This window comes from Amycolatopsis sp. NBRC 101858, assembly GCF_030269325.1.
Classification (GTDB): Bacteria; Actinomycetota; Actinomycetes; order Mycobacteriales; family Pseudonocardiaceae; genus Amycolatopsis; species Amycolatopsis ponsaeliensis.
This window is the reverse complement of record NZ_BSTD01000001.1, coordinates 1-56,373: the sequence shown is the minus strand read 5'-3', so window position 1 is coordinate 56,373 and position 56,373 is coordinate 1. Positions and strand designations below refer to the sequence as shown.

Below are 56,373 nucleotides of genomic sequence, written 5' to 3'. Positions count from 1 at the left end.
ACCCAGACCCCGAAGGAGAACCTGACGTTCTTCGTCGGGACCGTCCGCCCCGACGGCCGGCCGCACGCCGCCGGCGTCGGCGCGATCTGGGTCGACGACACGCTGTACTTCGTGAGCGGAGCCGGCACGCGCCGGGCCCGCAACCTCGCGACGAACCCGGCGTGCAGCGTTTCGGTGCGCCTGAACGGCCTCGACCTCACCATGGAAGGCGAGGCCGAGCACGTCGCCGATCCCGCCACCCTCGAGCGGGTGGCGGCGGTCTACCGCGAAGGCGGCTGGCCCGCGACGGTCGAAGACGGCGGGTACAACGCGCCGTTCATGGCGCCGAGCGCCGGACCGGCGCCGTGGCTGCTGTATCGGCTCGCGCTCACCCGGGCGATCGCGGTCGCCTCGGCCGAGCCGCACGGCGCGAGCCGCTGGGACTTCAGCCGCTGACCACGGCGGCCGGGCGCCGGCCCCAGCGGCCGGCGCCCCAGCCCCGACCTCAGCCGCCGATCGCCGGTCACGGCAGCCGGACCCCGCTCGGCGCGGTGCCTCGCCTCAGCCGTTGATCGCCCCAGCCACCAGCGCGCCGATGTGCCGCATCCCGTTCGCATTGGGGTGCAGCGGCGCCGCGACCGACGTCGGGATCACGCTCTCGAACCACTTGACGCCGGGCAGCTTGCAGACGTCGTGCCCGATCGACGCCGTCCGGACGTCGACGTACCGCGCGTTGTGCGCCGCCACCTGCCGGGCCAGGGCCGCGTTCGTCTTGTCGACGCTGCCCTGGATGTAGTTCGCGTCGCGCGGGGTCAGGGGCGCGACCGGCCAGCACCCGTTGTGCGGCAGGTAGGTTCCGTAGCCGGCGACGAAGACGGCCGCGTTCGGCGCGTGCGCGTGGATCGCGTCCAGCAGCGCGCCCCACGTCGGCTCGAACGCCGCGATCTTCTCGGCCAGCTGGTCGTGCCCGCCGGCGGTGTAGCGGTCGACGCAGTCCGGGTTGATGCCGGGCAGCAGGTTGATGCAGCTGGTCGCCGCGCCGACCAAGCCGACGTCGTTGCCGCCGATGGTCAGCGTGACGGTCTTCGTGCTCGCATTGAGCGTGTCCAGCTGCGGCGGGACCGCGCCGGTCTCCGTCGACTGCGGTGCGTACATGTCCGCGGTCGTCGCGCCGGAGCACGTGACGTCCTTCAGCGGTACGCCGAGCTGCTTCGCGGCGACGTGCGGGTAGTTCGTGAGCGAGCGCAGGCAGCCGGGCGACGAGAGGTCCGGGGGCAGGATCAGGGGACCGGCCGCGGCCGAGTCCCCGAGCGCCACGTACTCCCCGGCGGTGCTCGCCGCCGCCGTACCGGCCGTCGTCGCCAGAGCCGCGACCAAGATCGTGATGAACGCCGTTGTCCGCACTCGCACGCCGTCCTCCTCCACGTAGTTGGCTTCCGTGACACCATCGGCACCGAGGAGGGCCGGGTTTACTGGGAATCCGGGCAGAGAACGAGGGGATCGGTTGTGACGGAGCACAAACCGGGTGGTGACCTGACGCTCGGCGGCCAGCGCGTCCACGAGCGGCTCACCCAGGAGGAGCCGGAGCTGATCGCGCGGGTGCTGACGCGCATCCAGGCCGACGTCGCGGACTACCGGCGGCTGCCGGTGGAGGAGCTCGCGGGCGACATCGCGCGGATCACCCGGCAGGCCGTGCGCGCGTTCGCCCGGAGCCTGCGCGAAGACCGGCAGCTCAACGACGCCGAGCTGCAGCAGATCGGCGCGTCCGCGGTGCGGCGGGCCGAGGAGGGCTTTCCGCTGGAGGCCGTGCTGTCCGCGTACCACGTCGGGGCGCGGGAGATCTTCGCCGTCGGCTCGGCCGACGCGGGCAGCGCGGACGTCGCCGACGTGCTCGACGTCGCGGACCGGGTGCTCGCGTTCGTCGGCACGATCACCGGGGCCGTCACGCGGGGGTACCTGGAGGAGCTGCGCACGAAGGTCGGGCAGGAGCACACCGCGCGCCGCACGCTGCTTTCGGTGCTGGCCGACGGCGGCCCGGTCGACGTCGTCGCCCGCAGCGCCGGGATCACGTTGCCGGCGCGGTACCTGGTGCTGAGCGTCGAGCTGGGGCCGCACGCCGACGAGGTGTCCCCGGGCGTCGACGCGGACATCGCGATCCGCCGGAAGCTGCGGCGGTTCCTGGCCGCGTTCGAACAGTCCTGCGGCGACGGCGTTCTCGCGTCCCTGGACGGTCCGGGCGGGCTGGTGCTGCTGCCGCTGGCCGGGCGGCTGTCGGCGGTCCCGGAGTGGCGGGCGCTGCTGGACACGGCCGGGCGCGCGGCGGGGGTCGACGTGCTGGCGGCGGCCGACACTGCGGCGCCGCCGGAGGTCCGCGAGGTGGCGGGGCTGACGGGCGAGGTGCTGGACGTGCTGCGCTGGTTCGGGCGCCCGCCGGGGCTGTACCGCCTCGACGACGTCCTGATGGAGTACCAGCTGACCCGCCCGGGCGCGGCCCGCGACCGGCTCGCGGCGGCGCTCGCCCCGCTGGACGCGCACCCGGAGCTGGTCGAGACGCTGTCGACGTACCTGGAGCTGGACACGAACCGCCGCCTCACGGCGGCCCGCCTGCACGTCCACCCGAACACGGTCGACTACCGCCTGCGCCGCGTCCGGGACCTGACGGACATCGACCCCCTCAACCCGGCCGGCCTCCCGCGCGTCATCGCGGCCCTCGCCGCCCGCCGAGCCACCACCCTACCCGCCTGACGCAGTCGTGTCGTCCCTCCAATCACGCGTGTCGACCTTCGAGCTACGCAAGCCGACCCTCCGGGTACGCGAGTCGACCCTCCGGGTACGCGAGTCGACCCTCCGGGTACGCGAGTCGACCCTCGAGGTACGCGTGTCGACCCTTCAGTCACGCGAGATGCCCTCCCAGTCACGCGTGTCGCCCCTCCAGTCACGCGAGATGCCCTCCCAATCACGCGAGTTACGTCCCTGATCACGCGAGTTCCGCGTACCGGAACGGCGAACTCGCGTACCCAGACGGACGACTCGCGTACCTGGAGGGTCGGTTCACGTGATTGGCGGGCGAACTCGCGTGATTGGGGAGTCGACACGCGTGATTGGCGGGCGAACTCGCGTGATTGGGGAGTCGACTCGCGTGATTGGAGGGTCGACACGGCCGCCGGGCCTCCCGATCCCGCCGGCCGGAGGCCGAGCCGGAGCCCGAGCCGAGCCGGCGTCAGCCGGCGGTGGTGAGGGAACGCGGAGCCGGGGCGTCAGCCGGACGGCGGGGCGCCGGGACGCGGACCGGCACCGGAGCGCGGGAGATGAGCCGCGCGGCGAAGCCGAAGGCGAGCAGCGCGGCGAAGACCAGGGCGGCCACGGCGGCAGCCGGGGAGAAGGTGAGCTCGCCCGCCCGGCCGAGCACGAACCCCGAGTCCAGCGCCCACGCCACCGCCGCGACGCCGGCCGCCGCGAAAAGCGACGTCCGGTATGCCGCGGCCAGTACCACCAGACCCAGCGTGACCAGCGCGTACCAGGGGCTCGGGCCGGCCAGGGCCGCCGCGATCACCGCGACCACCGCCGCCGCACAGCCGAACGGGAACCCGAAGCCACCACTCATGCCGTCCAGCGAACCCCGCCGGCTGCAAAAACCGGGGAGCCAGGACACATTCCCTACGCCCCGGCCCCGGGATCTTGACGCGTTATTGACCCGTCACGCCGGCGATCGCCGAAGCCAGCGTCGGCCACACCGCGCGCGGCAGGTTGTGGCCCATGCCCGGGATCACCAGCAGCTCCGCGCCCGGGATCGCTTCCGCCGTCGCCTTGCCGCCGCTGACGTCGATCAGCGGGTCGGCGTCGCCGTGCACGACCAGCGCCGGCAGCCGCACCGAGCGCAGCCCCGCCGTCCGGTCGCCGGAGGCCAGTACCGCCGCCGCGTGCCGCAGCGTGCCCACCGGGTGGCGGGCGCGGTCGTAGTGCAGTGCCGCCTTGGCCAGCAGGAACGCCTCGTCGTCCGGATAGCCGGGCGACCCGAGCCGCCGGTAGCCGTCGACGCTGTCGGCCAGCGCCTGCTCGCGCGTCGAGGCCGGCGGCCGCGTCAGCATCGCCAGCGCCCACGGCTCGGCCTGCCCGACCGCCGGGTCGCCGGTGGTCGACATGATCGAGGTGACGGACCGCAGCCGGTCCGGGTGGTCGATGGCCAGCTGCTGCACGATCATCCCGCCCATCGACGCGCCGACGACGTGCGCGCGGCCGATGCCGAGCGCGTCGAACAGCCCGACGGCGTCGTCGGCTAGGTCCGAAAGGCGGTACGGCGCCGTCGTCAGATCACCGCCGGCCAGCGCGGCCAGATCCGGCGCGGGCAGCTCGTCGAGCCAGGTGGAGAGCCCGACGTCCCGGTTGTCGTAACGCACCACGAAGAACCCGCGGGCGGCGAGCAGCTCGCAGAAACCGTCCTCCCAGGTGATCATCTGGGCACCGAGGCCCATCACCAGGACCAGCGGCGGATTGTCGGAATCGCCGAAGGTGTCGTATTCGAGCTCGAGACCGTTGGCCTGTGCGCGTGCCATACCCCGATCCTGCCCTACCCGTGCGGAGCTGGCACCGGTCCCACCCGTGCGGTTACCGTTACGCCCCATGCCGACCTCATCCTCGGGTACCGGACAGCGCCCCCGGTCGCGAGCCGCGGCGGGACTGCCGGCGCTCACGGCCGACCGGATCATCACCGCGGCGACGACGCTGACCGGCGAACGCGGCCTCGACAACTGGACGTTGCGCGAGCTCGCCCGCGCGGTCGAGGCCTATCCGGCGGTGATCTACCACCACGTCGGCGACCGGGACGCGGTGGTGAACGCCGTCGTCGACCGGGTGACCGGCCTGCTGGAGCTGCCCGACGCGCACCTGCCGTGGCAGGAGTGGTTCACCGAGCTGCTGGCGAGCCTGCGCGCGGTGCTGCGGGCCTACCCGGGCTGCGCGCGGCGGCTCGCGCTGTTCGGCCCGTCCGTCGAGGCGGCCACGCGCAGCATCGACGCGGGCGTCGGGGTGCTCCTGAAAGCCGGCTTCGGCCGCGAAAGCGTGCTGGCCTACAACTTGCTGCTGATGACCGCCTGCCAGTTCGTCGCGATGGAGGACGACCGCGAAGGCGCGCTCGCGCTGCGCATCGACAACACCGAGGCGTACGCGAAGTTCCGCGAGCGGGAAGACCTGCCGGGGATGGCCGAGCTGGGCGCCGCGATGCACGATCTGATGGGCGATCCCGACCTCGCCGCGGGGTACTACGCCCAGGTCTACGACTACGCGGTCCAGCGGTGCCTCGACGGGCTCGCGCACCGGCTCGAAGAACTGCGCGAATCGGACGGCGAAGAGCTGACAGCGACTTGACAGCGCTCCGGCGTACCGTGAGCGTGCGTCGGCGGCTCGTCCGCTGACCCGGAGCCCCTGGCGCCCTCCTCCCCCTCGTGGCGCCGGGGGCTTCGGTCTACCCGCGGCCGTCCGGCTGCGGCGGTTCCGCCTGGATCGCCGGGAAGATCTCGCCGACCAGCGTGACGAGCGACTTGGACAGCAGCAGGTGCACCTGGGGGCGGGTCAGGGAGCCGCGCACGAGCCATTCCCGGCCTGCCGACTTCACCATCCCGCCGAACGCCCGCACGAGCGCGTTGAGCTCCGGGCCGTGTTCGCTTTCGCTGGACAGCCCGACGGCTTCGAGCACGCGGTCGGCGGACTCCCGGTCGGCCTCTTCGAGGATGCGCTCCACCTCGAGGTCGCGCCCGATGCCCTCCGGCGCGATCGCGGCCAGCCACATCCGCTCCTGGCTGGTGACCATGTCGAGGAACCACTCGATGGCGACGTCGGCCCGCAGTTCCAGCGGCCCGTCCGGCAGGATTTCGACGGCCAGGCGTGGCACGGTCAGCGCCCGGCGGATGATTTCCAGGTACAGCTCGCGTTTCGTGCCGAAGTAGTGGTTGATCAACCCCCGCGCGACACCGGCCGCCGCGGCGATGTCCGAAGTGGACACTTCGGAGTAGGGACGGTCACCGAACAGCCGCGCCGCGCAAGCGTAGATCTGTTCCTTCCGTTCGTCCGGTTCCAGTCTTCGCCATCTCGGCGCCGGCTCGGTGTTCATGGTGTCATCGTCGCACGGCCGGGTGAGCCGGGCAGCTCAGTCTCCCGGGGTGGCCCGATCGGGGCACGCTCAGTCCGGCAGCGTGATCGGGGCGAGGTCCGCGAAGCAGTCGCCGGGGCCCGGGTTCGCGGGGTCCGTCTCGCCGCCGAAGTGGTGCAGCACGCCCCAAACCGCGTTGAGCGCGGTCTGCACCGCGCCTTCGGCCCAGCCCGCCGTCCACGAGACGTCGTCACCCGCCAGGAAGAGGCCGCGGTGACGCTCCGCGAGCCCGTCCTGCATGAAGTGCGTGAACAGCCGGTGCTGGTAGCGGTAGTGCCCGGGCAGGTTCGCCTTGAACGCGCCCATGAAGTGCGGTTCCGCTTCCCACGACACGGTCACCGGGTCGCCGATGAGGTGCCGCCGGACGTCGACGCCGGGGTAGATCTCGCGCAGCGACTGGAGCATCACTTCGACGCGCTCGGACACCGAAAGCGGCAGCCACTTCAGCGAGTCGTCGGCCCACGTGTAGGACAGGCAGATCACCGCCGGCTTGCCCGGGTCGTCGCCGAGCAGGTAGGTGCCGCGCGGCATCCGGTCGGTCAGCGTCATGCTCATCGTGTCGCGGCCGGTCGCCGGGTCGGGGTAGAGCCAGAACGGCCGGTCGACCGGCACGAACACCTTCGACGACTCCATGTAGTGCGTGCGCTCGATCGCCGTCCAGTGGTCGATCGGGAACAGCGCTTCGTCGCATTCGATCTTGGACAGCAGCATCCAGCTCTGCGCGGTGAACACCGCCGCCGGGTAGGTCCGGATGTGCCCGGACGCGTCGGTCACCGTGATGTTGTTCGGCGCCGTCCGGTGCAGCCTCGTGACGCCGGGCCGCGGTCCGCCTTCGTGCAGCGAAGACAACGACGTTCCCGCGGGCCAGAAAGCGAGCTCCGAAGGTGCGTGCTCCCAGAGCCGCAAGGGAAGCTGCCGGCTGCCGCCCACGATGCTGCGGTGCTCGTCGTCGGCGCCGGTGTAGACGACGCGCAGGATTTCCAGGATGGAGTTGGGGAAGTCGGTGTCCCAGCCACCGGTACCGAAGCCGACCTGGCCGAAGATCTCGCGGTGCCGGAAGGAGGCGAACGCGGGGGAGTCGCAGAGGAACCCGTAGAACGTCTGGTTGTCCAGCTTCGGGACGAGCTCGTTCCACAGCCGCTTGATCGTCTTCGCGTCGCGGTCGCGGATCGCGGTCTGCATCTCGGCGAACGACGCGTGCTCGGCCAGGGTCCGGTCCCACGCGGCGGCGACGTCGGCGAACACCGCGGGCAGGTCGGCCGGCGTGCGCGCGTAGTGGCTCTGTCCCTTGAGGTCGACGACGGTGCTCGGCGTCTCCGGGGCGAGCGGGTTCGGGAACGGTGCCGTCTCGAGCCCGACCTTGTCGATGTAGTGGAACAGCGCGGTCGACGCGGGCGGGAAGCGCATCGCGCCCATCTCGGCGACGACGTCGTCCGGGCAGCCCGGGAACCGCACGGTGCGCAGCCGGCCGCCGATCTCGGCGATCTCGTACACCACCGGCCGCAGGCCGAGTTTCATCAGCTCGTAGGCGGTGACGATGCCGGACAGGCCGCCGCCGATCACGGCGACTTCGGTGCCGTGCCGGTGAGCGGGCACCGAGCCGAGCCCGGCGGGGTGGGCGAGGTGGTCGTCGTAGGCGAACGGGAAGTCCGGGCCGAACATCGTGATCGGGCGGCCCGCCGGCTCGTCCCGGGGGATCGCAGTCGGGATCGCGGTCGGCAAAGCGGAGGTCATGCGGTGGTTCCTCGGTACAGTTCGGGCCGCCGGTCGGCCAGGTGGGTGTTCTCCAGGCGCGACGCGGCGAGCGCGTCGCGGGTGACTTCCGCGGTGATCAGCGCGGGTTCGCTCCCGGCGCGGGTCAGCACCTCGCCGGTGGGGGCGACGACGCAGGAGCGCCCGCAGTAGGTCAGCTCCTGTTCGACGTCGCACCGGTTGGCGTAGGCGACGAACAGCTGGCTTTCGTACGCCCGCGCCGGCACGAGCGTGTCGGCGACCAGCTCGTACGGGCTCATCAGGGCGGTCGGGACGGCCAGCAGTTCGGTGCCGGCGAGAGCGTGCGCCCGCACCAGCTCGGGGAACTCGACGTCGTAGCAGATCAGCAGCCCGACCCGGACACCGCCGACGTCGGCCTGCACCACCGGTTCGTCGCCCGGGGTGAACCACGCTTTGTCGAGGTCGCCGAACAGGTGCGTCTTGCGGTAGTTCGCCAGCCGCTGCCCGGTCGCGTCGACGAGCTGGACGCTGTTGTACACGTTCCCGCCGTCGGCTTCCGGGTAGCCGTACGCCAGCGCGACGCCGGTTTCCCCGGCCAGTGCGGACATTCTCGCCGCGGTGGGGCCGTCGGCGGGTTCGGCCAGCTCGTGCGTCCGGGCGCCGATGTGGTAGCCGGTGGTGGCCATCTCGGCCGTGACGACGAGGTCGGCGCCGGACGCGCGCACGGCTTCGGGCAGCGCGTCGATCGGGCCCTGGTGGATCGCGACCCTCATGCCAGCCTCGACCGCCGGATGCCGTAGCCGAAGTAGATCAGCAGGCCGACGGCCATCCAGGCGCCGAAGACCACCCAGGTGGCGCCGTCGAGGCTGAACATCATGTAGCCGCAGCACAGCACGCCCAGCAGCGGCGTCACCGGCGAGAGCGGCACGCGGAACGAGCGCGGCCGGTCGGGCTGGCGCCGCCGCAGGAGCAGGACGGCGATGTTGACCAGCAGGAACGCGAAGAGCGTCCCGATGCTGGTGGCGTCGGCGAGCTTGCCCAGCGGGATGAACGCGGCCAGGACGGCGACGAAGCCCGAGACCACCAGCGTGTTGATCCGCGGCGAACCCGACTTGGGGTCCACTTTGGACAGCGACGGCGGCACGAGCCCGTCTCGGGACATCGCGAACAGGATGCGCGTCTGTCCGTAGAGGACGGTCAGCACGACGCTGGAGATCGCCACGATCGCGCCGACGGCGAGCAGGCCGGCCCAGAACGGGTTGCCCGACACGACACTCAGGACGTGCGAGAGCGCGGCTTCCTGGCCGTCGAACTGCTGCCACGGCAGCGCGCCGACCGCGGCCACGGCGACCAGGCAGTACAGCACGGTGACGATGCCGAGCGAGAGCAGGATCGCCCGCGGCAGGTCGCGCTGCGGGTTCTTCGCCTCCTCGCCGGCGGTCGAGGCGGCGTCGAACCCGATGTAGGAGAAGAAGAGCTTGGCCGCGCCGGCGCTCATCCCGGCGAGGCCGAGCGGCAGGAACGGCGTGAAGTTCCGGGCCTTGACCGCGGTGAACGCGATCGCGCAGAACAGCACCAGCGTCACGATCTTGACCGCGACCATGACGGCGTTGGCCCGTGCGCTCTCCTTCGCGCCGGACAGCAGCAGGAGCATCGCGAGCACCACGACGACGATCGCGGGCACGTTGACGATCCCGCCGGAGCCGGGCGGCTGGCTCAGCGCGTCCGGGATGGCGAAGCCGAAGGCCAGCCGGAGCAGTTCGTTGAGGTACTGCCCCCACCCGACGGCGACCGACGCCACCGAGACGCCGTATTCGAGGATCAGGCACCAGCCGCAGACCCAGGCGACCAGCTCGCCGAGGGTGGCGTAGGCGTAGGAGTAGGACGAACCGGACAGCGGGATCATGCCGGCGAGCTCGGCGTAGGAGAGGGCGGAGAAGAGCGCGGTGATCCCGGCGAGCACGAACGAGACGACCACGGCCGGCCCGGCCACCGGCACGGCTTCGCCGAGGACGACGAAGATGCCGCTGCCCAGCGTCGCGCCGATGCTCAGCATCGTCAGCTGCCCGAGTCCGAGCGACCGCTTCAACGTGCCATGATCACTTTCGGCGACGAGATCGGCGACCGGTTTCCGCCGCACCGTCGCGGCCCGCAGATTCATGCCGACGACGGTATCTGCCGTCGTTGCCGCGCAAAACAGGAGAACATTGCGCGTACAGATGAATCACAGGTGATTCATTGCACAGACTGTGCGGATCGTGGCGAATCGTTCCGTCGGCAACGGACCGCGACTTTCACGGGGAAAGTGCCGTGGGCGGCTCGGCGGCCGGGAGCAGGAGGGTGAACGTCGGCGGGTCCGGGCGGCTCAGCCGCAACCGCCCGCCTTCGGCCTCGGCGAGGCTGCGTGCCAGCCGCAGGCCGATGCCGTGCCCGGCCGCCGCCGTCGCGAACGGGTCCGTTTCGCCCAGGTCGGGGCCCTCGTCGGCGACGTCTATGGCCAGCGCGTCGCCGGCGTCGCGGGCGAGCAGCGTCACCGTGCCTCGTCCGTGCGTCGCCGCGTTGTCCAGCAGCACGCCGAGCACCTGGCGGACCGCCGCGACCGCCACCCGCGCCGGCGGCGGGTCCTGGCGGGTGATCCGCAGCGCGCGCCCGTGCGGCGCGAGCAGGGCCTCGCCGGCCTGCCGGACTTCCTCCAGGAGGGCGTCGAGATCGAGCTCGGCCCGCGGCGCGCGGCGTTCGCGGCCCAGCGCCAGGAGGTCCTCGATGGTGCGTTCCAGCCGGTCGGCCGACGCGATCCCGGCGCGGATCGCCGCGTGCGGGTCCGCGCCCGGCGTCTCCAGTGCCGCTTCCAGCTGCAGGCGCAGCCCGGTCAGCGGGGTCCGCAGCTGGTGGGACGCCTCCGCCGAGAACGCACGCTCGCGCTCCAGCGTCGAACCGATCCGGGCCGCGGTCGCGTCGAGCGCTTCGCCGACCCGGTCGATCTCGGCGATCCCGGCGCGCGGGCCGCGGACGGTGAAGTCGCCGTCGCCGAGCTGCCCGGCCGCCGTGGCCAGCTCCTCCAGGGGCCGGACGAGCCGCGTCGTGAACCGCCGGGCCATCAGCCAGCTCGCCCCGATCGCCACCACCGCGAGCCCCGCCATGCCGAGCCAGGTCAGCCCGACCCGCAGCCGCAGCTCCGACACCGGCAGCGCGGCGCGCACCACCCCGGTCACCCGCGCGCCGCTGACGACCGGCACGGTCAGCACGAGATCACCGCTCTCGTGCCCGGTGACGACGTCGACCGTGGCGCTCGCCGCCCGCTGCTCGAGCGGGCCACCGCTCGCGGGGCCGTGCCCGGCGAGCAGCCGCCCATCCGGGGCGTAGACGCCCACCGCGCCTTCGGCCTCGTCGTCGTCCCCGCGCGGCGGCACGGTCGGCGCCCGCCCGGCGGCCAGCTCGTCGGACACCGCGAGCGCGGCGGCGTCGGCCGCGCGTTCCAGGTCCGAGACGGCGTCGTCCTGGTAGTACTTCATCACCGCCACACCCAGCGGCAACGCGAACAGCACGGTCGCGACCAGGGCGGCCAGCACCGTCAGGGAGATGATCCGGCGGCGCACGGTCAGCCTTCGGCGAGCGACCGCGAGGGGTCCTCCAGCCGGTACCCGTGACCGCGCAGGGTGGCGATCCGGGGCACTTCGGTGCCGGGTTCGGCCGCCGACGCGAGCTTGCGGCGCACCGCCGCGATGTGCACGTCCAGGGTCTTCGTCGAGCCGTACCAGTGCGCGTCCCAGACCTCGGACATCAGCGTCTCGCGGCTGACGGCGACCCCGGGCTGCTCGGCCAGCCGCGCCAGCAGGTCGAACTCCTTGGCCCGCAGCACGACCTCACGCCCGCCCAGCGTGGCGCGGCGGCCGGCGATGTCGACGGTCAGCCCGCCGATCGTCACCGGCGGGCGGGCGCCGGCCGGCGCGCCGCGGCGCAGGTGCGCGCGCACCCGGGCCAGCAGCTCGCCCAGCCGGATCGGCTTGGTGAGGTAGTCGTCGGCGCCGGCGTCGAGGCCGACGACGACGTCCATCTCCTCCTGCCGGGCGGTGAGGATGACCAGCACGGACGCGGGCAGCGCCGCCCGCAGGCGGCGGCAGACCTCGACGCCGTCCAGGTCGGGGAGACCGAGGTCGAGCAGCACGAGGTCGAAGTCCCCGGCCGTGGCGGCCTGCAGGGCCGTGCGGCCGTCACGGCGCCAGCACACCTGGTGGCCGTGCAGGCGCAGGGTCGATTCGAGCACGCTGCCGATCGCGGCGTCGTCTTCCACCACCAGCAGGTTCGGCATGCCCGGAGCCTACGTTCTAGTCCGGCCGCCCACCGAAACCGATCCGCGAAATCCGGCGTGCGGCCTCCGTCACACCCCCGCTGAGCGTCGCTACCGCCTCCGCCGTGAAGCGCGTGGTCGGGCCGGTGACCGCCAGTGCGGCGAGCAGCCGCCCGTCCGTGTCGAACACCGGCGCGGCGACGCTGGACGCGCCCGGTTCCGGCTCGCCGTGGCTGACCGCGGGGCCCTCGGCGCCGGCCAGCACCCGCCCGGCGGCCCCGCACCCGGGCGGCAGCTCGTCGCCGACGCGGCCGACGTGCCGGATGGTCCGCGAGCCCTCCTGCTGGGCCACGCAGACGAGTGCTTCCGTGCTGCGGACGTACAAATTGACCGTTTCGCCGTATTCCTGGGCGACCTCGCGCAGGACCTGGCGGACCGGCTCGGGCAGCTGCCACGCGGTGTTCGCCAGCTGGGCCCAGCGCAGCATCCCCGGGCCGACGGTGACCCGCCCGTCGGGACGCGTCCACAGCAGGCCCCGCTGCTCGCAGGTGGCGACCAGCCGCAGCACGGTCGTCTTCGCGAGGCCGCTCGCGGCGGTGAGGTCCTTGACCGCCCACGTCCGGCGGCGTTCGGTGAACAGGGCGAGCAGGTCGAACGCGCGCAGCACGCTCCGGACCGCGCCGTCGTCTTCCGCCATCGAGCGATCCCCCGTCCGCCTGATGAACCCAGGGTACCGGCGGCGGCCTCAGGCGACGTGGCGCTCGAACGCCGCGACGGTCTCGGCGAGCACCTCCGCGCCCGGCCGGGCCCACAGCGCGGCGTTGAACACCTCGACCTCGATCGGGCCGGTGTAGCCCGCGGCCTCGACGCACGCCCGCAGCCGGCGGTGGTCGATCGGGCCGTCGCCCGGCAGTGCGCGGCCGAGCAGCGGGTCGGGCAGCGGCACGAGGACGTCGCACACGTGGAACCCGGCGATCCGGCCGGCGGCCGCGGCGATCGACTCCTCGATCCGCGGGTCCCACCAGACGTGGAACTCGTCGACGATCACCCCGACCTGCTCCGGCGGGTGCGCCGCGGCGATCGCCAGCGCTTGATCCACAGTGGACAGCACGGACCGGTCCGCGCACTGCATCGGGTGCAGCGGCTCGAGGCCGAGCCGGACCCCGCGTTCCCCGGCGTACGGCGCGAGCTCGCCCACGGCGTCGGCGACCCGCTGCCGGGACGCGGCGAGGTCGTTGCCCGCGACCCCGCCCACGACCAGCACGAGCACACCGGCGCCCAGCGCGGCGGCTTCGTCGATCGCCTCCCGCGTCTGCGCGACACCGTCCACAGGGGACCCTTCCGGCGTCACGCCGGTGAAGAACCCACCGCGGCACAACGACGAAACCCGGACACCGTGCTCCTTGAGCAGGCGGGCAGCTTCGTCGACCCCGGTTTCCGCGACCTTGTCGCGCCACAGCCCGATCCAGCCGACGCCGGCCGCGGCGCACCCGGCCACCGCTTCGGGCAGCGACCAGGCCTTGGTGGTGATCTGGTTGAGGCTGAGCCGCGGGTCCATCACGCCACCCCCGCGACCTGCAGCAGGGGTCGCATCCGGGCGACGGCGAGTTCGGGGTCGGTGAGCACGCCGGCCGCGTCGGCCAGCCGCAGCAGCGTCGCGAGGTGGGTGATCGTGCGGGCGGACTCGCTGCCGGCGAGCATCCGGAAGTGCTCTTGATGGCCGTTCAACCAGGCGAGGAAGACGACGCCGGTCTTGTAGTGCCGGGTCGGGGCGCGGAAGATCTCGCGCGCCAGCGGCACGGTCGGGTCGAGCAGGGCGTGGAACCCGGCGCGGTCACCGTCGTCCAGGCGGCGCAGCGCGGCCGCGGCGACCGGCGCGATCGGGTCGAAGATGCCGAGCAGGGCCTCGCTGTGGCCCCGCTCGTCGCCGGCGATGAGCCGCGGGTAGTGGAAGTCGTCGCCGGTGTAGCAGGCGACGCCCTCGGGCAGCGCGCGGCGGAACTCGGTCTCGACCTCGGCGTCCAGCACCGAAACCTTCACCCCGGCGAGGGTGCCCGCGTGCTCGGTGCACAGGGCCGCCAGCTCGCGGGCCGCGGCGCGGACGTCCTGGTGGCCCCAGTAGCCGGCCAGCGCGGGGTCGAACTGCTCGCCCAGCCAGTGCAGCAGCACCGGGCCGCCCGCCTCGGACAGCAGCTTCCCGTAGGCCGCGTGGTAGTCGTCCGGGCCGTTCGCGGCGGCGGCCAGCGCCCGGCTCGCCATGACGACGGGGACCGCGCCCGCGCCGCCGACCAGGTCCAGCTGCTCGCGCCAGGCATCCACAATGGACGCCGGAGTGGCCGGCCCGGCCGGCAGCTGGTCGGTGCCGACGCCGGCGCACCACCGGCGGCCGCCTGCGATCGCGCCGGTGCGGGTGACCAGCTCTTTCGTGGTGGCCCAGTCGAGGCCCATGCCGCGTTGCGCGGTGTCCATCGCTTCGGCGACGCCGAGCCCGCACGCCCAGAGGTGCTCGCGGAAGGCCAGCGTGGTGTCCCAGTCGACGGCGCCGGGCTCGTCGGCGAGCGCGTCCGCGACGACGTGCGCGGCGGCGTAGGCGATCCGCGACGACGGCGGCGCACCCGGTGGCCCGGGGAGCGCGGGACCGGACGGTGACCAGTTCACGAGCCCGCCGCCGGGGGCCGGGAGCAGGAGCATCGGGGGAACCTCCGGGAGTCAGAAAGCGCTTTCTCGCTTCCACGGTAGGACCTGTGCCGAGGTGCGACAAGGCCCGACCGAGTGGGGTGCCGTCAGCGCTTGGGGCGCGCGGTGCTCTCCCGCAGGACGACCTCGCCGGAGAGCCGGACGGTCCGCGGCCGCGTCCCCCCGGCGCCCTTGATCGCCAGGTCCATCGCCCGCTCGCCGAGCTCCTCCAGCGGCAGCCGGACCGTGGTGAGCGCCGGGGCGAGGTCGCGGACCACCGGGATGTCGTCGAACCCGGCGACCGAAATGTCCCCGGGCACGGACAGTCCCTCCTCGCGCAACGCCGTCAGCGCGCCGATCGCCATCACGTCGGTGACGGCGAAGACGCAGGTCGGCAGCTTGCGCTTGCGGCCGGCGAGCAGCCGCTTCGTCGCTTCGTAGCCGCCGTCGCGGGTGAAGGCGGCCTCGACGACGTCGTCTTCGTGCAGGCTGATGCCGTGCTCGGCGAGCCCGTCGGTGAACCCGGCCAGCCGGTCGATGACCGTGCTCAGCTTCCGCGGCCCGGCCAGCACCGCGAAGCGCTTGTGGCCGAGCCCGGCCAGTGCCTTCGCCAGCGCGGCGGCACCGCCCTTGTTGTCCGGCTGGACGGTGTCGATCTTGAGCCCGCGGTGGCGGCTGACCGCCGCGACCTGCCCGCCGCCGCGGCGGTAGGGCTCCAGCTCGGCCGCCATCGCGCGTTCCCACGCCCGGTCCTCGAACGCCGAGCCGATCAGCAGGATCGCCGCGGCCCGCTGCGCGCGCAGCGTCGAGACGTAGGCGACCTCGCGGTCGGGGTCGCGGAAGGTGCCGGCCAGCATCACCAGCAGCCCGTTGTCGGTCGCCACCCGCATCACCCCGCCGGCGATCGCGGCGAAGTACGGGTCGCTGACGTCGTGGCAGATCACGCCGACCGTGCGGTGGGTGCCCCCGGCGAGCGCCTGGGCGTGCGCGTTCGGGGCGTAGGCCAGCTCGGCCGCGGCGGCGGAAACCCGCTCCCGCAGGTCGGCGCGGACGGACGCGGTGCCGTTGAGCACCCGCGACGCCGTCGCGAGCGAGACGTTCGCGCTGCGTGCCACGTCTTCCAGTGTCACGTGCGGCCGGGCCTTCATGGCTGGCTCCTCCAGGGGTCGGTCTCGGGTGTCTCCGCGTGCTCGGTCGGTGCAATCTACTGGGAAGGGGGTGGGCCGGGAGAAGCCGCTGGCCGGGGGACCTGACCCGTTCGAGTGAAAAGCACGGGGGTAGCACACGGGAAGATCGGCGCAGGTCCGTGTCCTGGTAACAAGGAGAGTCCTCCGGTGGTGAGTACGCCACTTTCGACCGACCGCGAAAGGATGCACGCATGCTGTTCGGTGACGAGCACATCCGCCGCTACGAGGAGACGAACGGCGAGGTCGGCCACGAGTGGCAGGAAGGCGTCCCGACGCTGTTGCTGACCACGAAGGGCCGCAAGACCGGCCGGGAGCGCAAGCTCGCCCTGATCTACCAGGAGGCCGACGGCAACCCGGTGGTCGTGGCGTCCGCCGGCGGCGCGCCGAAGCACCCCGCGTGGTACCTCAACCTCGTCGAGAACCCCGAGGTCGGCGTGCAGATCAAGGCCGAAAGGTTCCAGGCCCGGGCCCGCACGGTCGAGGGCGACGAGCGGGCGAAGCTGTGGGACAAGCTCGCCGCCGTCTGGCCGGACTACAACGAGTACACGAAGAAGGTCGACCGCCACATCCCCGTGGTCGTGCTCGAGCGCGTGTGATCTGCGCCGCGTTCGGTGCGAGGGCGCGCCGATCCGGCCGGTCGTCGGCTACGAATGACGGTCATGGACCGCTGGACCCCGCTGGACACCGAAGGTGAGCTGCTCACCCGACGGCAGATGATCGCCTACGGCCGGCGTTTCGCCCGGGCCGGCCGGGGCGCCTGGTACAGCTTCGCGATCGAGGTGGTCTGGCAGTTCCTCGTCCAGACGACCCGGTTCCGGGTGCGGGGCTCGCACCACATCCCGAAGTCCGGGGGTGTGCTGGTGGCGTCGAACCACCTGTCGTTCGCCGACCCGGCGACGCTGACGGCGTTCTGCCTGGCCGCCGGCCGCGTGCCGCGGTACCTGGCGAAGGCGTCGCTGTGGAAGCTGCCGGTCCTGGGCCGCGTGATGCGCTCGGGGCGGCACATCCCGGTGTACCGCGGCGCGGCGACGGCGGCCGAGGCCTACCGCGACCTCGTCGCCTCGGTGCGGGACGGCGAGTGCGTCGCGGTCTTCCCCGAAGGCACGTTCTCGAACGACCCGGCCGGCTGGCCGATGCGCGGCAAGACCGGCATCGTGCGCGCGGCGCTGGAGACCGGCGCGCCGGTGATCCCGGTGGCCAACTGGGGCACCCACCACCTGCTGCCGTCGACGGCGTGGTTCCCGCGCGGGCTGCCGCGCAAGACGGTCGAGCTGGTGGCGGGACCGCCGGTCGACCTGTCCGACCTGCGTGACCGGCCCCTCGGCCGGGAGGTGCTGGAGGAGGCCACGGCCCGGATCATGGGCGCGATCACCGAGCTGCTCGTGTCGCTTCGCGGGGAGCGGCCGCCGGTCGCCGCCTGAGGTCCGCGTCACCCCGCCCGGGCCTGGCCGAAGGGGTAGTTTCGGGCGTATGAGTGCACAACACTTTGATGTCGTCGTCCTGGGGGCCGGAGTCGGCGGTTACGTCGCGGCGATCCGCGCGTCCCAGCTCGGGCTGAGCGCCGCGGTGGTCGAGGAGAAGTACTGGGGTGGCGTCTGCCTGAACGTCGGGTGCATCCCGTCGAAGGCGCTGCTGCGCAACGCCGAACTGGCGCACGTCGTGACCCAGGAGGCGAAGGCGTTCGGCATCTCGTCCGACAGCCCGATCCGCGTGGACTACTCGGCTGCTTACGAGCGGAGCCGGAAGGTCGCCGACGGGCGCGTCAAGGGCGTGCACTTCCTCATGAAGAAGAACAAGATCACCGAGTTCGACGGGCACGGCACGTTCGTCGACGACCACACCCTCGAGGTGAACGGGTCGCAGGTGACGTTCGACCACTGCATCATCGCGACCGGGGCGACCACGCGGTTGCTGCCGGGGACGTCGCGGAGTTCGCGGGTCGTGACGTACGAAGAGCAGATTCTCTCGAGTGAGCTTCCGTCGAGCATCATCATCGCCGGTGCGGGGGCTATCGGGGTCGAGTTCGCTTACGTGCTGCACAACTACGGGGTCGACGTCACGATCGTCGAGTTCCTCGATCGGATGGTGCCGCTGGAGGATGCCGAGGTTTCGGCTGAGCTCTTCCGGCGGTATCGGAAGCTCGGGATCAAGGTGCTGACTTCCACGCGGGTCGAGGCGATCGACGACTCCGGTTCGTCGGTGCAGGTCACCGTGTCCTCGGAGAAGGAGGGGCAGCGGGTTCTTTCCGCTGACAAGGTTCTGCAGGCGATCGGGTTCCAGCCTCGGGTCGAGGGGTATGGGCTGGAGAAGACCGGGGTCGCTTTGACCGAGCGGGGTGCGATCGCCATCGATGGGCGGGGGCGGACGAATGTTCCGCACATCTTCGCCATCGGGGATGTCACGGCGAAGCTGATGCTGGCTCATGCTTCGGAGTCGATGGGTGTTGTTGCCGCGGAGACCATTGCCGGGGCGGAGACCATGGAACTCGATTTCCCGATGATTCCTCGGGCTACTTACTGTCAGCCTCAGATCGCCAGTTTCGGGTGGACTGAGGAGCAGGCTCGTGCTCAGGGGTTTGACGTTCAGGTGGCTAAGTTTCCGTTCACGGCCAATGGGAAGGCTCAGGGGCTGGGGGATGCTGGTGGGTTCGTCAAGCTGATCAGTGATGCTCGGTATGGGGAACTGATTGGCGGGCATCTCATCGGGCCCGATGTCACCGAGTTGCTTCCGGAGCTTACTTTGGCTCAGCAGTGGGATCTTACTGTTCATGAGGTTTCTCGGAATGTGCATGCTCATCCGACTTTGGGTGAGGCCGTCAAGGAAGCCTTGCATGGGCTTGCTGGGCACATGATCAATATGTGAGTTCGGTGGGCCTCTTGCCCCGAATCCTGATTGTCACTACGGCCGCCGGGTCGGGTCAAGGCGGGAAAGCGTGCCTTGACCCGACCCGGCGGCCGTGTACTGCGGCTTCGTATCGGGGCGGTGGGGGTGTGGCCCTGCTGCGACGTTAGCTGGGGACGTCGAAGTGGAGTTCTGGCCGTTCCCAGCGGATCTTTGGTGGGGTTGGTGGGATTGTGCCCGTTTGGTTCGCTCCCATGCGGATGTAGAACTGCAGTGCCGGTGGGTGGGAGACCACTCGGATGCTGCGCATCCCTCGGATGCTTGCCTCCTTGACCATGTGCTTGATCAGGCGGGCTCCCAGGCCTAGGCCCTGTGCTTTGTCCGCCACGAACATGATGTCCAGCTCCGGGGGATCTTCGCGCAGTGCGTAGAAGCCGATGACCTCGCCTTCGGTCATGGCTGTGAACGTCGGATTGCTTTCGATGTACCCCGGAGTGACCTCGTAGCCTTCGAGGATCGATGCGTAGTCGCCCTGGTACGCCGATGATGCGTGCATCAGTGCGGTCAGCTCGGCGGCTTGGGCGGGCGTTGCTGCGCGGATTTCGGGCTGGCCCATGCGTTCATTCTAAGGCTGATCCTTGACTTCAAGGTAACTCGAAGTTTCAGACTGGTGCCATGAAAGCCGTAGCGTTCACCGGATTCGGCGGGCCCGAAGTCCTGGGAGTTCTCGATCTGCCTGAGCCGCACGCCGGGCCCGGAGAGGTGCGCGTGCGCGTCAAGGCTGCCGGGGTGCAGCCCTATGACGCCGCCGTGCGGGCCGGGTGGGAGCCGCCCGGGTTGGAGCTCGGGTGGCCTCGCGTGCCCGGGAACGAGTTTGCCGGTGTTGTCGATGAAGGCGATCTGCCTGCCGGTAGCGAAGTTCTCGGCTTCACCGCCGTGCGGGCCGCCGCCGAGTACATCGTCGTGCCCGCCACCGATGTCACGCCCAAGCCGCCGGAAATGCCGTGGGAGGTTGCCGGTGGGTTCACCGCCGGGACGCAGACCGCGTCGATCGCCCTGGAAGCCTTGCAGGTCAAAGAAGGCGAGACGCTGCTCGTGCACGGCGCCGCCGGGTCGGTCGGTACCGCCGCCGTGCAGCTCGCGCGACTGCGGGGTGCCACCGTGATCGGCACCGCGAGCGCGGTCAACCAGGACTACCTGCGCGAGCTGGGTGCCACCCCCGTCGTCTACGGGGAAGGGCTGAAGGACCGCGTCGCGTCGCTGGGGGTCGACGTCGTGCTCGACGGGGCCGGTGGCCCCGCCCTCGATCTCTCACTCGAACTGGTGAAGGACCGGAGCCGGATCCTCACTCTCGTCGACCACGGCCGGGCGGCCGATCTCGGCGTGCTCGTCTCGAAGTCCGGACGCTCCGCCGCGCGGCTCGCGGAGCTGGCGGCCCTCTATGCGAAGGGCGACTTGCGGTTCCACGTCCGGCGCGCTTACCCGTACACCGAGGCGGTGGCGGCGCATCGGGAAATCGAGACCGGGCACGGCCGGGGAAAAATCGTTCTCACGTTCCCCTGATCGTTCCAGTATGTGGGCAGGCGGACGTTCCCGACTTTGGTCGGTGGACCACCGCCTGGTCACTCCTTAGATTCTCCCCATTACACCCGGTTGGGTGTCATACGGCCGAGTGCCTCAGGGAGAAATCGATGGTGAGATTCAGCCGGGTCGCCGCGCACGCGGTTCCGCTGACGGTCGGCGCGTTGCTGCTGACGACGGGGGTTTCGGTGGCGCAGCCGTCCACGGTGGACGCCGCGGCCGCGCGCACCGAGGCGGGCATCAGCGCGCTCCAGAGCATCAAGAAGAGCCTGACCCCCGCCGAGCGCAAGCAATCGAGCCAGCTCGTCGTCGAGAAGCGGTTGCGGGCCGACCGGTCCCTCGCCGCGAAGCTGCCCGACTACCGTTCGGGCGTCGGCGTCAGCACCGCCGGCACCGTCTCGGTCGAGATCGCCGCCACCCACGACCAGGCCGTCGCGAACGCGGTCAAGGCCGCCGGGGGCGCCGTCCGCTACGCCGCGGGTGGCGCCGTCCGCGCCGACCTCCCGCTGTCCGCCGTCGACGCCATCGCCGGCCGCGCCGACGTCGCCGAGGTCAAGCCCGCCGCGCAGGCGACGACCTGGAGCGAGCAGGGCAACCGGGACTTCCGCCAAGCGGCCGCCGCGCAGGCCGCCGCCGCGACCCAGGTGTCCGAAGGCGACAAGGCGCACGGCGCCGACACCGCCCGCACCACCTACGGCGTCAGCGGTTCCGGCGTCAAGGTCTGCGTGCTCTCCGACGGCGTCGACTCGCTGGCCAAGTCGCAGAGCGCCGGCGAACTGCCCACAGTGGACGTCCTGTCCGGCCAGAAGGGCAGCGGCGACGAGGGCACCGCGATGCTGGAGATCATCCACGACCTCGCGCCCAACGCCGCGCTCGGCTTCGCGACCGCGTTCACCAGCGAAGCCAGCTTCGCCGCGAACATCCGCGCGCTGCGCACCACCGGCCACTGCACGATCATCGTCGACGACGTCGCCTACTTCGACGAGTCGCCGTTCCAGGACACGCAGGTCGCGCAGGCGGTCAACGACGTCACCGCGGCAGGCGTCCTGTACTTCTCCTCGGCCGGCAACTCGGGCAACGCGACCGACGGCACCAGCGGCTACTACGAGGGTGACTTCCGCGCGTCCTCGACGAAGATCAGCGGCGTCACCGGCACCCCGCACGACTTCGACCCGAGCAGCACCACGCAGAACTTCGACGCGCTTTCGGCCGGTTCGCTCGGCAAGCCCGTGACGCTGTTCTGGTCCGACCCGTGGGGCAAGTCCGCCAACGACTACGACCTGTTCATCCTGAACTCCTCGGGCAGCGTCGTGGCTTCGAGCGAGAACGGCCAGTCCGGCTCGCAGAACCCGTACGAGATCGCGAACGTGCCCACCACCGGCTCCGGCTACAAGGTCGCGGTGGTCAAGTACAGCGGTGCCGACCGGTTCCTCGCGCTCAACGTGATCCGCGGCCGGTTCGTGGCTTCGGGTTCGCTGAAGGCGTTCAGCACCAACGGCGTCACGAACGGCCACTCGTCGGCGGCGAACGCGTTCAGCGTGGCGGCGGCCCCGGCCGGCCCGGCGTTCACCCGGCCGCTGGAGACCGGCGACCCGGCCAACCCGGCGGGCCCGTACCCCGGCCAATTCAGCGCGTCGAGCAAGTGGGAGCGCTTCTCCTCCGACGGCAAGCGTCACCTGTTCTACAACGCGGACGGCACGGCGATCACGCCGGGCAACGTGTCCTCGACCGGCGGCACGACCCGCAGCAAGCCGGACATCACGGCGGCCGACGGCGTGGCGACGTCGGTGACGGGCTTCCAGCCGTTCTTCGGGACGTCGGCGGCGGCCCCGCACGCGGCGGCGATCGCGGCCCTGCTCCTGTCGGGCAAGCCGACGGCGACCCCGGCCCAGATCCGGTCGGCGCTGGTGTCGTCGGCGATCGACCTGGGCACGCCCGGGTTCGACACGGTGACGGGCAACGGCGTGATCATGGCCGGCCCGGCGCTCGCCGCGCTGGGTGTGGCGGCCAAGTAAGCACCTGCGAAAACGGGGGTCCGGCGTCGGCCGGGCCCCCGTTTCGTCATTTCCCGGTGACCAGCAGGTGGAAGCCGAGCCCGCGGTGGGCGAACCGCTCGTGCCGCGACGAGCCCAGGCCGGCTGCCGCCAGGGCCGCTTCGATCTCGGCGACCGGGCGGATGCGGAAGCCGTTGTCGGTGAGCATCCGGGCGCGGCCCATCAGCTCGGGGTCGCCGATGCCCAGCACGAACCGCCCGCCCGGCGCGAGCACCCGGGCGACTTCGGCGAACGCCGCGGCGAGGTCGTCGACGAAGTAGACCGTGTTCGTCGTGACGATCGCGTCGGCCGAACCGTCGTCGAGGGGCAACGCCGTCATCGGCCCCTCGCTCAGGACCAGCCTGCCCGCCGCGATCTCCCGGCGGAAGGTCCCGCGCGCCCGGTCGAGCATCGTCTTCGAGATCTCCACTCCCTGCACGGTGGCGGCTTTCCGCAGCAACAGGCCGAGGCCCAGGCCGCCGCCGAAGCCGATGTCCAGGGCTCGTTCGGCGCCCGACAGCTCCAGTGCCGCGACGGCTTTCACGACCGCTTCGCGGTTCCTGCGGTTGAGCGCGGAGCCGACGAAGCGGCCGCGCAGGCCGCTAGGGTGGCCGAGTTGCCGGGCGAGACCGGCCTGGAAGCGCTCGCGAAGACCCATGTGGGCAGTGTAGGAGGGGTGATGGCGAAGACGGCGGTGGTGACCGGGGCCGGATCGGGGATCGGGCGGGCGGTGGCGCAAGCCCTCCTCGACGACGGCTGGTCCGTCGCCCTCGCGGGACGGCGCTCCGCAGCCCTCACCGAAACCGCCGGCAGCCACGAAGGCGCGCTCGTCGTGCCCACCGACGTCTCGGACGAAGACTCCGTCGCCGCGTTGTTCGCCGCGGTCCGCGAGCGGTGGGGGCGGCTCGACCTGCTCGTCAACAACGCCGGGATCGGTGCCGCGGGGACCGTGGCCGATCTGTCCGTCGAGGACTGGAAACGGACCGTCGACGTCAACCTCACCGGCATGTTCCTGTGCGCGCAGCAGGCCGTGCGGCTGATGAAGGACCAGGACCCGCGCGGCGGCCGGATCGTCAACAACGGCTCGATCTCCGCGCACGCCCCGCGCCCGGCCAGCGTCGCCTACACCGCGACCAAGCACGCGATCACCGGCCTCACCCGGTCGATCTCGCTCGACGGCCGCGCGTGGAACGTCGCCTGCGGGCAGATCGACATCGGCAACGCCGCCACCGAAATGACCGAACGGATGGCCGCCGGCATCCCGCAGGCCGACGGCCGGATCCTGGCCGAGCCGACGTTCGACGTCCGGCACGTCGCCGACGCGGTGCGCTACATGGCCGGCTTGCCGCTCGACGCCAACGTCCAGTTCCTGACCGTCACGGCGACGACCATGCCGTTCATCGGCCGCGGCTGACCGAAGATTCCTTGGGGACGACGGTATTTCGAAACATCCCGTTCACGAACTCGTTGCAGAGCAAGGGAAGCGAGAGGGGTCCTGAGCCGGTTCCGGGTCGCGTGATAGCGTCCGCTCGATGTGGACGGTCGGTGAAAAACCAACAGCAATCCGCGAACCGGTGGCCGACCGAGGGCAAGCACGTCCGGACACCGCGCTGTGGCGTCGGCTGGTCGTCGTGCTCGGCGTGCTCTCCGCGGCCTGCGCGATCGCCTACCCCCTGCTGCCGGTGGTGCAGGACACCGCCGAGATCACCTGGCCGGTCGCCGGGGACACCCGTCCGGTGAACGCCCCGCTCACCGGCTACTGGGCGCAGGACCTGCGGGCCGACCTGCCGTGCGCCGCGATCCGGGCGCTCGACGCCCGCAAGCCGGGCGGTGCGTCCCTGTTCTCCACCGTGCCCGGCGCGCGCACCGCGGATGGCGCCGGGGTGTTCCTGCGGGTGGAGAAGGGGGTGCTGACCGCGTTCGACCGCGGCCGGCAGGTCGCCGACCAGCCGCTGCCCGCGACCGGCTGCGACGTCCGGTTCTCCGCCACGGCCACCCGCACCACGCTGACCGTCGCCGGCACTCCGGTCTACGACGCGAGCGGTGACGTGCGCCCGCGCGTCGTCGGGATCTACACCGACCTCGACTCGGCGACCGATCCGATCGCCGGGCTGCGCGTGTCGATCGTCCCGGACACCCGCTACCAGTCCGCCCCCACCGGCCTCAAGACCGGTGTCGGCCTGGCCGGGGTGCTGGCGCTGATCGGCTGCCTGATCGCCGTGAACCGGCTCGACCGCGGCGGTGCCCGGCGGGCGCCCCGCTGGGCGCCGGTCGGCTGGTGGAAGCTCACCAAACGCGACTTCACGGTCTTCGGGGTGCTCGGGGCCTGGGTGTTCATCGGTCCGGTGACCTCCGACGACGGCTACATCCTGACCATGGCCAGAGTGGCGGAGCAGACCGGCTACCTGACCAACTACCACCGCTGGTTCGGCGTCGCCGAGGCACCGTTCGGCTGGAACGACCACATCTACGAGCTGATGGCGGCGGTCTCCACGGTGCCGACGTGGATCCGGCTGCCGTCGCTGCTCATCGGTGTCCTCTGCTGGCTGTTGATCAGTCGTGAGGTCATGCCGCGGCTGGGCACCCAGGTCCGCCAGAGCCCGGCGGCGAGCTGGGCCGCGGCGATGGTGTTCCTCGTCTGGTGGCTGCCGTTCAACGACGGCGTGCGCCCCGAGCCGTGGGCCGCGCTGGGTTCGCTGCTCGCGCTGTGCGCGGTCGAACGAGCCCTCGTCACCCGGCGGCTGCTGCCGTTGTGCCTCGGCCTGCTGTCCGCCGCGTTCGCCCTCGCCGCGACACCGACCGCGCTGATCGCCGTGGCGCCCTTCCTGGTCGCCGCGCGCCCGCTGTTCCAGCTGTTGCGGGCCCGGGTGCGGGAAGCCGGCTGGGCCACGGTGCTCGCGCCGATCGCGGCGGCCGGGCTCATCGTGCTCGTGGTCGTGTTCGCCGACCAGACGGTCGCCACGGTGCTGGAGGCGACCCGGCTGCGCGGCGAGGTCGGCCCGAGCGAGCCCTGGTACAACGAGTTTTCGCGGTACGAGCTGCTGTTCTCCGACGACGCCGACGGGTCGATGACGCGGCGGTTCCCGGTCCTGCTGCTCGTGCTGTGCACCGGCACCTGCCTGGTCGTGCTGCTGCGCCGCGGCCGGATCCAGGGTGCCGCGCTGGGCCCGGCCCGGCGGCTGATCGGTACCACCGCGCTGTTCTTCCTGCTGCTGGCGCTGACCCCGACGAAGTGGACGCACCACTTCGGCGCGTTCGCGGCGGTCGGGTCGGCGATGGCCGCGCTCACCGCGCTCGCCACGAGCTCGGCGGTGCTGCGGTCGAGGCGCAACCGGGCCGCGTTCACGGCCGGGCTGCTGGTGGTGGCCGCGCTCGCGGCGACCGGGCCGAACGCCTACTGGTTCGTGTCGGGGATCGGCGTGCCGTGGTTCGACAAGCCGCCGTCGGTCCACGGCGTTCCCCTGTCGACGGTGCTGCTGCTCGCGGCGGCCGTCACGGCCGTGATCGCGTTCGTGGAAAACGTGCAGGCGCAACGGCCGGGGCTGCTGCCACCGGTCACGCAGGAACGGCGGCTGCGCGCGCTGAAGCTCGGTTCGCTGTCGCTCGTCGTGGTCTGCGGCCTGGTCGTGGCGTTCGAGTTCGCCAGCATGGGCAAGGCGATCCAGAAGCAGTGGAACGGCTACAGCCTCGGCGCGGCGAACGTGCGGCAGGCGTTCACCGGCAGCGGCAACCTCTCCGATCACGTGATGGTCGAGAAGGACCCGGCGTCGAGTGCGCTCAAGCCGGTTTCGGCGACGACCGCCGCGGTCGCGAAGCGGCCGGCCACCCCGGGGCTGCCGCCTGCCGACCAGGACAACGGCCCCACCTCGGCCGGGTTCCACTCCACGCCGAAGTCCGGCGACGACCCGCTGGACGACCCACCACACGGGTTCACCGCCGGCGCGCTGCCGATGTGGAGCAGCTACGGCTCGGCCGAGCGGACCGGCCGCCTGCGCACCGGCTGGTACCGGCTGCCGGACAACCGGGCCGACGCGCAGATCGCGGTCTCCGTGGCGGCCGAGGCCGGCAAGGCCGAGGGCGTCCGGCTCGAGTTCGGCACGAACACCTCCGAGGGCGTCAAGGTCGCCAAGTCCGAGCAGGTGCTCGCCACGGGCGCGGACCAGGAGCCCGGCGGCGGCCCGGAGAGCACGGGCAAGTGGGCCGACGAGCGGGTCCAGATCGGCGACCTGCCGAAGGAGGTCACGCTGGTCCGCGTGGTCGCGAAGGACGACGACGTGACCTCCGACGGCTGGGTGGCGGTGACCGCACCCCGGTTCCCGACTTTCACCACGCTGACGCAGCGGGTCGGCGACGCACCGGTGTACCTGGACTGGCCCGCCGCGTTCGGCTACCCGCGCATGAACCCCGTGGCGTCGCACGACGGGATCTCCGAGGTGCCGGAGTACCGGATCACCGCGGACCCGCTCGCTTCGGAGGCGGGCTGGGCGAACAACGTCCACGGTGGTCCGCTCGGCTGGCTCGAGGAAGTCGCCGACGAGCCCGAGGTGCCGAGCTACCTGCAGGGGGCTCCGGGGCAGCCGTGGGGGCAGCTGATCCACATCGAGCCGTACGCCGAGGGAGCGGCGCCCCACGTCGAGCACGGTGCGCGGACCGTGTGGGGCTGGTGGTCGCCGGGGCCGGGACCCCAGCAGCCGAACGGGTCCACGGCCACGCGCTAGGGGATCACCCGCGCCTTCCGGAACTCGTCGAAGAGCCGGTAGAACATCTGCTCCGTCTCGACGTAGGTGTGGAAACCCGCGCGGCGCGACTTCGACGTGTCGGCGAACATGTCGTAGTCCCAGCCGAACACGAAGTCGCCGAACGCCCACGAGGCCGAAACGTCCTGATAGGACGCTGTCAGGCCGTGTTCCGCGGCGAGCGCTGTCCACAGTGGAGCTTTGTCGGCCATGACGTCCACCAGGGACATCCGCAGCGGCGGCGCGACTTCCAAACCGAAGTACGCCGCCAGCTTCGGCCACAGTTCGCTCCAGCGGAACAGGTCGCCGTTCGCGATGTTGAACGCGCCTTCGTGGCCCGTCGCCCAGACCGTCGCGTCGGCCAGCAGGCTCGCGTCCGTCATCTCCAGCAGGCTGTCGTACGCGCCGGGTTTGCCCGGGAACCGCAGGGGCAGGCCGAGTTCCTTCGAAATCGACGCGTACACCGCGATCACCAGGGCCAGGTTCATCGGGTTGCCCAGCGCCGTGCCGCCGACCACCGACGGCCGGATCGCCGACCACGTCCACGAGCCCGCGCGGCGCTCGAGGAACTGCTGCTGGTCGACGTTGAACTCGGGCGGCATGTGCCCGGCGTCGGTCTCGCGCGCCGGCGTCTTGAACGGGCCGAGGTGCGCGCCGTAGACCTTGTACCCCTGCATCAGGCTGACGTGTTCCAGGGCGGCCGGGTCCACGGCGTCGACGAGGTTCGTCAGCATCGCGAGGTTCGGCGGAACCAGCTCGGCCCACGTCGGCCGGTCCTGGTAAGCCGCGTAGAAGAGGTGCGTGACGCCGGTCAGTGCCCCGATCTTGGCTCGGGTGTCCACCGGGTCGAGCAGGTCGACGGCGAGCCCGCTTGTGCGGGAGAGGCCGATGACGTCCCAGTTCCCGTCCGCCCGCAGGTGCTCGACGAGGTTCCGGCCGATGATCCCGTTCGCTCCGGCGACCAGGGCTGTCTTGCGTTCCATGGCTTCCAGGCTGGTCACGCCGTCGCGATAAGTCCAAGGCTTAGTTTTCACGTCCGCGATAAGCTTTCGTCATGACGAGTCTCCGGCAGCTCGAGTACCTGGTCACCGTGGTCGACACCGGCTCGTTCACGCGTGCGGCCGAGCAGCTGCACGTGACGCAGCCCGCGTTGTCGCACCAGATGCGGGCCCTCGAACAGGGTCTCGGCGGGCCGCTGCTGGAACGGCTGCCCCGCACGGTCCGGCTCACGCCGATGGGCCGGGCGATGCTGCCGCACGCGCGAGCGGCGCTGGCCGACGCCGAACGCGCGCGCTGCGCCGCCCGGCTCGCCTCGGGCACGACGGCGGGGGAGCTGCAGGTCGCGACGGTCTACTCGATGAGCCTCGGCGTGCTGCCGCCGGCGTTGCGCGTGTGGCGGCGCGACCGGCCCGGCGTCGACGTCCGGCTGATCGAGTTCCGGCACGCCGACGAACTGCGGGAGGCGATGGCGACGGGCGAAGCCGATGTCGCGCTCGGCCCGCTGCCTTCGGACTGGTCAGGTCCGGTGCGCCGGCTCGGGGTCGAGGAGTTCGTGGTCGTGCTGCCCGCCGACGGTGCTGCGGAGGACGACGAGTCCGGCGAGGTCGACCTGGCGACGCTCGCGGACTGCGCGTGGGTGCACTATGCGCCGGGCAACGGCCTGGCCGAACTGGTCGACGCGGCGTGCGCGGCGGCGGGGTTCCGCCCCCGCGCGGCGGTCCGCACCGAGCAGACGGCGGCGGCCCCGATCCTCGCGGCGGCGGGCCTCGGCCCGGCGCTGGTCCCGGCGAACGTGCTCCCGGCCCGCTTCGACGGGCGGGTCCTGCGGCCGAGCGCGCCGATCCGCCGGACGCTGGCGGCCTACACCCGCGCCGCACCGGACCCGCTGACCACGGCGTTCATCGAGACTCTCGCGGAGCACGCCACGGTTTAGCGGCGGTCGAGCCGGGGGTGCTGGTGCGGTTCGGCGGCCGGGTGTTGTGGCTGGTCGCGGTGTTGGTGCGCCCGCGGTCTAGAGGCGGTCGAGCCAGGGGTGCTCGCCGAACGTCGCCCGGAGTGCGTTCGCGAGCCACTGCCGCTGCGAGCCGTCGAGGACCGGCAGTGCGGCGGCGAAGTCCTGCTCGTCCTTCGGCCGGGTGCCGCGGGCCTTGACGAACAGCTGCACCTCCGGTGCCAGGTAAGGGATCCCGTCCCGTGACACGCCGCCGAGGCCGGCCACCGCGCGGCGCACGGCGGGGTTGCGGCGGGAGACCCACTCGTCGCCGTCGGTCTCGTCGAGCATCACCTGGATCCGCCACGGCGCGGCCGCCGACGGCCGGCACCAGACGTCGTCGATGCCTTGGGGCAGCACTTCGCCGCGCTGCCACGGCCGGAGCGTGCCGGGTGGGTCCGCCGCCCACCACTCCCACGACGCCAGCGCCTCCTGGACCGCGAGCTGGTCGCGCCGCAGGACCAGGACGTCGACGTCGGCGTGGTCGCGGAACGCCCGCCCCACCGCGAGTTCGATCGCGTACCCGCCGGCGACCCACCACGGGACCGCGGCCGCCGAGAACAGGGAGGCCACTTCGGACAGTGGCGCCGGGTCCCAGGTCACGAGACCCCGATTCCCGCCAGCACCGGGCCGGTGAACGGGGTCGTCCGGACGTCGTGGACCCGGGACGACCACACCGCGTGGCCGTGGCCGGACCACAGCGGGGCCACCGGGAGGTCGCGCAGCAGCTGGTTCTCCGCCAGCCGGTACAGCTCGCCCGCCTCCTCCGGGGTCGCCGCCGCGTCCGCGAGCGACAGGTTCTGGCGGAACACTTCGTCCGTGTAGCCCGACTCCGAAGCCAGCGTCGACAACAGCTCGTACGGGCTCGCGGTGGCCAGCGAAACGTCCAGTGTGGAGGGTCCGTCGGCAGCGCCTGATGAAGCCTGGGCCGTCACCGAGACGTCCAGGGACTTGTGCAGGCCGACCACCAAGGTCCGGGTCCAAGCTTCGGTCGAAGGTCCGAAGTAGACGGTCGCGCCGCCGGGAAAGGCCGCCTGCTGGAGCAGGGCCTTGCCGGCTGCCGCGTCGAAGCTGCACGGGCGGCACGTGCCCGACCGCTCGCCGGGCGCGTCCGCCGGGGGCAGCAGTGCCTTCGCCGGGTCGACCTGGTGGGCCAGCGGGCCGGCTTCGAGGGCCGCGCGGTCGATGCCGAGGGCGAAGCCGTGGCGGACCGTCGCGTCGGCGAACCGCGGGTTCGCCACCGGGAACGCCAGGTAGCCCGCGCGCGGCAACGCCCACGTCGCGTGGTGGTCCTCGCCGAAGTCGCCGTGCATGGCGTCGTGCTTCTCGCCCGGGACCTCGGTCGCCAGGTCGAGCGTGCCCGCCTTGACCGCGTCGTACTGGGCCGCCGGATCGCCGACGCGCAGCTCGATCTCCTCGGCCTGCCCGGAACCGACGCGCTTCAGCGTGCCGCCCGCGCCGGGCCGCCACGCGCCGTCGAGCCGGTACGGTCCGTTCCCGACGGGTGCCGCGGCGAAGCCCTTCCAGTCGCGGGAGGCGAGCGCCGACGCGGGCAGCGGCACCAGGCCCGGCGCCGAGAGCAGGGCCGGCACCTGGCCGGACGGGCGATCCAGAACCAGGGTGATCGTGTCCGGAGTGGACGCCGTGATCTCGCGGGCGCGCAACAACTTCGTCAACACCGGCGCGGCCGCCCACTGCGAAGCCGCGATCACCTGCCAAGTATCCACATAGGACTGCGCGGTGACCGGGGTGCCGTCGTGGAACGTCGCCGGCCGCAGCTTGACCGTCCAGTGCACCCGGTCGGTGCTCTCGATCGACTCGGCCGCGCGCGGCGTGAGCTTCCCGGTCGCCGCGTCGTAGTCGGCGAGCGGGGTCCACAGCGCGCCGGTCACCAGCCGGCCCGCCTGGTCGGTGACGTCGGCGGGCAGCAGCGTCGCGGGCTCGCGGATGCCCGCGGACAGTACGCCGGGCCGGCCCGGGCCGGAATCGGAACAGCCCGTGACCGCGAGGGCCGCAGTGGCGAGCGAGGCGAGCAGGACGAGCAAGCGCATGGGCCAGTCCTACCAGTCAGACGCCAACCAAAGGCGCTTGTGTCCGGTTGATCTCCGTCGTACCGTTCCCCGGGGATCACGCGTTCTGGGAGGTTTCGTGCGCACCTGGCTCCGGTCGTGCTTCGCCGCCGTCACCGTCAGCGCCACGCTGGTCGCGACCGGGCTCCCGGCCGCCGCCTGCGGCGAAGACGACAAACCCGCTGCTCCGGCCGCCCGCACCCTCGGCGATCCGGGGGCGATCAAGAACGTCAAGGCCGTCGGCAACGTGCCCGACGCCGCCGGCGCCATCTCGGTGAACTTCCTCGACTACGGCCGCCGCGACGTCATGGTCGTGTCCGGCGAGTTCGGGCTGAAGGTCTACGACCTGACGAAGAACCCGGCCGCGCCGAAGCTGGTCGGCCAGGTCAGCCTGCCGGGCCTGTGGGAGACCGAGGACACCGAGGTCGACCAGGACCGCAAGCTGGTGTTCCTCTCCCGCGACCCGCGTGCGTACGGCGGCACGACGCACACCGGCGAGTCCGGCATCTACGTCGTCGACGTCTCGAAGCCCGAGGCCCCGGCGATCCTCAGCTACACGAAGGTGCCGGCCGGGCACACGACCAGCTGCGTCGCCGGCTGCCGCTACCTGTGGACCGGCGGCCCGGCGAAGGCCGACGACCAGCCTGCCGACTGGGGCGGGCGGCCGATCTGGGTCACCGACATCCGCGACCCGCGGCACCCGAAGGTGAACCCGCAGCCGATCGAGCTGGCCCGCAACGACGGCAAGACCGACTACGTGCACGACGTCCAGGTGGACGACAACGGCGTGGCCTGGGTGTCCGGGCGCGGCGGCGTGCGCGGCTACTGGACGGACGGGATCCACCGCGACCCGGTGTCCGGGAAGATCCGCCGCGCGACGGCCCACGAGCCGATCCCGTACGCCGGCGGCGGCATCGCCGAGACGGCGGCGCCCTCGCGGTTCATGCACAACAGCTTCCACCCGGCCGGCCACCGCATCGGCGACGGCGCCTGGCGCGGCCAGGACCTGATCTACGCGACGGAGGAGAACTTCGTCGACGGCTGCGCGGGCGACGGCGTCCTGACGATTTCCTCGCTGAAGGGCTCTTACCACGGCGAAGGCTGGCGTTCGACGCCTTCGCAGCCCTTCCGCCTGGAGAGCGTCGGCACGTGGGGCGTCAACGGCCAAGAGGGCAGCGACCCGGCGTCGGACGACTGCTCGGCGCACTACTTCGACGTCCGCGGCAAGATCCTGGTGCAGTCGTTCTACGCGCAGGGCACGCGGTTCCTCGACGTGAGCGACCCGACGAACCCCCGCCAGATCGCGTACTACCGCCCGGGCGACGCGAGCGCGTGGGCGCCGTACTGGCACGGCAAGTACGTGTACGTGGCCGACAACGCCCGCGGCATCGACATCCTGCAGCTCACGAAGTAGCGGCTCAGCCGGCCGGGCACCGGAAGCGCAGGCGCCCGGCCGCGCTGAGGTCCGCGAAGACCCCGCCGTTGCGCTCGATCACGCGGCGCGAGGCGTGGTTGTCCGGGGCCCGCCCGAGGAACCGCGCTCCGGTGACCCACCAGTGGACGCGGTGCGTCGGCGCGGAGGCTTCGCCAGTCCAGCGCCGGAACGCCGCCGGGTCGGGCGAGGACGTCCGGCCGGAGTTCGGACACTCCTCGACCATCGCGAACGACATCCTGCAGCTCACGAAGTAGCGCTTGATCCACCGGAGGCCGCCGCCGGGTTCGCCCGGTGACGGCCTCCGGTGCGTTCTAGCCGCGCAGCCAGACCGCCGTGTCCGTCGGCAGGGCGTCCGTGACCGAGCCGCTCGCCAGCAGGACCTCACCGGAGGGCACCGGCACCGGAGCGTCGGAGAAGTTCAGCGCGAACGTGAACCCGGAACCGATCCGGAACGCCAGAACCCCGTCGCCGAGGGAGAGCCACTCCAGTTCGCCCGTGGGCAGGTCCCGCCGCAGCCGCAGGCCGTCGCGGTAGAGCGACAGCATCGACGACGGGTCCGCCGCCTCCGCTTCCGCCGTGTAGGCCTTCCACTCCTCGGGCTGCGGCAGCCACGCGTCGCCGGCGCCGAAGCCGAACGGCGGCTCGTCACCCGACCAGGGGATCGGCACCCGGCAGCCGTCGCGGCCGGGGTCGGCGCCGTTCGTGCGGGCCCACACCGGGTCCTGGCGCAGCTCGTCCGCGATGTCCAGGACCTCCCACAGTCCCAGCTCTTCGCCCTGGTAGACGTACAGACCGCCGGGCAGCGCCAACGTCAGCAGCGCCGCCGCGCGGGCTCGCCGGGTGCCCAGCTCCCGGTCCACCGGCAGCTCGTGCAGCCGGTTCGCGAAGCTGAACCCCGTGTCGCCCTGCCGGCCGTAGCGCGTGACGTGCCGCGTCACGTCGTGGTTCGACAGCACCCACGCGGCCGGCGCGCCGACCTCGTCGTGCGCCCGCAGCGTCCGGGTGATGACGTCCCGGAAGCGCGAAGCCTCCCAAGGGCAGACCAGGAAGTCGAAGTTGAACGCCGAGTGCAGCTCGTCGCGGCGCAGGTAGCGCGCCGCGCGGGACATGTCCGGCAGCCACATCTCGCCGACCAGCACGCGCTCGCCCGCGTAGCTGTCGGCGATCTTGCGCCACGACCGGTAGATCTCGTGCAGGCCCTCCATGTCGGAGAACGGCGTCTCGTCGCCCTCGTCGACGTCGGGCAGCCGCGGGTCCTTGACGAGCCCGTCGGCGACGTCGATGCGGAAGCCGTCCACCCCGCGGTCGAACCAGAACCGCAGCACGTCCTCGAACTCCGTGCGGATCTCCGGGTTGTCCCAGTTGAAGTCGGGCTGGCGCGAGCTGTAGAGGTGCAGGTACCACTCGCCGTCCGCCACGCGCGTCCACGCGGACCCGCCGAAGCGCGACTTCCAGTTGTTCGGCGGCTCGGCGCCGTCCGGGCCACGGCCGGGGCGGAACCAGAACCGTTGCCGCTCCGGCGATCCCGGGCCGGCTTCGAGCGCGGCCTGGAACCACCGGTGCTCGTCGGAGCAGTGGTTGGGCACGATGTCGATGATCACCCGGATGCCGCGCGCGTGCGCCTCGGCGATCAGGTCCTCCGCCTCGGCGAGCGTGCCGAAGAGCGGCTCGATGTCGCGGAAGTCGGCGACGTCGTAGCCGCCGTCGTCCATCGGTGACGGGTACCACGGGGTGAACCAGATCGCGTCGATCCCCAGGTCGGCCAGGTGGTCCAGCCGGGCGCGGACGCCGGCGAGGTCGCCGACGCCGTCGCCGTTGCCGTCCGCGAAGCTGCGGATGTAGACCTGGTAGATCGCCGCGCTCCGCCACCAGCCGGTCTTGTCGGTCACGAAAGTGCCCTCCTAGTCGTCGTGAAAACCCGGCTCAGCCCTTGATGCTGCCGGCGGTCAGCCCGGCGAGGATCTGCCGCTGGAAGGCCAGGAACAGCGCCACCATCGGCAGGCTGGCCAGCACCATCCCGGCGACGAGCACGTTGAGCGGCATGTCGATCGCCACCCGCTGCAGCATCACCGAGAGCGTCTGCTTTTCGGTGTCCGGGAACACCAGCAGCGGCCAGATGAAGTCCTTCCACGCGGTGACCACCGCGAGGATCGACACCACGGCCAGGATCGGCCGCGAGATCGGCAGGATGATCCGCCAGAGCGTGCGCACCGGCCCGGCGCCGTCGATGCGCGCCGCCTCGATCAGCTCGTCGGGGATCTGGTCGAAGAACCGCTTCAGCAGGTAGATGTTGAACGCGTTCGCCGCCGCCGGGAGCCAGACCGCGGTCGGCGAGTTGATCAGGTTGAGGTGCAGCAGCGGCAGGTCCGTCACCGTCACGTACGTCGGGACGAGCAGGGCCGTGGCCGGCAGCATCAGCGTCGCCAGCATGAGCCCGAGCACGACGTTGCCGAACTTCGGGCGCAGCTTCGACAGCGCGAACGCGGCCGGGACGTCGATGGCCAGCTGGAACAGCCACGCCCCGCCCGCGACGACGAGCGTGTTGAGGAAGTACTTGCCCAGGCTCAGCTGGTTCCAGGCGTCGGCGAAAGTCTCCGGATGCCACTCGTGCGGGACGAGCGTCGCCGGTGTCTGCGCCAGCTCCTGCGGCGACTTCATCGCGCCGGTGACGACCCAGTACAGCGGGAACATGAACGCCAGCAGGAACACCGCGAGCGTGCACGCGAAGACGACGCCGTAGACGACCTTGCCGCGCGGGCTGCGCAGCGCGCCGGGGGAGACGAGGGTCCTCATGACTGGTCCGCCTTCCGCGTCAGCCGGACGTACCACGCCGAGAACACGCCCAGCGCCACGAACAGCAGCAGGCTCATCGCGCTCGCCGAGCCGAAGTCGTTGTAGACGAAGGCGTAGCGGTAGAGCAGGAGCAGCACGGTGACCGTCGAGTCGTCCGGGCCGCCGCCGGTCATCACGTACGGCTCGGTGAACACCTGCATCGTCGCGACGATCTGCAGCAGCAGGAGCACCAGCAGCACGAACCGCGTCTGCGGGAACGTCACGTGCCGCAGCCGTTTCCACAACCCGGCGCCGTCGAGCTCGGCGGCTTCGTACAGCTCGCCGGGGATCGTGCCGAGCGCGGCCAGGTAGATGAGCGTGGTGCTGCCCATGTTGGCCCACGTCGAGACGAACACCAGCGACAGCATCGCCGTGCTGCTCGAGTCGAGCCACTGGCCGCCGGGCAGGCCGACCGCGCCGAGCGCGGAGTTGAACAGGCCGGGACCCGGGTCGTAGAACCACTTCCACATCAGCGCCGTCACGACCGGCGGCAGCATCACCGGCAGGTAGACCGCGAGCCGGAAGAACGCCTTCGCGTGCCGGATCTCGTTGAGCAGCACCGCGGTGAGGAACGGGACGGCGAAGCCGAAGACCAGCGCCAGCCCGGTGAACAGCAGCGTGTTGCGCCACGCGACGCCGAACAGCGGGTCGGCGAAGAGCCGGCTGAAGTTGTCGAACCCGACCCACGTCGGCGCGTTGACGAAGTCGACCTGCTGGAAGCTCAGCAGCACGCCGCGCACGATCGGGTACCAGGAGAACATCGCGAACACCAGGAGTGCGGCGCAGAGCAGGCCGTACGCGGTGAGGTTCTCCTTGAGCTTGCGCTTGAGCCGGGTCCGGCGGCGTTCCTCGGGGGAGGCGACCGGCCGCCTGGCCCGCGACGAAGACGTCGCGGGCCAGGCGAGAAGGCTACTTGACCTGGGCGAGGACACTGTTGACCTTCGACGAAGCCGACGACAGCTGCTGGTCGATGTTCGCGTTCTGGTCCGTGAGCACCGCCTGCATGACGCTGTCGAGCGCGGCGTAGATCTGCTGCGCGTTCGGCGGCTCGATGCTGCCCTTGATCTTGCTGGTCGTGTCCACGTAGGACTGGTAGTTCTTCGCGGGGACGTTGGCGAACTTGGCCTTCAGGGCCAGCTGCTGCTCGCGGACCGAGCCCGTCCAGACGTCCGGGGTCGGCTCGGCGGGCAGGCCGACCGGCTGCTTGCCGTCGACGTACTGCTGGATGTGCTTCTCGAACCGGTCCGGGTTGAGGTACTTCCACTGGATCCACTCGAGGCCGGCCTTGACCTTGTCCGGCGAGGCCTTCGGGTTGATCATGTAGCCCTCGCCGCCGAGCAGCGTGCCCTGGCCGCCGGGCATGCCGGCGATGCCGTAGTCCTCGTACTTGCCGTTGAACTGCTTGACCAGCACGGGAACGTTGTCCGGGGCGGCCATGTACATGCCGAGCTGGCCGGCGCCCATCATGCGCTGCACGTCCGTGGCTTCGAGGAGCTGCTTGGCGCCCATCGAGTTGTCGGTCCAGCGCATGTCGTGCAGGTACTGGAGGGCCTGCTTGCCCTTTTCGTTGTCGAAGTCGGCAACCCACTTGTCGCCGTCCTTGCGGGCGATGTCGCCGCCCATCGAGTACATCCAGCCGGTCATGTGCCAGCCGCCCTGGTTGTTCTTGCTGTAGTCGGCGTACCCGACGACGCCGTTGCCCAGCGCGGCGATCTTCTTCGCGTCTTCGCGGACCTCGTCCCAGGTGGTCGGCGGCTTGTCGGGGTCGAGCCCGGCCCGCTGGAACAGCGGGCGGCTGTAGACCAGGCCCATCGTGTAGTTCATCGTCGGCAGGCCGTAGAGCTTGCCGTTCGCGTCACGGAAGTTGTCGAGGAGTTCCGGCTTGATGTCGTTGATGTGCGGAACGCTCTTCGCGGCTTCCGTGATATCGGCGGCTTGACGGCGCGCGATGATCTGCGCGGGGTCGGTGAAGTAGACGTAGTAGACGTCCTCGAGCTGCCCTCCGGCGAGCTTCGCGGAGAAGGTCTTCGGGTCCATGAACCCCTCGTGGGGCTCGATCTGGATGTTCGGGTGGGAAGCCTCGAACTCCTTGACGTCGGCGTCGAAGACACCGCGCTCGAACGGCTGGCTGGTCGGCGGCTGCCCGGTGACCGTGATCTTGACCTTGCCCCCCGCGGTCTCCGTGCCGGAGTCGCTACCGCAGGCGGCCACCCCCAGTGCGAGGCCACCTGCGGCCAGCATGCAGAAGATCCGGCGGGGCACGGTTCGGGACCAGGGACTGCTCATCTCAAGCCTCTTCTCGGGTCGCGACGGCTGTCACGTGATTGCGGTCACTCTAAAGTGTGAGAGCAGATCGACGCAATAAGGCGACGAGAAGTTGCAAGTTACGAACAGGCCGCAAGCGGCTGGTACCCGGACGGTCGGCTCACGTACCTGGAGGGTCGGCTCGCGTACTTGGAGGGTCGGCTCGCGTGCCTGGATGGACGACACGTGTGCGTGGACGGACGACACGCGTGATCAGGAAGTCGACACGGCCTCCAGTTGTGTCGTCTGCCTGGGTACGCGGGCCGACCGCCTGGGTACGTGAGCCGACTGGCTGGGTACGTGAGCCGACTGGCTGGGTACGCGAAAGAGCGCGACGGCCGGCAGGCCGTCGCGCTCTGGAGGTGTGGGCTAAGCCGTGCGGCGGGCCGTGGAGCCCCGCACCACCAGCTCCGGTGCGAACAGCAGCTCCTCCGCCGCCACCTCGCCCCCGTTGATCCGCTTCACCAGCAGTTCCACCACCGCTCGCCCCATCGCCTCGATCGGCTGGCGAGTCGTCGTCAAAGGCGGGTCGGTGCAGTTCATCAACGCCGAGTCGTCGTAGCCGACCACCGAAATGTCCTCCGGCACCGACAACCCCTGCCGGCGCGCCGCGCGGACCGCTCCCAGCGCCAGCAGGTCGCTCGCGCACAGCACCGCCGTCGCGCCTCGGGGGTACAGGCGAGCCGCCGCCGCGTGGCCGCCCTCGATCGAGAACATTCCGTGCTCCACCAGCTCGTCCAGCACCGGCAGCCCGAGCTTCGCCGCGTACGACTGGAACGCCGCCAGCTTGCGCTGCGAAGGCACGTGGTCCGACGGCCCCAGGACCAGCCCGATCTTCTCGTGCCCCAGAGAACTCAGGTGCCCGACGACCTGCTCGACGGCCACCGCGTCGTCGCACGACACCTGGGGGAGCCCGAGGTGGTCGACCGCCGCGTTGATCAGTACCGTCGGGAGCCGGCGCTCGACCAGGTGGTGGTAGTGCGTGTGCACCGCGTCCGCCTGGGCGAACAGCCCGCCGGCGAACACCACGCCCGACACCTGCTGCTGCAGGAGCAGCTCGACGTACTCCGCCTCCGACACCCCGCCCGCGGTCCGCGTGCACAGCACAGGCGTGAAACCCTGCTGCGCGAGGGCGTTGCCCATGATCTCGGCCAGCGCGGGGAAGATGGGGTTCTGCAGCTCCGGCAGCACCAGCCCGACCAGGCGGGCCCGTTCGCCGCGCAGCTGGGTGGGGCGTTCGTAGCCCATCACGTCCAGCGCGGTGAGCACGGCGGCCCGGGTGCTGGCGGACACCCCGGAGCGGCCGTTGAGCACCCGGCTGACCGTGGCTTCGCTGACCCCGACCTGGCGGGCGACTTCGGCAAGACGACGCGTCATGAGTGAAACTTTACAGCAACCGGGCGCAAAAGCATGACAAGCCCGTACCGGTCCCGGGGACCGGTACGGGCTTGCCGGACGTCCGGGCTACGAAGCCGCCACTTCGAACTCGGACACCTGACCGGCGGGCCAGCCGGTGTTGCCGGTGAACGTCAGCCGGACGAACCGCTGGGACGTCGCCGTGAAGGACGCCGACGCCGTGTTGCCGGAAGCCGGGTCGAACGCGTAGCCGCGCGAACCCACCAGCGTCGTGTACGAGCCGCCGTCCGTGCTGCCGGAGATCGTCACCGTCTGCGTCCGCGCGCCCCACGCCGACGACGGCGGCAGCCGCAGCGTCACCTTGTTGATCGACGCCGCCGCGCCCAGGTCCACCGTCAGCGTCTGCGGGAACGCGTTGTTCGCGCTCTCCCAGTACGTGTCGGCGTTGCCGTCCACGGCGTTCGAGGGCGGGAAGCCACCGACGGACGCCGACGCGCTGACCGGCTTGCCGCGAGCGATGTTCGTGCCCGACTGCGGCGGCTGCTGCGGCCCCGAGTTCGGCGCGGGCCACGTCGAGCAGTCACTCCACGTCCCGGTCCACCCGCTGTTGCCGGACCCGCCGAACGTCATGCGCGGGATCGACGCCGGGTACGGGCAGTTGTACGTCCCGGTGACGCCGACGCCGGACGCCGACAGGTTGCTGATCGACACCGACCCCTGCGTCTGCGACTGCGCCACGAACGTCCCGACGCCCTGCACCGAGACGCCGTCGATCGTGATGCCCTGGATCTGCTTGCCCTGCCCGTTGCCGTCGATGAACTGGATCGCCTCGTACGGGCTCTGGATCGCGGTGAACCCGGTGACGCGGATCGTGACGCCGGTGATCGCCTGGTCGCGCGCGTCGAACCACAGCGCGCCGACGCCGAACTGCCAGTTCGGGTCGAGCGCCCCGGCCCGCAGTGCGGTGTTGTTCGACAGCGTCACCGTGCCGCCCAGCGGTACCGAGTTGAACCGGTTCGCCACCAGGTACCCGCCGCCGAGGGCGTTGGTGTCCTGCACCAGGTTGCCGCTGACGGTGTTGTTCGACCCGCCGTAGAGCGCGATCCCGTTGGCCAGGTTCGGCTGCACGACCGTGTTGTTGACCAGCGAGTTGCCCGAGTCGGCCTGGCCGTTCGACCAGAGCGCGAGGCCGTCGTCGCCGTTGTTGCGCAGGTAGTTGTTGCGCAACGTCGAGTTCGTGACGGCGCCGTCGAAGTTCACGCCGTCGGCCTGCGTGTCGAGGATGCGGTTGTTCTCGATGGTGAGGTTCGACGACGCGCCGTTCATCAGCCACAGCCCGCACTTCGTGTTCTGGATCCACAGGCCGCTCACGACCGAGCCGTTCCCGAGCACGCCGTGGAACGCGTTGTCCGGGCTGCCGTCGTTGCGTTCGGTGACGTCGCCGAACACCGCGAAGTCGTACAGCTTGATGTTCCCGGACGCGCTGCCGTTGTTGAAGATGTTGTTGCCGTGCAACACGGTGTACCACTGACCCGCGCCGCGGACGGTCGTCTGGTCGATCTGCAGCGCGGACCCGATCTCGAACCGGCCGGACGGCACCCAGACCTCGCGACCCTGCGAGCGCGCCGCCGACAGCGCGTTGCGGAACGCCTGCGAGTCGTCCGACGAGTCGTTCGCCGTGGCGCCGTAGTAGGTCACCGAAAGCGAGTTGGCCGGCTGCGAACCCGCGCCGCCGACCTGCTCGAAGTCGGCCAGGTCGATGGTCGCCTGCCCGACGTCACCGGAGTCCGCCGCGACGCGGACCTTCGTGCCCTGCGCCGCGTTCTGGCCGAAGAGCAGCCGGGCGTCGTCGAAGAAGTGGTGCGTCTTCGAGCCCGTGATGAACCCGGTGTCCACATAGGAATACCGCGACGTCACCGAGAGCCCGCTGCCGAGCTTGGTCCCGTTGACGTACACCGAAAGCCGGCCGGACGACCCGTCGGGGACGTTGTAGTGGACGTTGATCGCGTTGGCCGCCGCGGGCAGCGTGAACTCGACGTACTGGCCGGTGCCGATCCGCACGGCCTGCCGCCCGGATGCTTCCGAGGCGATGCTGGCCTGCGTGTAGTCGGGACCGACGGCCGAGCCGTTCGTGGCCGAGCACTCGGCCTCGACCGTCCGGAACGGCACGCTCGCGCCGCCGGACGCCGTCGTCGGGCAGGTGGCCGCGGCGGCCGGAGCGCCGCCGGAGAGCACGACCAGACCGGACGCCGCGAGTGCGGCGGCGAGCAAAGCCGGGATGCGGGACATCGTCATCACCTCTCAGGATGCGTAGGCTTCGAGTTCGGACAGCTGCCCGGCGGGCCAGCCGGTGTTGCCGGTGAAGGTCAGCCGCAGCGTGCGGGCCGACGTCGCCGGGAAGGTGATGGTCGCCGTGTTGCCGGACGCCGGGTTGAACGTGTAGCCCGCGGCGGCTTCGACGCCGTCGACCGAGATCGTCTGGGTGCGCGTGCCCCACGCCGAGGACGGCGGCAGCTTCAGCACCAGCCGCGACACCGAGACCGTGGCGCCGAAGTCGACGGTCAGCGACTGCGGGAACGCGTTGTTCGCGCTCTCCCAGTACGAGTTCGCGTCGCCGTCGACCGCGTTCGAAGGCGGGAAGCCGCCCTGCGAACCGGACGCCGTGACGCTCTTGTGCAGCGCCAGGTTCCCGGTCGGCTGGGTCGTGGTGGTCGTGGTCGGCGGCGTGGTGGGCGTGGTCGTCGTCGTGCCGCCGTTGTCCGAGCCGTAGACCGGCGTCGGCCACGAGCCGCAGAACGTCGTCGACCAGCCCGAGTTGCCACCCTGGTCGGCCAGGCCGGCCATCGCGTCCGAACCCATGCAGTTGTAGACGCCGGCCCGCCCGACCCCGGTCGCGACGACGTTCTTCACCGAGCCCGAAGGCTTGGCCTGGATCTGCCAGGCGAACGTGCCGGCCCCGGTGATCCGGACGTTGGTGAAGTGCACGTCCGTCGTGGCGCTGTCGATGAACTGGATGGCCTCGTAGTTGTTGTCCTGCAGGTCGAGGTCGGTGACGTCGACGCGGCCGGTGATCGCCGAGTCGCGGCCGTCGAACCACAGGGCACCGACGCCGAACTGCCAGTTCGAGTCGAGGACGCCGGTGCGGATCGCGGTGTTGCGCGCGACGGTCGTCGTGCCCGACAGCGGCACCGCGCTGAACCGGTTGGCGATGTGGATGCCGCCGCCCTGGTCCTGGTTGTCGGCCACGACGTTGTCGGACACGGTGTTGTCGTGCCCGCCGTAGATCGCGATGTTGTTCGCGAGGATCGGCAGCAGCACGGTGTTGAAGGAGAACGTGTTGTGGTGGTCGGCGTCGTGCTCGGACCACATGGCCAGGCCGTCGTCACCGGTGTTGCGCAGGAAGTTGTTCGTCACGGTGACGTTGCTGATGCCCTGGTGCAGGTTCAGCCCGTCGGCGGTCTGGTCGAGGATCCGGTTACCGGACACGGTGAGCCCGTCGAACGGCCCGTCGAGCCACAGCCCGACCTTCGTGTGCTGCAGCCACAGGTTCTGCACGACCGAGCCGCCGCCCAGCGCGCCGCCGATGGCGTTGGACTGGTCGCAGTCGACGCGGGCGTCGACCTGGCCGATGATCGCGAAGTCGTACAGCTTGACCGCGCTGCTCGTGCCCGGGACCGCGCCGTTGCCGGGGTAGGTCGACGTGCCGCAGCTCGCCGGTTCACCCTTGCCGAAGATCCCGGCACGCGGCCCGGTCAGCACCGAGTACCACGGCCCGGCGCCGCGGATCGTCACCTGGTCGACGGTGATGTGGTGGCCGAGGGTGAAGGTCCCGGAGGGGATCCAGACCTCCTTGCCCTGGCTGCGGGCCGCCGCGACGGCCGAGTCGAACGCCGCAGCGTCGTCGCTCGTGTCGCCCGCGGTGGCGCCGTAGTCGGTGACGGACACCGAGTTCGCCGGCCGCGTGGCCGCCGCGCCGACCTGTTCGAAGTCCGCGAGGTCGATCGTCGCCGGGGTCACGTCGCCCGCGTCGACCTGCAGCTTGATCTTGGTGCCGGCCGGGTACGACGTGCCGAGCAGCGCACGCGTCTCGTCGTAGAAGTGGTGCGCGTGGCCGTCGCCCGGGTTGTTGGTGAACGGGTACGAGCCGTAGTACCAGGCCCACTTCGAGGTCAGCGCGATGTCCCGGTTGTGGGTGCCGCCGACGTAGAGCGAGATCGTCCCGTTCACGGAATCCGGGAGGCTGTAGCGGAAGTCGATCGAGTTCGCCGGGGCGGTGAGCGTGAATTCGACGTACTTGCCCTGGCCGGACAGCGTCACGGCCTTGCGGCCGGACGCCTCGCCGGCGAGCGTGCCCGCGTTGCGGTCCGGGCCGATGACCGTGCCGTTGGTCGCCGCGGTCTCCGCTTCCTGTTCGAGGAAGGGGACGCTCGCGCCGCGGCCGGCCGCGAGGGCCGAGCCGCCGGCGGGGACCCCGGCGATGGTCAGGCCGGCCGCGGCGGTCACGGCGGCGGCGAGAGCGGCGAATCTCTTGGCCCGGAGGCGATCCGGGGCTTTTTCGGGCGCGCTGAAGACAGGGCTGGGAGACATGGGCGGCACTGGCCTTTCCGCAGCAGGTGGGGGACCTCTGTGACCCGGATCATACGAATCTCGGACAAGAAATCGCAATAGTCGGACGACCTTACGCAACTTTGCGACAGGAATTGACGACTGCGCCGGATGCCCGACGTTCGCTTACGCCCGGCGGAGCAACGCCCTCGCGGACCGGGAGCGCTGATAGTTTTCAGTCATGAGCCAGCGACGTGCGGACGGCAGCGCCGGGGACGCGGATTACGGCGCGATCGGCGGGGTCTACACCGACTACCGCAAGCCGGACCCCCGCATCGGCCAGTACATCCTCGACGCGCTGGGGGATGCGCGGACCGTGCTCAACGTCGGTGCGGGCGCCGGCGCCTACGAACCCGAAGACCGGGAAGTGACCGCGGTCGAGCCGTCCGCGTCGATGCGCGCGCAGCGCCCGGCGGACCTGCCGCCGGCGGTCGACGCCGTGGCCGAGAAGCTCCCCTTCGCGGACCGGTCGTTCGAAGGCGCGATGAGCACGTTCAGCGTCCACCAGTGGAACGACCTGTGGACCGGGCTGAAGGAGCTGCGCCGGGTCACCCGCGGCCCGGTCGCCATCCTCACCTGCGACCCGGCCCTGCTGCGGCGGTTCTGGCTGCTCGACTACGCACCCGAGGTGATCGAGACCGAGGCGCGGCGCTACCCGTCGGTCGACGACATCGCCGACGGCCTCGGCGGTCACACGTCGATCGTCCCGGTGCCCATCCCGATCGACTGCACGGACGGCTTCAACGAGGCCTACTACGCGCGCCCGGAACGCCTGCTCGACCCGGGCGCGCGGCTGTCGTGCTCGGCGTGGAGCTTCGTCGACGACCGCGTGCACCACCGCTTCGCCGCCGAGCTGCAGCACGACCTCGACGACGGCACGTGGGAACGCCGCTACGGCCGCCTGCGCGAGCAGCAGACGTTCGAGGGTTCGCTGGTCCTCGTCGTCTCGGACCCCACGGAATGACGCCGCCGCCCTTCGACCCGGAGCTGGCGCCGGTCGTCGAAACCCTGCGCGCCCTCCGCCCGCCGCTGGCTTCCCTTGAGGACATCCCCGGCCGCCGCGAGCTGAACGCCGCCGAGCACCGGACCCTCGAAGAGCTGGCCGCCGCGTACCCGGCGTACCAGGTCACCGAGGAGTACGCGGGGGACGTTCCGTTGCTGGTCATGACGCCGGCGTCGAGCGCGGGCGTCCTGTACTACGTCCACGGCGGCGGCACGATCGTCGGCAGCCACCTCGGCCAGGACGTGCCGAACCTGCTGGACTGGGCGGGCGGGACGGACCTGACGATCGTCTCGCCGGGCTACCGGCTCGCACCCGAGCACCCGTACCCGGTGCCGGTCGAGGACTGCTACGCCGGTCTCTTGTGGACGGTCGAGCACCGCGCCGGGCCGATCGTGGTGGGCGGCATCAGCGCGGGTGGCGGGCTCGCGGCGGCGACGGCGCTGCTCGCCCGCGACCGCGGCGGACCGGAGCTCGCCGGGCAGCTGCTGATCTGCCCGATGCTCGACGACCGCAACGACACGCCCTCGGCCGTCGACCTCGACGGCCACGGCCTCTGGGACCGCACGGCCAACAACGTCGGCTGGACGGCCTACCTGGGTGATCGCCGGGGCACGGACGACGTCCCGGCGTACGCCGCGGCGGCCCGCGCCGAAGACCTTTCCGGCCTGCCGCCGGCGTTCCTGGACGTCGGCACGGCGGAGACGTTCCGCGACGAGGTCGTCGCCTACGCGAGCCGGATCTGGCAGGCGGGCGGCGAGGCCGAGCTGCACGTCTGGCCCGGCGGCTTCCACGGCTTCGACTCGCTGGCGCCGCAAGCGCAGGTCAGCCGGGCCGCACGAGCCGCCCGGCTGACCTGGTTGCGGCAGCTACTCGGCCAATAGCTCCTGCAGTTCCCGCACCGCGACAGCCAGCTCGTCGGCGAAGCGGTACATCTCGGCCGAGACGTGCTTCGGCGTGCTTAGGTAGATGTTCCAGCGGTCGGGCAGCAGCACGTACGCGATGCCGATGCACTGCGGGCTCGTCGAGCCGAACCCGAAGTACCGGATGTTGACCGACGGCGCCGAGCTGGTGCTCAGGTAGTCGTCACGCATCTTCAGCCAGCCCGGCGAGCTGTACAGCGCCGGCGTCCCGGTGTCGCCCCGGCGCTTCCCGATCAGCTGCAGCTCCCAGAGGTGCTGCTCCGGCGCGTCCCCGGCCTGGCACTCCTTCGCCCGCGAGACGTGCTTCGCCGCGGCCGTCCGGAACGCTTCGCGCTTGTCGTCGGCCGTCGCGTTCGCGTCGGTCAGGACGTCGGCGAAGCGCACGACCTCCGGCGTCACGACGCGCATGGCCTCGGTGCGGCCGTTGCGGAACTGCCGGGTGGCGATCGACTCGTACGTCGCGCCGGTCAGGCCCTTCGCCCGGCGGTGCGCCAGCTGGTACGCCATCTGCGCGAAGGCGTCCGGCGACATCTTGAGCTCCTTCGCCCGGTTCGCGCCGAAGTCGAACGACACGGTCTGCGTCGCCGTCGCGTCCGCGTACGCCCGGAAGGCCGCTCCGGCCGCACGGGCGTCTTCGCGCAGGGCGTCGGTCAGCGTGAACTCGACGACCTCGTGGCCGGGGCTTCCCGAAGCCGGCTCCCGGGGCTCCCGCGTGCCGCTCAGCAGCGCGTCGGTGAAGCCGAGGATCGTGGTGCCGTCGAGTTCGCAGTGCTCGACGTTGATCCCCGCGGTGCCGTCCTCGAACACGATCAGCGACACGGCCTTGTCGTACCAGCGGTTGTCGCCGTACAGCAGCCGGTCACTCGCTTCCAGGGCGTCGGACGGCGTGAAGTCGTCCAGGCACAGGCAGAACAACGCCGTCTCGATGGTCTCGAGCGCTTCGGCGTTGCCGGCTTCGAGCAGGGCCTTGCGGCTGACCGCCCACTCCGCGCGGGCCTTGGTGGTGAAGTGCCCGGCCGGGACGTCGGCGACGTGGTCGTCCTTGAGGATCGCGCGCAGGCCGTCGGCGATCTGCTCCGCCGTGTGGGGCCGGCCGTCGGCGGCGATGACGTCCATCCGGAAGGGCGTGTCGCGGTGGAACACGACGATGTGCCGCTCGGGCGACGGGAACCGCGTGCGCGCGGTGTCCAGCAGCTCACCCGGGATGCGCGTCGCCGAGAACAGGTACTGGTGCTGCACCATCGACTGCGGCCCGCCGCGCACCAGCACCGGCGGCACCAGTTCGTCGTCGAGCTTCAGCTTGTAGTCCACGGCGGCCGCGGTCAGCTCGGCCGCGCGCTCCACCTGGCCCAGCGGGGAGTCCTGGAACAGGAAGAAGAAGTTGGCGTTGAGCGCGATCCGGTCGCGGCGGCCGAGGTAGCGGTACGGCCAGAAGGTGTCCAGCCAGCTGTGCACCCCCGGCGACCGGTCGTACTCCTCCAGCGCGGCCTGCAGCCCGTGGGCCGGGCTGCCGGGCGCGAGGAAGTCTTCGACCGCCGCTTCGGTCTCCGCCAGCTCGTCCGGCGTCAGCAGCGGGCCGCACCACTCCAGGAAGCGGCGGCCGCTGTCGGCGAGGGTCGGCACGGGGACGCGGGGAAGCCGGTCCTCGTTGCCGAACGTGCGGGTGGACCATTCCGGACTGCTCACGATCATCCTTCTCGCTGTGAGGTGGCCAGCGTGGCCGCGAGTCCCGCGGCCGCGCCTTCAGGACGGGAAACATACAGCTGCGCGTACAGCCAGCCGTCGGATTCCACGCCGGCCGGGTCGACCCCGGCGGCGTCGAGGGCGTCGAGGATCTGCGTCCGCTCTTCCGCGGAGGCGAACCGCCGCTGCCGGAACACGCCCGGTACCTGCGCGGTCTCGTACCCCAGCCCGGCCAGGCTGTCGGCGACCGGCTCGTAGGAGAACATCCGCAGCACGAAGTGCGCCATCCACGGCCGCGAGCCGCGCGCGATCCGGGTGATCGTCTTCTCGGTGACGTAACCGACGCAACCGGTCGAGATCACGAGGTCGACGTCGTCGAGCAGCTTCCGCTGGGTGCCGTCCGGGTCGTCGTTCTCGAAGTCCGCGTGGATCGCCTCGTCGAGGAAGCCGGCGGAAAGCGCGTACTCGAGCGCGGGTGCCGCCGCGTCGAGGCCGAAGAACTTCGCGCCGCCCGTGCCGGTGACGCGGGCCCGGTCGGCCTCGATCAGCTCCGCGTGGCTCAGCGCCCGCACGTCCGGGGCGGTGTAGTGCGCGTAGAGGTCGTCCATCGTGGCGTCGCAGCGCCGGAGCGCGGCGTTGACCCCGTACGAGCAGCCGACGTCGAGCACCGTCGGGGACTCGGCCGGGTGCTCGCCGATCAGCTTCTCGAAGTACGGCTTCGCCAGTTGCGGAATCCGGTAGTCCACGCGCTGCAACGTTCCGAAGAACGGACGGGGGTCGGGCGCGGTGTAGATGTGGTCGAACGAGATCTTGCCGGTCGAGTCGAAAGGCACGGGCCAGGCTCCTAGATCTAGTCGAGAAGGGCGTCGCCCCGCACGGCGTGACCGGCCAGGTGTTCGGGCAGGACCCGGCCGAAGAGCTGCCTGGTCCGCTCCGGGCTGCCGATGACGCCGGGGCGCTCGCTGTAGGCGAAGATCGCGGAGTGCCGGGCGATCTTCCCCTCCACCCTAGTGACCCGGTGCAAGGCGAAGCGGCCCTTGAAGAGCTGCAGATCACCCGGACGGAGGCCGAGCCGCTGGACCGAACGGGTGCTTTCCCCGGACAGCACCGCACGGACGTCGGCGAAGTTTTCGGCCTCGGCGGAGCGGATGTTCGGGCAGTACTCGAAGGTCCCGCCGGCGTCCGCGGCCTGCGTCAGCATGCTGACGGTGTAGGAGTTCGTGTCGAAGTGCCACGGGTGCGCGCGGCCGGGCGCGATCACGTTGAGCGTCAGCCCGGACAGCGGGTCGGCGAGCTCGTGCAGCTGCGGCAGCCCGAAGCAGTCGGCGATGAACCGCTGGAACACCGGGCTGGTGTAGAGCCGGCCGATGAGCGCGCCCGCCGGGATGTGGTCGCGGGCGACGAAGGCGTTGCCGCGCTCCATGATCGTCCGGCCGGGGTGGTCTTCCGGCAGCGGTGCGTCGATCGCGGTGTTGTAGGCGTTGACCTGTTCGATCTTCGTGTACGCGTGCGGCTCGAGCGCGGCGCACTCGGCGCGCAGCACCTCCTGCAGCTCGGGCCGGACGAAGTCGGCGAGGACGCTGCAGCCGACGTCGGCCAGGTCCGCGCGGGTGCGCTCGACGGTTTCCCGCCAGGCGGCACTTCCCGGATCGGTGAGCGGGTAGCGGTCGGTGTCGACCATTTCCAGTGGCGCCACGGAGGTGCTCATCGCGGTCCCTTCCCGCCGGTGAAGGACCAGAGTTAGCACAGAATCCGGCTGGTCAACCGTCGGTTTGTGAGCGGTGACACAGGGTCGTCAGTGGCCGATCGCGGTCGCCCACGCGCTGAGCTTGACGGTGTCCGTGGTGCCGAGGTCGGTCTCCAGCGGCTGCCGCTGCGCGGGTTCCCCGGGGATCGGGACCACCGAGACGGCCGCACCGGTGTGCTTGTCGCCGCTGGTGACGGTGGCCGACCACGCGAGCACCGACAGGACCTTGTCGCCCGGCTTCAGGGTCAGGTCCTGCGGGCCCGGGTCCGGGGCGAAGTAGGACGTCTCGTGCAGGACCTTGACGTCGAGCGGCGTCCCGTCACCGGCGAGGACCTCGACGTCCGGGTAGCCGGTGACCTTGCGCGGCACGCTGTCCAGGTTGGTCAGCGTCAGCACGCTCGCGCGGTGCCCGAGGCCGGCTTCGACCTGGCCGACCGAAAGCGACAGTCCACTCGACGGCGGCGGCGCGTACGTCGGGCTCGGCGTCGTCGTGGGTGTGGGCACGGGCGGCGGAGGCGGCGTAGTGCCGCAACCCGCGAGAAGCGCGACGAAGAGAAGTGGTGTGAAGCGGAAAACCCCCATGATCCGGAAGAGTAGCGGGCGCCCGGAGCCTGGGCGCCCGCTACCGCTCTTACGGCGTGAGCAACGGCAGCAGCGGCTTGCGCACGGCCGTCGCGACGCCGTCGGACGCCTCCGCCGCGGCGATCCGCTCCGCCGACGGCCGGCCGTAGCCCGTCGTCCGCTGCACCAGCGGCCGGCCCAGTGGCTCGACCATCTCGCGCATGTCGCTGATCGTCTTGTACGACCCGTTCGACGCGCCGGCCATCCGGCTGATCGTCTCCTCCATCAGCGTGCCGCCGATGTCGTTGACGCCGCCCTGCAGCACCGCGCGGCTGCCCTCGGTGCCGAGCTTCACCCAGGAGCTCTGGATGTTGTCGATCATCCCGTGCAGCAGCAGCCGGGCCAGCGCGTGCACCGCCCGGTTCTCGTTCTGCGTCGCGCCCGGGCGGGCGAGCCCGGCGAGGTAGATCGGCGAGCTCTGGTGGATGAACGGCAGCAGCACGAACTCGCTGAACCCGCGCTTGCCGTGCTTCTCCAGGCCGTCGCGCTGCAGCTTCGCGAGCAGCTTGAGGTGCGCGACCCAGTGCGCGGGCGTGTCGACGTGGCCGTACATCATCGTGGACGTCGTCGGCAGCCCGACCTCGTGCGCGGTGGTGACCACCTTGATCCACTCGGACGTCGGCAGCTTGCCCTTGGTGAGCACCCAGCGGACGTCGTCGTCGAGGATCTCCGCGGCCGTGCCCGGCAGCGAGTCCACGCCGGACTCCTTCGCCGCGATCAGCCAGTCCCGCAGCGAAAGGTTGGTCCGCGACGCGCCGTTGACGACCTCCATCGGGCTGTAGCTGTGCAGGTGGATGTCCGGCTGACGGCGCTTGACCTCGGCCGCGAGGTCGAAGTACGCGGTGCCCGGCAGGTCCGGGTGGATGCCGCCCTGCATGCAGATCTCGGTCGCGCCGGCGGCCCACGCCTCGTCGACGCGGTCGCCGACCTGCTCCAGCGAGAGCGTGTACGCGTCGGCGTCGGTGCGACGCTGCGCGAAGGCGCAGAAGCGGCAACCCGTGTAGCAGACGTTGGTGAAGTTGATGTTCCGCGTGACGACGAAGGTGACGTCGTCGCCGACCGTCTCGCGCCGCAGGTCGTCGGCGAGCTTGGTGAAGGCGTCCAGCTCCTTGCCCTCGGCGGAGAGCAACGCGAGCGCGGCGTCGTCGGACAGTCCGGCCGGGTCCTTTTCCGCACTGCGCAAGGCTTCCAGGACGGTGGAGTCGAACTTCTGCGGCCCGGTCTTGATCCGGTCGCCGATCTCCTTCCAGTCCCCGTACACCGAGTCGAAGTCACTCCGGCGGTCCTCGGTCCGGCCGGTGGTGTCGATCTCGGTGTGCAGGTCGGTGCGCCCGGACTGCTGCCAGCCGCCGTCCGGCTCCTGCCACGGGATGCCGACCGGCATCGCACCCTCGCGCGCCATCCCGGTCGCCGGGTCGACGAGCGCGGCGACGTGCCGGGTGATCCGCGGGTCCAGCCACGGCTCGCCCGCGTTGACGTACTCGGGGTAGATCGTGAGCCGTTCCTTGAGCTCGAACCCGGCCTTCTCGGTGCGCCGGGCGAGCTCGTCGATCTGCGGCCACGCGCGTTCCGGGTTGACGTGGTCCGGGGTCAGCGGCGAGACGCCGCCCCAGTCGTCGATCCCGGCGCGGATCATCAGGTCGTACTGGTTGCCGATCAGGTTCGGCGGCGCCTGGATGCGCATCTTCGGGCCGAGCACGAGCCGCGCCACGGCGATGTTCGCGGCCAGCTCTTCGAGGTCGGCGTCCGGCGTCGCGCGCATCTTCGTGTCCGGCTTGGCCCGGAAGTTCTGCACGATGACTTCCTGGATGCCGCCGTAGGTCTTGGCGACCTTGCGGATCTCGAACAGCGCGTCCGCGCGCTCCTCGAACGTCTCGCCGATGCCGATCAGCACCCCGGTGGTGAAGGGGACGCTGCTGCGCCCGGCGTCTTCCAGTACCCGGAGCCGTACCGCGGGATCCTTGTCGGGTGACCCGTAGTGCGGGCCGCCCTTCTCGCTCCACAGCCGGGTCGCCGTGGTCTCCAGCATCATCCCCATCGACGGCGCGACCGGCTTGAGCCGCTGGAAGTCCTGCCAGGACAGCACGCCGGGGTTGAGGTGCGGCAGCAGGCCGGTCTCCTCCAGCACCCGGATCGCCATGGCGCGGACGTAGGAGAGCGTGTCGTCGTAGCCGTGCGCGTCCAGCCAGTCGCGGGCGGCCTTCCAGCGGTCCTCGGGCCGGTCGCCGAGGGTGAAGAGGGCTTCCTTGCAGCCCATCTCCGCACCCTTGCGGGCGATGTCGAGGACCTCGTCGGGCGAGAGGAACGGCGATTCCAGCCGGCCCGGCACCGTGACGAAGGTGCAGTAGCCGCAGCGGTCGCGGCAGAGCCGGGTCAGCGGGATGAACACCTTGCGGCTGTAGGTGATGATGCCGGCGCGGCCGGCCTCGGCCAGGCCCGCGTCGCGGATGCGCGAGGCGTACTCGGAAAGCTGGGTGAGGTTGTCCCCGCGGGCGTGCAGCAGGACGCTCGCTTCGGCTACGTCCAGTGTCTTCCCGTCACGCGCCCGGGCGAGCGCACGGCGCATCGCGGAGGCGGTCGGGGCGGTGGCGTCGGGTTCGGGTCCCATTCCACCCACGCTAGGACCGTCCTCGCGGGACCAGCCAGTGTGTGTTCCGCACCCGACTCACCCGATCGGTGCGCGTGATCGTCGTCGCAGGTCAGGGCGCTCGGCCGGTTGTCGATCAGCTTCCGGCCGTGTATTACCTAAAGGGTGGCATCGGTGGTCGGGAAGAAGATCGGCGGACGGACGTACTACTACCTCGCGGAGTCCGGGAGGGTCGACGGCAAGCCGCGGGTGGTGACCCAGCGTTATCTCGGGACGGCCGAGGAGATCGCCCGCGCCGTCCCGGGCGGCGAGCCCGCGTCGGCTTCGTACCGGACGTACGGCGACGTCGCCGCGGTGTGGGCGACGCTCTCGCGCCTCGACTTCGTCCGGCGCGTCGACGACGTCGCCGGCCCTCAGCGCGCGAAGCCCTCGCTGGGCCTGACGCTGGCGATCGCCGTGCTGCACCGGGCGACCGCGCCGTCGGCGCCCATCGATGAGTGGTGGGCCTCGGGGGCGGCGGCCGATCTCGTGCGGCCCCGGGTGTCCACAGTGGAGGGAACCTGGCGGGCGCTGGAAAGGCTTACCCCGGAACGCATCACGCGCATCGAGGACACCGTCGCCTCCGCCGTGCTGGAGCTGGTGGACGACCACGCGGCGCTCGCCGTCGACGTCCCCCAGTTCGCCGCGTTCGCCCCGGCCGACTGCACGCTGCCCTCGGCGTGCCGGGGCGTCCTCGCCGGCGCCGGCCTGCGGGTGACTCGCGACGGCGCGATCCCGCTGGCGTCGCGCGTGTACCGGCGCGACGACGGCACGGCGCCGACGTTCGCCTCGCTGACCGCGGAGCTGGGCCCCGCGACGCTCGTCTTCCACTCCGGCCAGGCGGCCCAGCTCGACCTGGGTTCACGCAGCGGGTTCGTCGGCTCGCTGCCGCTGACCGATCACCCCGGGTTGCTGACCCAGCCCGCGTCGGCGCGCAAGCGCGTCGACCCCGAGCGGTTCGCCGGCCTCACCGCGCTGGACACGCACGCGGTCGTCGACGGCGTCCGGCGGCGGGTGATCCTCACGCATTCGGCGACGCTGCACGCGGCGCAGTCCCGCGCGTTCGCCGACGAGCTGGCCACCGCGACCCGCGAGCTGGACGGCCTGGCCGAGGCACTGGCCGCGGGCACCCACCGCGGCGACCGCGCCCAAGTCCACGCCGAACTCGGCCGGGTCACGCGCGGCCGGCGCATCGAACGCGTGCTCACCGCCGTGCTGAGCGGGAACCGGCCCGGGGAGATCCGCCTGGAACGCCGGATCGACACCCCCGCGCTGGCCCGGCTGGACGAGGAGTTCTTCGGCAAGCAGGTGCTGGTCACCGACCGGGACTGGCCGATCGGGGACGTCGTCACGGCCTACCGGGCCCGCACGCACCTGGAGTCGACGTTCCGCTGGCTCACCGGCCCCGCCGTCACCGGGCCGACCCCGCGCTGGGAGTGGACGCGCCAGCGGATCGCCGCCCACGGGCTCGTCTCGGTGCTCGCCGCGACCGTCACGCACCTGATGCGCCGCGAAGCCGACCGGGCCGGGATGAACCTGTCCGTGCGCGAGCTGCTCGACCAGCTGGCCGGCATCGGCGAGCTGGTGCTGCGCTACCCGTCCACCGGCGGGCGGCCCCGGACCGGACGCCTGCCGACCGAGCGGGACCCGGCCCAGCAGGCGTTGGCAGACCTGTTTCAGCTCTCCCGGTAGATCTGGAGCGCCGAGAAGCTCTGGACCACCGGCATCAGCTCGATGACGTTGATGTTCACGTGCTTCGGCTGGCTCGCGGCCCAGTGGACGGACTCGGCGATGTCGTCGGCCGTCAGCGGGGTGGTGCCCTGGTAGACCTTGTCCGCCTTGTCCTGGTCGCCGTCGAAGCGGACCTTCGAGAAGTCCGTGCCGCCCACCATGCCGGGCTCGACGTTCGTCACGCGGACGCCGGTGCCGTGCAGGTCGCTGCGCAGGTTGAGGCTGAACTGGTGGACGAACGCCTTGGTCGCGCCGTAGACGTTGCCGCCGGGGTAGGGGTAGGTGCCGGCGATCGAGCCGATGTTGATGACGTGGCCGCGGCCGCGGCCGACCATGCCGGGCAGCAGCGCGCGCGTGACGTGCGCGAGGCCGCGGACGTTGGTCGCGATCATCTCGTCCCAGTCCTGCAGGTCCGCCTTGTGCGCGGGCTCGAGGCCCTTGGCCAGGCCGGCGTTGTTGACCAGGACGTCGACCTCCTGCCACTCCGCGGGAAGGCCGTCGATCGTCGTTTTGACCGCTTCGGGGTCGCCGACGTCGAGGGTCACGGGGAGGACGGCGTCGCCGAGTTCCCCGGCGAGCTTCTCGAGCTTGTCCGCACTGCGGGCGACCGCGATGACGCGGGCGCCTTCGGCGACGAACCGGCGGGCGATGGCTTCACCGAAGCCGGCGCTGGCGCCGGTCACGAACACGGTCTGCTGGGTCATGGCTTGGCTCCGCTGCTGGTCAGGAAGGTGCTGAGTGCCTCGTTGAACTCCATCTCGCGCTCCAGGTTAGGCAAGTGGCCCGCGCCTTCGACGACCACCAGGGTCGAATCCTCGATCTTTTGGTGGATGAGCTCGGCGTCGGCGACCGGGGTGAACTCGTCCTCGCTGCCGACGACCACCAGGGTGGGGACGGCGATGCGCTTCAGGCCCTCGGTGTAGTCGGGGCGCTCGGCGCGTCCTCTCAGTGCGGCCGCGGCTCCTTCTCTCGGAGCGGTGCGCATCATCTTCAGGACGTGCGCTTCGACGTCCGGCCTGGTCGCGCGGGTGCTTCTCGAGATCATCTTGGGGAGGAGTTCGTCCGCGTAGGCGTGCATGCCCTCTTCGGTGATCCTCGCGGCGGTGTCGATGCGGCCTTGCTTCGCCTCCGGGGTGTCGAGACCGGGGAAGGTGTCGGCCAGGAGGAGGGCGCTCACGCGTTCCGGGTGGTCGTTCATCAGCTGCATGACGATCTGGCCGCCCATGGAGAGGCCGCCGAGGACGAACCTTTGCAGGCCGAGGTCGTCGGCCAGCCCGACGAGGTCGTTCGCGAAGACGCCGAGGGTGGTCTTGGTGCCTTCTCCCGGGGACTGCCCGTAGCCGCGGAGGTCGGGGGTCACGACGCGGTGGCCGCGCCCGGCCAGGTACTCCGCCTGGGGACGCCACATCGAGCGGTCGAACGGGTGGCCGTGGACGAGGAGGACCGGCCGGCCGTGCTCCGGGCCGAAGTCGTCGTACGCGAGGGTCATGCGGCCGACGCTAGGCGGAGCTTTGACGCGGTGCAATACGGTGCAATGTACTCGGAGCAATGTTCTTTCCCGGCTCTTTCTCTGGCGCTCCGGGGCCGGCGGGTGCACACTGGGCCTCAGGCGGGCTTCGTCATGGGGTCTGACCTGCGCTGATCTTGTTAAGGGACCCCCCTGTTTTCGGGGGTTTCGGGGCATGTAAAGTTCTCCAAGTCGCCAGGGAAACCGGGCGGCGGGGACACGAACCAAGCTCTCGCTTAAGGCGATTGAGTGGGTGTTCCACCAAAAACTGCTAGGAATACTCGCTTCGAGTAAGGCCGCTTGACGGCGGTGCGACTCGGGGTGTGTTGCTTGAGAACTCAACAGTGTGCTAGTGAACTAAGCCAGTAGAGCTTATGTATTGAACCTCGTATGAGGTTCCTTTGAGAGCAAGAAAATTGCCTCGATTGAATTCGAAGACATTGTTGGAGAGTTTGATCCTGGCTCAGGACGAACGCTGGCGGCGTGCTTAACACATGCAAGTCGAACGCTGAACCACTTTCGGGTGGGGATGAGTGGCGAACGGGTGAGTAACACGTGGGTAATCTGCCCTGCACTCTGGGATAAGCCTTGGAAACGAGGTCTAATACCGGATATCACCTCCTACCGCATGGTGGGTGGTTGAAAGTTCTGGCGGTGCAGGATGAACCCGCGGCCTATCAGCTTGTTGGTGGGGTAATGGCCTACCAAGGCGACGACGGGTAGCCGGCCTGAGAGGGTGACCGGCCACACTGGGACTGAGACACG

48 protein-coding genes and 1 rRNA gene (1 of these 49 only partly in view) are annotated in these 56,373 nt (G+C 71.1%); 16 read left to right on the top strand and 33 right to left on the bottom strand.

Going from position 1 to position 56,373, the window contains the following annotated elements; all coding sequences use genetic code 11:
- Nucleotides 1-435, top strand: partial view of a pyridoxamine 5'-phosphate oxidase family protein gene (locus tag QSK39_RS00245; protein ID WP_285475625.1) — the 3' portion only. 84 nt of this gene lie to the left of the window's left edge; only the last 435 of its 519 coding nucleotides appear in the window; its start codon lies off the left edge, out of view; its stop codon occupies nt 433-435.
- Between the two features lie 105 nt (nt 436-540).
- Here the strand turns inward: QSK39_RS00245 and QSK39_RS00240 are convergent, their stop codons facing one another.
- Nucleotides 541-1,383 carry an SGNH/GDSL hydrolase family protein gene (locus QSK39_RS00240; RefSeq protein ID WP_353051046.1) on the bottom strand — a complete coding sequence of 281 codons (843 nt, stop codon included), beginning with the start codon at nt 1,381-1,383 and terminating at the stop codon, nt 541-543.
- Between the two features lie 102 nt (nt 1,384-1,485).
- Between QSK39_RS00240 and QSK39_RS00235 the strand changes: the two genes are divergently transcribed.
- Nucleotides 1,486-2,724 carry a PucR family transcriptional regulator gene (locus QSK39_RS00235; RefSeq protein ID WP_285475623.1) on the top strand — a complete coding sequence of 413 codons (1,239 nt, stop codon included), beginning with the start codon at nt 1,486-1,488 and terminating at the stop codon, nt 2,722-2,724.
- A gap of 475 nt (nt 2,725-3,199) precedes the next feature.
- On the opposite strand, the gene QSK39_RS00230 is transcribed toward QSK39_RS00235, so the two are convergent.
- Both QSK39_RS00230 and QSK39_RS00225 read right to left on the bottom strand, forming a co-directional pair.
- Nucleotides 3,200-3,583 carry a hypothetical protein gene (locus QSK39_RS00230; RefSeq protein WP_285475622.1) on the bottom strand — a complete coding sequence of 128 codons (384 nt, stop codon included), beginning with the start codon at nt 3,581-3,583 and terminating at the stop codon, nt 3,200-3,202.
- A gap of 82 nt (nt 3,584-3,665) precedes the next feature.
- The gene (locus tag QSK39_RS00225) at nt 3,666-4,532 is read right to left on the bottom strand and encodes an alpha/beta fold hydrolase (protein ID WP_285475621.1); all 867 of its coding nucleotides are present in this window, start codon (nt 4,530-4,532) and stop codon (nt 3,666-3,668) included.
- Between the two features lie 67 nt (nt 4,533-4,599).
- Here QSK39_RS00225 and QSK39_RS00220 point away from each other — a divergent pair, with 67 nt between their 5' ends.
- Nucleotides 4,600-5,343, top strand: a complete 744-nt coding sequence (locus QSK39_RS00220; RefSeq protein ID WP_285475620.1) for a TetR/AcrR family transcriptional regulator — start codon at nt 4,600-4,602, stop codon at nt 5,341-5,343.
- 97 nt (nt 5,344-5,440) lie between these two features.
- Here the strand turns inward: QSK39_RS00220 and QSK39_RS00215 are convergent, their stop codons facing one another.
- The 10 genes from QSK39_RS00215 to QSK39_RS00170 all read right to left on the bottom strand — a co-directional run bounded on the left by QSK39_RS00215 (nt 5,441) and on the right by QSK39_RS00170 (nt 15,949).
- A complete protein-coding gene (locus QSK39_RS00215) occupies nt 5,441-6,085 on the bottom strand; it encodes a TetR/AcrR family transcriptional regulator (protein ID WP_285475619.1) in 645 nt (214 codons plus the stop codon).
- Nucleotides 6,086-6,154: 69 nt separating this feature from the next.
- Nucleotides 6,155-7,846: a flavin monoamine oxidase family protein gene (locus QSK39_RS00210; protein WP_285477887.1), complete on the bottom strand. Its 1,692-nt coding sequence runs from the start codon at nt 7,844-7,846 to the stop codon at nt 6,155-6,157.
- Nucleotides 7,847-7,854: 8 nt separating this feature from the next.
- Nucleotides 7,855-8,610: a carbon-nitrogen hydrolase family protein gene (locus QSK39_RS00205; protein WP_285475618.1), complete on the bottom strand. Its 756-nt coding sequence runs from the start codon at nt 8,608-8,610 to the stop codon at nt 7,855-7,857.
- Nucleotides 8,607-9,998 carry an amino acid permease gene (locus QSK39_RS00200; RefSeq protein WP_285475617.1) on the bottom strand — a complete coding sequence of 464 codons (1,392 nt, stop codon included), beginning with the start codon at nt 9,996-9,998 and terminating at the stop codon, nt 8,607-8,609. Before QSK39_RS00200 ends, QSK39_RS00205 begins: the two co-directional genes overlap by 4 nt.
- Before the next feature lie 133 nt (nt 9,999-10,131).
- Nucleotides 10,132-11,433, bottom strand: a complete 1,302-nt coding sequence (locus QSK39_RS00195; RefSeq protein WP_285475616.1) for a sensor histidine kinase — start codon at nt 11,431-11,433, stop codon at nt 10,132-10,134.
- A 2-nt stretch (nt 11,434-11,435) separates the two neighbouring features.
- Entirely contained in the window at nt 11,436-12,146 is a 711-nt protein-coding gene (locus QSK39_RS00190; protein WP_285475615.1) for a response regulator transcription factor, read from the bottom strand.
- Nucleotides 12,147-12,162: 16 nt separating this feature from the next.
- Complete coding sequence (locus QSK39_RS00185) at nt 12,163-12,822, bottom strand: IclR family transcriptional regulator (protein WP_285475614.1); 660 nt, start codon at nt 12,820-12,822, stop codon at nt 12,163-12,165.
- Between the two features lie 48 nt (nt 12,823-12,870).
- Nucleotides 12,871-13,683, bottom strand: a complete 813-nt coding sequence (locus QSK39_RS00180) for a sugar phosphate isomerase/epimerase family protein (protein WP_285475613.1) — start codon at nt 13,681-13,683, stop codon at nt 12,871-12,873.
- Nucleotides 13,683-14,816, bottom strand: coding sequence for a dihydrodipicolinate synthase family protein (locus QSK39_RS00175; protein WP_285475612.1), 1,134 nt, complete (start codon nt 14,814-14,816; stop codon nt 13,683-13,685). Before QSK39_RS00175 ends, QSK39_RS00180 begins: the two co-directional genes overlap by 1 nt.
- A gap of 92 nt (nt 14,817-14,908) precedes the next feature.
- Complete coding sequence (locus QSK39_RS00170) at nt 14,909-15,949, bottom strand: LacI family DNA-binding transcriptional regulator (protein WP_285475611.1); 1,041 nt, start codon at nt 15,947-15,949, stop codon at nt 14,909-14,911.
- A gap of 230 nt (nt 15,950-16,179) precedes the next feature.
- Here QSK39_RS00170 and QSK39_RS00165 point away from each other — a divergent pair, with 230 nt between their 5' ends.
- From QSK39_RS00165 to lpdA, 3 genes are all read left to right on the top strand, one after another.
- Complete coding sequence (locus tag QSK39_RS00165) at nt 16,180-16,584, top strand: nitroreductase family deazaflavin-dependent oxidoreductase (RefSeq protein ID WP_285475610.1); 405 nt, start codon at nt 16,180-16,182, stop codon at nt 16,582-16,584.
- 63 nt (nt 16,585-16,647) lie between these two features.
- Nucleotides 16,648-17,409, top strand: coding sequence for a lysophospholipid acyltransferase family protein (locus QSK39_RS00160; protein WP_502873227.1), 762 nt, complete (start codon nt 16,648-16,650; stop codon nt 17,407-17,409).
- A 49-nt stretch (nt 17,410-17,458) separates the two neighbouring features.
- Nucleotides 17,459-18,850, top strand: a complete 1,392-nt coding sequence (gene lpdA / locus QSK39_RS00155; RefSeq protein ID WP_285475608.1) for a dihydrolipoyl dehydrogenase — start codon at nt 17,459-17,461, stop codon at nt 18,848-18,850.
- A gap of 145 nt (nt 18,851-18,995) precedes the next feature.
- Here lpdA and QSK39_RS00150 read toward each other — a convergent pair whose 3' ends face one another.
- The gene (locus tag QSK39_RS00150) at nt 18,996-19,445 is read right to left on the bottom strand and encodes a GNAT family N-acetyltransferase (RefSeq protein WP_285475607.1); all 450 of its coding nucleotides are present in this window, start codon (nt 19,443-19,445) and stop codon (nt 18,996-18,998) included.
- A gap of 59 nt (nt 19,446-19,504) precedes the next feature.
- On the opposite strand from QSK39_RS00150, the gene QSK39_RS00145 reads away from it, so the two are divergent.
- Complete coding sequence (locus tag QSK39_RS00145; protein WP_285475606.1) at nt 19,505-20,392, top strand: NADP-dependent oxidoreductase; 888 nt, start codon at nt 19,505-19,507, stop codon at nt 20,390-20,392.
- A 128-nt stretch (nt 20,393-20,520) separates the two neighbouring features.
- Nucleotides 20,521-22,425 carry a S8 family serine peptidase gene (locus QSK39_RS00140; RefSeq protein ID WP_285475605.1) on the top strand — a complete coding sequence of 635 codons (1,905 nt, stop codon included), beginning with the start codon at nt 20,521-20,523 and terminating at the stop codon, nt 22,423-22,425.
- Between the two features lie 46 nt (nt 22,426-22,471).
- Here the strand turns inward: QSK39_RS00140 and QSK39_RS00135 are convergent, their stop codons facing one another.
- Nucleotides 22,472-23,101 carry a class I SAM-dependent methyltransferase gene (locus tag QSK39_RS00135; protein WP_285475604.1) on the bottom strand — a complete coding sequence of 210 codons (630 nt, stop codon included), beginning with the start codon at nt 23,099-23,101 and terminating at the stop codon, nt 22,472-22,474.
- A gap of 21 nt (nt 23,102-23,122) precedes the next feature.
- Between QSK39_RS00135 and QSK39_RS00130 the strand changes: the two genes are divergently transcribed.
- Both QSK39_RS00130 and QSK39_RS00125 read left to right on the top strand, forming a co-directional pair.
- Nucleotides 23,123-23,857 carry an SDR family oxidoreductase gene (locus tag QSK39_RS00130; protein ID WP_285475603.1) on the top strand — a complete coding sequence of 245 codons (735 nt, stop codon included), beginning with the start codon at nt 23,123-23,125 and terminating at the stop codon, nt 23,855-23,857.
- 118 nt (nt 23,858-23,975) lie between these two features.
- Nucleotides 23,976-27,161 carry an arabinosyltransferase domain-containing protein gene (locus QSK39_RS00125; RefSeq protein ID WP_285475602.1) on the top strand — a complete coding sequence of 1,062 codons (3,186 nt, stop codon included), beginning with the start codon at nt 23,976-23,978 and terminating at the stop codon, nt 27,159-27,161.
- Here the strand turns inward: QSK39_RS00125 and QSK39_RS00120 are convergent.
- Nucleotides 27,158-28,162 (bottom strand): SDR family oxidoreductase, encoded by a 1,005-nt coding sequence (locus QSK39_RS00120; protein WP_285475601.1) that lies wholly within the window; start codon nt 28,160-28,162, stop codon nt 27,158-27,160. The genes QSK39_RS00125 and QSK39_RS00120 overlap by 4 nt on opposite strands.
- A 71-nt stretch (nt 28,163-28,233) precedes the next feature.
- On the opposite strand from QSK39_RS00120, the gene QSK39_RS00115 reads away from it, so the two are divergent.
- A complete protein-coding gene (locus QSK39_RS00115; protein WP_285475600.1) occupies nt 28,234-29,112 on the top strand; it encodes a LysR family transcriptional regulator in 879 nt (292 codons plus the stop codon).
- A 78-nt stretch (nt 29,113-29,190) separates the two neighbouring features.
- On the opposite strand, the gene QSK39_RS00110 is transcribed toward QSK39_RS00115, so the two are convergent.
- The gene (locus QSK39_RS00110; protein WP_285475599.1) at nt 29,191-29,772 is read right to left on the bottom strand and encodes a nucleotidyltransferase domain-containing protein; all 582 of its coding nucleotides are present in this window, start codon (nt 29,770-29,772) and stop codon (nt 29,191-29,193) included.
- Nucleotides 29,769-31,220 carry a peptide ABC transporter substrate-binding protein gene (locus tag QSK39_RS00105; RefSeq protein ID WP_285475598.1) on the bottom strand — a complete coding sequence of 484 codons (1,452 nt, stop codon included), beginning with the start codon at nt 31,218-31,220 and terminating at the stop codon, nt 29,769-29,771. Before QSK39_RS00105 ends, QSK39_RS00110 begins: the two co-directional genes overlap by 4 nt.
- A gap of 97 nt (nt 31,221-31,317) precedes the next feature.
- Here QSK39_RS00105 and QSK39_RS00100 point away from each other — a divergent pair, with 97 nt between their 5' ends.
- Nucleotides 31,318-32,652, top strand: coding sequence for an LVIVD repeat-containing protein (locus QSK39_RS00100; protein ID WP_285475597.1), 1,335 nt, complete (start codon nt 31,318-31,320; stop codon nt 32,650-32,652).
- 4 nt (nt 32,653-32,656) lie between these two features.
- Here QSK39_RS00100 and QSK39_RS00095 read toward each other — a convergent pair whose 3' ends face one another.
- The 8 genes from QSK39_RS00095 to QSK39_RS00060 form a co-directional block, all read right to left on the bottom strand.
- A complete protein-coding gene (locus QSK39_RS00095) occupies nt 32,657-32,908 on the bottom strand; it encodes a hypothetical protein (RefSeq protein ID WP_285475596.1) in 252 nt (83 codons plus the stop codon).
- 76 nt (nt 32,909-32,984) lie between these two features.
- Nucleotides 32,985-34,562, bottom strand: a complete 1,578-nt coding sequence (locus QSK39_RS00090) for a glycoside hydrolase family 13 protein (protein WP_285475595.1) — start codon at nt 34,560-34,562, stop codon at nt 32,985-32,987.
- 34 nt (nt 34,563-34,596) lie between these two features.
- Nucleotides 34,597-35,466 (bottom strand): carbohydrate ABC transporter permease, encoded by an 870-nt coding sequence (locus tag QSK39_RS00085; RefSeq protein WP_285475594.1) that lies wholly within the window; start codon nt 35,464-35,466, stop codon nt 34,597-34,599.
- Complete coding sequence (locus tag QSK39_RS00080; protein ID WP_285475593.1) at nt 35,463-36,437, bottom strand: carbohydrate ABC transporter permease; 975 nt, start codon at nt 36,435-36,437, stop codon at nt 35,463-35,465. The genes QSK39_RS00085 and QSK39_RS00080 overlap by 4 nt, the downstream gene beginning before the upstream one ends.
- Nucleotides 36,415-37,791 carry an ABC transporter substrate-binding protein gene (locus QSK39_RS00075; RefSeq protein WP_285475592.1) on the bottom strand — a complete coding sequence of 459 codons (1,377 nt, stop codon included), beginning with the start codon at nt 37,789-37,791 and terminating at the stop codon, nt 36,415-36,417. Before QSK39_RS00075 ends, QSK39_RS00080 begins: the two co-directional genes overlap by 23 nt.
- Before the next feature lie 387 nt (nt 37,792-38,178).
- Nucleotides 38,179-39,186, bottom strand: a complete 1,008-nt coding sequence (locus QSK39_RS00070) for a LacI family DNA-binding transcriptional regulator (protein WP_285475591.1) — start codon at nt 39,184-39,186, stop codon at nt 38,179-38,181.
- 87 nt (nt 39,187-39,273) lie between these two features.
- On the bottom strand, nt 39,274-41,460 hold the full coding sequence (locus QSK39_RS00065) for a discoidin domain-containing protein (RefSeq protein WP_285475590.1): 2,187 nt from the start codon (nt 41,458-41,460) through the stop codon (nt 39,274-39,276).
- A gap of 6 nt (nt 41,461-41,466) precedes the next feature.
- Complete coding sequence (locus QSK39_RS00060; RefSeq protein WP_285475589.1) at nt 41,467-43,752, bottom strand: discoidin domain-containing protein; 2,286 nt, start codon at nt 43,750-43,752, stop codon at nt 41,467-41,469.
- A 199-nt stretch (nt 43,753-43,951) separates the two neighbouring features.
- Here QSK39_RS00060 and QSK39_RS00055 point away from each other — a divergent pair, with 199 nt between their 5' ends.
- Both QSK39_RS00055 and QSK39_RS00050 read left to right on the top strand, forming a co-directional pair.
- On the top strand, nt 43,952-44,734 hold the full coding sequence (locus QSK39_RS00055; protein ID WP_285475588.1) for a class I SAM-dependent methyltransferase: 783 nt from the start codon (nt 43,952-43,954) through the stop codon (nt 44,732-44,734).
- Nucleotides 44,731-45,654 (top strand): alpha/beta hydrolase fold domain-containing protein, encoded by a 924-nt coding sequence (locus QSK39_RS00050; RefSeq protein WP_285475587.1) that lies wholly within the window; start codon nt 44,731-44,733, stop codon nt 45,652-45,654. The genes QSK39_RS00055 and QSK39_RS00050 overlap by 4 nt, the downstream gene beginning before the upstream one ends.
- Here QSK39_RS00050 and QSK39_RS00045 read toward each other — a convergent pair.
- The 5 genes from QSK39_RS00045 to QSK39_RS00025 form a co-directional block, all read right to left on the bottom strand.
- Entirely contained in the window at nt 45,640-47,385 is a 1,746-nt protein-coding gene (locus QSK39_RS00045; RefSeq protein WP_285475586.1) for a choline/carnitine O-acyltransferase, read from the bottom strand. The two genes, QSK39_RS00050 and QSK39_RS00045, sit on opposite strands and share 15 nt — an antisense overlap.
- Entirely contained in the window at nt 47,382-48,209 is an 828-nt protein-coding gene (locus tag QSK39_RS00040; RefSeq protein ID WP_285475585.1) for a class I SAM-dependent methyltransferase, read from the bottom strand. Before QSK39_RS00040 ends, QSK39_RS00045 begins: the two co-directional genes overlap by 4 nt.
- A gap of 17 nt (nt 48,210-48,226) precedes the next feature.
- Nucleotides 48,227-49,084: a HalD/BesD family halogenase gene (locus tag QSK39_RS00035; protein ID WP_285475584.1), complete on the bottom strand. Its 858-nt coding sequence runs from the start codon at nt 49,082-49,084 to the stop codon at nt 48,227-48,229.
- 87 nt (nt 49,085-49,171) lie between these two features.
- On the bottom strand, nt 49,172-49,627 hold the full coding sequence (locus tag QSK39_RS00030; RefSeq protein WP_285475583.1) for a DUF4232 domain-containing protein: 456 nt from the start codon (nt 49,625-49,627) through the stop codon (nt 49,172-49,174).
- A 127-nt stretch (nt 49,628-49,754) separates the two neighbouring features.
- Nucleotides 49,755-52,352, bottom strand: coding sequence for a bifunctional FO biosynthesis protein CofGH (locus tag QSK39_RS00025; RefSeq protein WP_285475582.1), 2,598 nt, complete (start codon nt 52,350-52,352; stop codon nt 49,755-49,757).
- Between the two features lie 153 nt (nt 52,353-52,505).
- On the opposite strand from QSK39_RS00025, the gene QSK39_RS00020 reads away from it, so the two are divergent.
- Entirely contained in the window at nt 52,506-54,062 is a 1,557-nt protein-coding gene (locus QSK39_RS00020) for an IS1634 family transposase (protein ID WP_285475581.1), read from the top strand.
- Here the strand turns inward: QSK39_RS00020 and QSK39_RS00015 are convergent.
- Entirely contained in the window at nt 54,047-54,805 is a 759-nt protein-coding gene (locus tag QSK39_RS00015) for an SDR family oxidoreductase (protein WP_285475580.1), read from the bottom strand. The two genes, QSK39_RS00020 and QSK39_RS00015, sit on opposite strands and share 16 nt — an antisense overlap.
- The gene (locus QSK39_RS00010; RefSeq protein WP_285475579.1) at nt 54,802-55,590 is read right to left on the bottom strand and encodes an alpha/beta fold hydrolase; all 789 of its coding nucleotides are present in this window, start codon (nt 55,588-55,590) and stop codon (nt 54,802-54,804) included. Before QSK39_RS00010 ends, QSK39_RS00015 begins: the two co-directional genes overlap by 4 nt.
- Nucleotides 55,591-56,048: 458 nt before the next feature.
- Here QSK39_RS00010 and QSK39_RS00005 point away from each other — a divergent pair.
- Nucleotides 56,049-56,373, top strand: a 16S ribosomal RNA gene (locus tag QSK39_RS00005); the annotation flags it as partial.

Excerpts from the sequence above, each read along its gene's own strand:
- QSK39_RS00205 (WP_285475618.1), bottom strand. The coding sequence starts at position 8,610 with ATGAGGGTCGCGATCCACCAGGGCCCGATCGACGCGCTGCCCGAAGCC.
- QSK39_RS00225 (WP_285475621.1), bottom strand. The coding sequence starts at position 4,532 with ATGGCACGCGCACAGGCCAACGGTCTCGAGCTCGAATACGACACCTTC.
- QSK39_RS00200 (WP_285475617.1), bottom strand. The coding sequence starts at position 9,998 with ATGAATCTGCGGGCCGCGACGGTGCGGCGGAAACCGGTCGCCGATCTC.
- QSK39_RS00230 (WP_285475622.1), bottom strand. The coding sequence starts at position 3,583 with ATGAGTGGTGGCTTCGGGTTCCCGTTCGGCTGTGCGGCGGCGGTGGTC.
- QSK39_RS00140 (WP_285475605.1), top strand. The coding sequence starts at position 20,521 with ATGGTGAGATTCAGCCGGGTCGCCGCGCACGCGGTTCCGCTGACGGTC.
- QSK39_RS00170 (WP_285475611.1), bottom strand. The coding sequence starts at position 15,949 with ATGAAGGCCCGGCCGCACGTGACACTGGAAGACGTGGCACGCAGCGCG.
- QSK39_RS00175 (WP_285475612.1), bottom strand. The coding sequence starts at position 14,816 with ATGCTCCTGCTCCCGGCCCCCGGCGGCGGGCTCGTGAACTGGTCACCG.
- QSK39_RS00115 (WP_285475600.1), top strand. The coding sequence starts at position 28,234 with ATGACGAGTCTCCGGCAGCTCGAGTACCTGGTCACCGTGGTCGACACC.
- QSK39_RS00180 (WP_285475613.1), bottom strand. The coding sequence starts at position 13,683 with ATGGACCCGCGGCTCAGCCTCAACCAGATCACCACCAAGGCCTGGTCG.
- QSK39_RS00045 (WP_285475586.1), bottom strand. The coding sequence starts at position 47,385 with ATGATCGTGAGCAGTCCGGAATGGTCCACCCGCACGTTCGGCAACGAG.
- QSK39_RS00125 (WP_285475602.1), top strand. The coding sequence starts at position 23,976 with ATGTGGACGGTCGGTGAAAAACCAACAGCAATCCGCGAACCGGTGGCC.
- QSK39_RS00075 (WP_285475592.1), bottom strand. The coding sequence starts at position 37,791 with ATGAGCAGTCCCTGGTCCCGAACCGTGCCCCGCCGGATCTTCTGCATG.
- QSK39_RS00060 (WP_285475589.1), bottom strand. The coding sequence starts at position 43,752 with ATGTCTCCCAGCCCTGTCTTCAGCGCGCCCGAAAAAGCCCCGGATCGC.
- QSK39_RS00105 (WP_285475598.1), bottom strand. The coding sequence starts at position 31,220 with ATGCGCTTGCTCGTCCTGCTCGCCTCGCTCGCCACTGCGGCCCTCGCG.
- QSK39_RS00150 (WP_285475607.1), bottom strand. The coding sequence starts at position 19,445 with ATGGGCCAGCCCGAAATCCGCGCAGCAACGCCCGCCCAAGCCGCCGAG.
- QSK39_RS00190 (WP_285475615.1), bottom strand. The coding sequence starts at position 12,146 with ATGCCGAACCTGCTGGTGGTGGAAGACGACGCCGCGATCGGCAGCGTG.
- QSK39_RS00160 (WP_502873227.1), top strand. The coding sequence starts at position 16,648 with ATGGACCGCTGGACCCCGCTGGACACCGAAGGTGAGCTGCTCACCCGA.
- QSK39_RS00010 (WP_285475579.1), bottom strand. The coding sequence starts at position 55,590 with ATGACCCTCGCGTACGACGACTTCGGCCCGGAGCACGGCCGGCCGGTC.
- QSK39_RS00015 (WP_285475580.1), bottom strand. The coding sequence starts at position 54,805 with ATGACCCAGCAGACCGTGTTCGTGACCGGCGCCAGCGCCGGCTTCGGT.
- QSK39_RS00055 (WP_285475588.1), top strand. The coding sequence starts at position 43,952 with ATGAGCCAGCGACGTGCGGACGGCAGCGCCGGGGACGCGGATTACGGC.
- QSK39_RS00070 (WP_285475591.1), bottom strand. The coding sequence starts at position 39,186 with ATGACGCGTCGTCTTGCCGAAGTCGCCCGCCAGGTCGGGGTCAGCGAA.
- QSK39_RS00095 (WP_285475596.1), bottom strand. The coding sequence starts at position 32,908 with ATGTCGTTCGCGATGGTCGAGGAGTGTCCGAACTCCGGCCGGACGTCC.
- QSK39_RS00145 (WP_285475606.1), top strand. The coding sequence starts at position 19,505 with ATGAAAGCCGTAGCGTTCACCGGATTCGGCGGGCCCGAAGTCCTGGGA.
- QSK39_RS00220 (WP_285475620.1), top strand. The coding sequence starts at position 4,600 with ATGCCGACCTCATCCTCGGGTACCGGACAGCGCCCCCGGTCGCGAGCC.
- QSK39_RS00215 (WP_285475619.1), bottom strand. The coding sequence starts at position 6,085 with ATGAACACCGAGCCGGCGCCGAGATGGCGAAGACTGGAACCGGACGAA.
- QSK39_RS00035 (WP_285475584.1), bottom strand. The coding sequence starts at position 49,084 with ATGAGCACCTCCGTGGCGCCACTGGAAATGGTCGACACCGACCGCTAC.
- QSK39_RS00185 (WP_285475614.1), bottom strand. The coding sequence starts at position 12,822 with ATGGCGGAAGACGACGGCGCGGTCCGGAGCGTGCTGCGCGCGTTCGAC.
- QSK39_RS00120 (WP_285475601.1), bottom strand. The coding sequence starts at position 28,162 with ATGGAACGCAAGACAGCCCTGGTCGCCGGAGCGAACGGGATCATCGGC.
- QSK39_RS00085 (WP_285475594.1), bottom strand. The coding sequence starts at position 35,466 with ATGAGGACCCTCGTCTCCCCCGGCGCGCTGCGCAGCCCGCGCGGCAAG.
- QSK39_RS00135 (WP_285475604.1), bottom strand. The coding sequence starts at position 23,101 with ATGGGTCTTCGCGAGCGCTTCCAGGCCGGTCTCGCCCGGCAACTCGGC.
- QSK39_RS00025 (WP_285475582.1), bottom strand. The coding sequence starts at position 52,352 with ATGGGACCCGAACCCGACGCCACCGCCCCGACCGCCTCCGCGATGCGC.
- lpdA (WP_285475608.1), top strand. The coding sequence starts at position 17,459 with ATGAGTGCACAACACTTTGATGTCGTCGTCCTGGGGGCCGGAGTCGGC.
- QSK39_RS00050 (WP_285475587.1), top strand. The coding sequence starts at position 44,731 with ATGACGCCGCCGCCCTTCGACCCGGAGCTGGCGCCGGTCGTCGAAACC.
- QSK39_RS00065 (WP_285475590.1), bottom strand. The coding sequence starts at position 41,460 with ATGACGATGTCCCGCATCCCGGCTTTGCTCGCCGCCGCACTCGCGGCG.
- QSK39_RS00130 (WP_285475603.1), top strand. The coding sequence starts at position 23,123 with ATGGCGAAGACGGCGGTGGTGACCGGGGCCGGATCGGGGATCGGGCGG.
- QSK39_RS00165 (WP_285475610.1), top strand. The coding sequence starts at position 16,180 with ATGCTGTTCGGTGACGAGCACATCCGCCGCTACGAGGAGACGAACGGC.